Annotated in this window: 52 protein-coding genes and 1 riboswitch (1 of these 53 running past the window's edge); of the genes, 24 read left to right on the top strand and 28 right to left on the bottom strand. The window is 63.6% G+C overall.

Annotation, left to right across the window (positions count from 1 at the left end; translation table 11 throughout):
• Positions 1-52, bottom strand: the start of a protein-coding gene (locus PHO31112_RS22295; protein WP_150623192.1) for a LysR family transcriptional regulator. 854 nt of this gene lie to the left of the window's left edge; only the first 52 of its 906 coding nucleotides appear in the window; its start codon is at positions 50-52; the stop codon falls past the left edge of the window.
• Between the two features lie 274 nt (positions 53-326).
• Here PHO31112_RS22295 and PHO31112_RS22290 point away from each other — a divergent pair, with 274 nt between their 5' ends.
• Positions 327-1085: an SDR family NAD(P)-dependent oxidoreductase gene (locus PHO31112_RS22290; protein ID WP_150623190.1), complete on the top strand. Its 759-nt coding sequence runs from the start codon at positions 327-329 to the stop codon at positions 1083-1085.
• A 12-nt stretch (positions 1086-1097) separates the two neighbouring features.
• On the opposite strand, the gene PHO31112_RS22285 is transcribed toward PHO31112_RS22290, so the two are convergent.
• The 10 genes from PHO31112_RS22285 to ilvD all read right to left on the bottom strand — a co-directional run bounded on the left by PHO31112_RS22285 (position 1098) and on the right by ilvD (position 12761).
• A complete protein-coding gene (locus PHO31112_RS22285; RefSeq protein ID WP_150623188.1) occupies positions 1098-2054 on the bottom strand; it encodes a DMT family transporter in 957 nt (318 codons plus the stop codon).
• On the bottom strand, positions 2047-2526 hold the full coding sequence (locus PHO31112_RS22280) for an Lrp/AsnC family transcriptional regulator (RefSeq protein ID WP_150623187.1): 480 nt from the start codon (positions 2524-2526) through the stop codon (positions 2047-2049). Before PHO31112_RS22280 ends, PHO31112_RS22285 begins: the two co-directional genes overlap by 8 nt.
• A gap of 224 nt (positions 2527-2750) precedes the next feature.
• Positions 2751-3920 carry a porin gene (locus PHO31112_RS22275; protein WP_246178463.1) on the bottom strand — a complete coding sequence of 390 codons (1170 nt, stop codon included), beginning with the start codon at positions 3918-3920 and terminating at the stop codon, positions 2751-2753.
• 157 nt (positions 3921-4077) lie between these two features.
• On the bottom strand, positions 4078-5448 hold the full coding sequence (locus PHO31112_RS22270; protein ID WP_150623183.1) for an MFS transporter: 1371 nt from the start codon (positions 5446-5448) through the stop codon (positions 4078-4080).
• Positions 5449-5569: 121 nt separating this feature from the next.
• A complete protein-coding gene (locus tag PHO31112_RS22265; protein ID WP_150623181.1) occupies positions 5570-6874 on the bottom strand; it encodes an FAD-dependent oxidoreductase in 1305 nt (434 codons plus the stop codon).
• 88 nt (positions 6875-6962) lie between these two features.
• Positions 6963-7436, bottom strand: a complete 474-nt coding sequence (locus PHO31112_RS22260) for an aconitase X swivel domain-containing protein (protein WP_150623179.1) — start codon at positions 7434-7436, stop codon at positions 6963-6965.
• Positions 7433-8722 carry an aconitase X gene (locus PHO31112_RS22255; RefSeq protein WP_150623177.1) on the bottom strand — a complete coding sequence of 430 codons (1290 nt, stop codon included), beginning with the start codon at positions 8720-8722 and terminating at the stop codon, positions 7433-7435. Before PHO31112_RS22255 ends, PHO31112_RS22260 begins: the two co-directional genes overlap by 4 nt.
• A gap of 32 nt (positions 8723-8754) precedes the next feature.
• Entirely contained in the window at positions 8755-9660 is a 906-nt protein-coding gene (locus PHO31112_RS22250; protein WP_150623175.1) for a TauD/TfdA dioxygenase family protein, read from the bottom strand.
• Between the two features lie 36 nt (positions 9661-9696).
• Positions 9697-11064, bottom strand: coding sequence for an MFS transporter (locus PHO31112_RS22245; protein WP_150623173.1), 1368 nt, complete (start codon positions 11062-11064; stop codon positions 9697-9699).
• On the bottom strand, positions 11061-12761 hold the full coding sequence (gene ilvD / locus PHO31112_RS22240; RefSeq protein WP_150623171.1) for a dihydroxy-acid dehydratase: 1701 nt from the start codon (positions 12759-12761) through the stop codon (positions 11061-11063). The genes PHO31112_RS22245 and ilvD overlap by 4 nt, the downstream gene beginning before the upstream one ends.
• A 141-nt stretch (positions 12762-12902) precedes the next feature.
• On the opposite strand from ilvD, the gene PHO31112_RS22235 reads away from it, so the two are divergent.
• The 3 genes from PHO31112_RS22235 to PHO31112_RS22225 all read left to right on the top strand — a co-directional run bounded on the left by PHO31112_RS22235 (position 12903) and on the right by PHO31112_RS22225 (position 15448).
• A complete protein-coding gene (locus PHO31112_RS22235; protein ID WP_150623169.1) occupies positions 12903-13832 on the top strand; it encodes a LysR family transcriptional regulator in 930 nt (309 codons plus the stop codon).
• A gap of 192 nt (positions 13833-14024) precedes the next feature.
• Positions 14025-14609, top strand: a complete 585-nt coding sequence (locus PHO31112_RS22230) for a TetR/AcrR family transcriptional regulator (RefSeq protein ID WP_150623168.1) — start codon at positions 14025-14027, stop codon at positions 14607-14609.
• Positions 14610-15022: 413 nt separating this feature from the next.
• Positions 15023-15448, top strand: coding sequence for an organic hydroperoxide resistance protein (locus PHO31112_RS22225; RefSeq protein ID WP_150623166.1), 426 nt, complete (start codon positions 15023-15025; stop codon positions 15446-15448).
• 103 nt (positions 15449-15551) lie between these two features.
• Here PHO31112_RS22225 and PHO31112_RS22220 read toward each other — a convergent pair whose 3' ends face one another.
• Both PHO31112_RS22220 and PHO31112_RS22215 read right to left on the bottom strand, forming a co-directional pair.
• Positions 15552-16187 carry a DUF1439 domain-containing protein gene (locus PHO31112_RS22220; RefSeq protein WP_174995836.1) on the bottom strand — a complete coding sequence of 212 codons (636 nt, stop codon included), beginning with the start codon at positions 16185-16187 and terminating at the stop codon, positions 15552-15554.
• A gap of 170 nt (positions 16188-16357) precedes the next feature.
• Positions 16358-16561 (bottom strand): SlyX family protein, encoded by a 204-nt coding sequence (locus PHO31112_RS22215; protein WP_150623276.1) that lies wholly within the window; start codon positions 16559-16561, stop codon positions 16358-16360.
• A gap of 111 nt (positions 16562-16672) precedes the next feature.
• On the opposite strand from PHO31112_RS22215, the gene PHO31112_RS22210 reads away from it, so the two are divergent.
• Positions 16673-16990, top strand: a complete 318-nt coding sequence (locus tag PHO31112_RS22210) for a YnfA family protein (protein ID WP_150623164.1) — start codon at positions 16673-16675, stop codon at positions 16988-16990.
• Between the two features lie 8 nt (positions 16991-16998).
• On the opposite strand, the gene PHO31112_RS22205 is transcribed toward PHO31112_RS22210, so the two are convergent.
• On the bottom strand, positions 16999-17664 hold the full coding sequence (locus PHO31112_RS22205) for a helix-turn-helix transcriptional regulator (RefSeq protein WP_150623162.1): 666 nt from the start codon (positions 17662-17664) through the stop codon (positions 16999-17001).
• Positions 17665-17729: 65 nt separating this feature from the next.
• On the opposite strand from PHO31112_RS22205, the gene PHO31112_RS22200 reads away from it, so the two are divergent.
• Together PHO31112_RS22200 and PHO31112_RS22195 are read left to right on the top strand one after the other, a co-directional pair.
• Positions 17730-19214: an MFS transporter gene (locus PHO31112_RS22200; protein ID WP_150623160.1), complete on the top strand. Its 1485-nt coding sequence runs from the start codon at positions 17730-17732 to the stop codon at positions 19212-19214.
• Positions 19211-20227 carry a LysR substrate-binding domain-containing protein gene (locus PHO31112_RS22195; protein WP_150623158.1) on the top strand — a complete coding sequence of 339 codons (1017 nt, stop codon included), beginning with the start codon at positions 19211-19213 and terminating at the stop codon, positions 20225-20227. The genes PHO31112_RS22200 and PHO31112_RS22195 overlap by 4 nt, the downstream gene beginning before the upstream one ends.
• Here the strand turns inward: PHO31112_RS22195 and PHO31112_RS22190 are convergent.
• Positions 20167-21693 carry a sensor domain-containing diguanylate cyclase gene (locus tag PHO31112_RS22190; RefSeq protein WP_425495227.1) on the bottom strand — a complete coding sequence of 509 codons (1527 nt, stop codon included), beginning with the start codon at positions 21691-21693 and terminating at the stop codon, positions 20167-20169. The two genes, PHO31112_RS22195 and PHO31112_RS22190, sit on opposite strands and share 61 nt — an antisense overlap.
• A gap of 80 nt (positions 21694-21773) precedes the next feature.
• Positions 21774-22238: an Lrp/AsnC family transcriptional regulator gene (locus PHO31112_RS22185; RefSeq protein ID WP_010808609.1), complete on the bottom strand. Its 465-nt coding sequence runs from the start codon at positions 22236-22238 to the stop codon at positions 21774-21776.
• A 268-nt stretch (positions 22239-22506) separates the two neighbouring features.
• Here PHO31112_RS22185 and PHO31112_RS22180 point away from each other — a divergent pair, with 268 nt between their 5' ends.
• From PHO31112_RS22180 to PHO31112_RS27235, 5 genes are all read left to right on the top strand, one after another.
• On the top strand, positions 22507-23136 hold the full coding sequence (locus PHO31112_RS22180) for a LysE family translocator (RefSeq protein ID WP_150623155.1): 630 nt from the start codon (positions 22507-22509) through the stop codon (positions 23134-23136).
• Between the two features lie 510 nt (positions 23137-23646).
• Positions 23647-24708 (top strand): ubiquinol oxidase subunit II, encoded by a 1062-nt coding sequence (cyoA, locus tag PHO31112_RS22175; RefSeq protein WP_150623153.1) that lies wholly within the window; start codon positions 23647-23649, stop codon positions 24706-24708.
• A 15-nt stretch (positions 24709-24723) separates the two neighbouring features.
• A complete protein-coding gene (cyoB, locus tag PHO31112_RS22170) occupies positions 24724-26703 on the top strand; it encodes a cytochrome o ubiquinol oxidase subunit I (protein WP_150623274.1) in 1980 nt (659 codons plus the stop codon).
• Between the two features lie 2 nt (positions 26704-26705).
• Entirely contained in the window at positions 26706-27332 is a 627-nt protein-coding gene (locus PHO31112_RS27240) for a cytochrome o ubiquinol oxidase subunit III (RefSeq protein WP_174995835.1), read from the top strand.
• The gene (locus tag PHO31112_RS27235; protein ID WP_010808614.1) at positions 27333-27698 is read left to right on the top strand and encodes a cytochrome o ubiquinol oxidase subunit IV; all 366 of its coding nucleotides are present in this window, start codon (positions 27333-27335) and stop codon (positions 27696-27698) included.
• 144 nt (positions 27699-27842) lie between these two features.
• On the opposite strand, the gene PHO31112_RS22160 is transcribed toward PHO31112_RS27235, so the two are convergent.
• The 3 genes from PHO31112_RS22160 to PHO31112_RS22150 form a co-directional block, all read right to left on the bottom strand.
• A complete protein-coding gene (locus PHO31112_RS22160) occupies positions 27843-29627 on the bottom strand; it encodes a peptidoglycan D,D-transpeptidase FtsI family protein (protein WP_150623151.1) in 1785 nt (594 codons plus the stop codon).
• A gap of 246 nt (positions 29628-29873) precedes the next feature.
• Complete coding sequence (locus PHO31112_RS22155) at positions 29874-30620, bottom strand: DUF3047 domain-containing protein (protein ID WP_150623272.1); 747 nt, start codon at positions 30618-30620, stop codon at positions 29874-29876.
• A 207-nt stretch (positions 30621-30827) separates the two neighbouring features.
• On the bottom strand, positions 30828-31454 hold the full coding sequence (locus tag PHO31112_RS22150) for a LysE family translocator (RefSeq protein WP_150623149.1): 627 nt from the start codon (positions 31452-31454) through the stop codon (positions 30828-30830).
• A gap of 157 nt (positions 31455-31611) precedes the next feature.
• On the opposite strand from PHO31112_RS22150, the gene PHO31112_RS22145 reads away from it, so the two are divergent.
• Positions 31612-32958 (top strand): hypothetical protein, encoded by a 1347-nt coding sequence (locus PHO31112_RS22145; RefSeq protein WP_150623147.1) that lies wholly within the window; start codon positions 31612-31614, stop codon positions 32956-32958.
• A gap of 20 nt (positions 32959-32978) precedes the next feature.
• On the opposite strand, the gene PHO31112_RS22140 is transcribed toward PHO31112_RS22145, so the two are convergent.
• Complete coding sequence (locus PHO31112_RS22140; RefSeq protein ID WP_150623145.1) at positions 32979-33509, bottom strand: chromate transporter; 531 nt, start codon at positions 33507-33509, stop codon at positions 32979-32981.
• Entirely contained in the window at positions 33506-34108 is a 603-nt protein-coding gene (locus PHO31112_RS22135; protein ID WP_150623143.1) for a chromate transporter, read from the bottom strand. Before PHO31112_RS22135 ends, PHO31112_RS22140 begins: the two co-directional genes overlap by 4 nt.
• A gap of 160 nt (positions 34109-34268) precedes the next feature.
• On the opposite strand from PHO31112_RS22135, the gene PHO31112_RS22130 reads away from it, so the two are divergent.
• Positions 34269-35192, top strand: a complete 924-nt coding sequence (locus PHO31112_RS22130; protein ID WP_150623141.1) for a LysR family transcriptional regulator — start codon at positions 34269-34271, stop codon at positions 35190-35192.
• Positions 35193-35235: 43 nt separating this feature from the next.
• On the opposite strand, the gene PHO31112_RS22125 is transcribed toward PHO31112_RS22130, so the two are convergent.
• Both PHO31112_RS22125 and PHO31112_RS22120 read right to left on the bottom strand, forming a co-directional pair.
• Positions 35236-35835 (bottom strand): TlpA family protein disulfide reductase, encoded by a 600-nt coding sequence (locus PHO31112_RS22125; protein ID WP_150623139.1) that lies wholly within the window; start codon positions 35833-35835, stop codon positions 35236-35238.
• 61 nt (positions 35836-35896) lie between these two features.
• Complete coding sequence (locus tag PHO31112_RS22120; RefSeq protein WP_150623137.1) at positions 35897-37063, bottom strand: transglutaminase-like domain-containing protein; 1167 nt, start codon at positions 37061-37063, stop codon at positions 35897-35899.
• Between the two features lie 294 nt (positions 37064-37357).
• Here PHO31112_RS22120 and selD point away from each other — a divergent pair, with 294 nt between their 5' ends.
• Positions 37358-38437: a selenide, water dikinase SelD gene (selD, locus tag PHO31112_RS22115; protein WP_150623135.1), complete on the top strand. Its 1080-nt coding sequence runs from the start codon at positions 37358-37360 to the stop codon at positions 38435-38437.
• Between the two features lie 56 nt (positions 38438-38493).
• On the opposite strand, the gene PHO31112_RS22110 is transcribed toward selD, so the two are convergent.
• The 4 genes from PHO31112_RS22110 to PHO31112_RS22095 all read right to left on the bottom strand — a co-directional run bounded on the left by PHO31112_RS22110 (position 38494) and on the right by PHO31112_RS22095 (position 43151).
• Positions 38494-39315 (bottom strand): alpha/beta fold hydrolase, encoded by an 822-nt coding sequence (locus PHO31112_RS22110; RefSeq protein WP_150623133.1) that lies wholly within the window; start codon positions 39313-39315, stop codon positions 38494-38496.
• Between the two features lie 14 nt (positions 39316-39329).
• Entirely contained in the window at positions 39330-40892 is a 1563-nt protein-coding gene (locus PHO31112_RS22105; protein WP_150623131.1) for a benzoate-CoA ligase family protein, read from the bottom strand.
• Positions 40893-41034: 142 nt separating this feature from the next.
• Positions 41035-42639, bottom strand: coding sequence for a 3,4-dehydroadipyl-CoA semialdehyde dehydrogenase (locus tag PHO31112_RS22100; protein WP_150623129.1), 1605 nt, complete (start codon positions 42637-42639; stop codon positions 41035-41037).
• A gap of 41 nt (positions 42640-42680) precedes the next feature.
• On the bottom strand, positions 42681-43151 hold the full coding sequence (locus PHO31112_RS22095; RefSeq protein ID WP_150623127.1) for a DUF4863 family protein: 471 nt from the start codon (positions 43149-43151) through the stop codon (positions 42681-42683).
• Positions 43152-43421: 270 nt separating this feature from the next.
• Between PHO31112_RS22095 and PHO31112_RS22090 the strand changes: the two genes are divergently transcribed.
• The 5 genes from PHO31112_RS22090 (at position 43422) to PHO31112_RS22070 (ending at position 49733) form a co-directional block, all read left to right on the top strand.
• Positions 43422-44336, top strand: a complete 915-nt coding sequence (locus PHO31112_RS22090; RefSeq protein WP_150623125.1) for a helix-turn-helix transcriptional regulator — start codon at positions 43422-43424, stop codon at positions 44334-44336.
• Between the two features lie 112 nt (positions 44337-44448).
• Positions 44449-46104, top strand: a complete 1656-nt coding sequence (boxC, locus tag PHO31112_RS22085) for a 2,3-epoxybenzoyl-CoA dihydrolase (protein WP_150623123.1) — start codon at positions 44449-44451, stop codon at positions 46102-46104.
• Positions 46105-46203: 99 nt separating this feature from the next.
• Entirely contained in the window at positions 46204-47631 is a 1428-nt protein-coding gene (gene boxB / locus PHO31112_RS22080; RefSeq protein WP_150623121.1) for a benzoyl-CoA 2,3-epoxidase subunit BoxB, read from the top strand.
• A gap of 37 nt (positions 47632-47668) precedes the next feature.
• Positions 47669-48925, top strand: a complete 1257-nt coding sequence (gene boxA, locus PHO31112_RS22075; protein WP_150623119.1) for a benzoyl-CoA 2,3-epoxidase subunit BoxA — start codon at positions 47669-47671, stop codon at positions 48923-48925.
• Positions 48926-49151: 226 nt separating this feature from the next.
• On the top strand, positions 49152-49733 hold the full coding sequence (locus PHO31112_RS22070; protein ID WP_150623117.1) for a DJ-1/PfpI family protein: 582 nt from the start codon (positions 49152-49154) through the stop codon (positions 49731-49733).
• A 41-nt stretch (positions 49734-49774) separates the two neighbouring features.
• Here PHO31112_RS22070 and PHO31112_RS22065 read toward each other — a convergent pair whose 3' ends face one another.
• Positions 49775-50293 carry a 2-thiouracil desulfurase family protein gene (locus PHO31112_RS22065; RefSeq protein ID WP_150623115.1) on the bottom strand — a complete coding sequence of 173 codons (519 nt, stop codon included), beginning with the start codon at positions 50291-50293 and terminating at the stop codon, positions 49775-49777.
• 156 nt (positions 50294-50449) lie between these two features.
• On the opposite strand from PHO31112_RS22065, the gene PHO31112_RS22060 reads away from it, so the two are divergent.
• The 4 genes from PHO31112_RS22060 to PHO31112_RS22045 form a co-directional block, all read left to right on the top strand.
• Positions 50450-51868 carry a hypothetical protein gene (locus PHO31112_RS22060; protein ID WP_150623113.1) on the top strand — a complete coding sequence of 473 codons (1419 nt, stop codon included), beginning with the start codon at positions 50450-50452 and terminating at the stop codon, positions 51866-51868.
• Between the two features lie 288 nt (positions 51869-52156).
• Positions 52157-52263, top strand: a riboswitch (ZMP/ZTP riboswitch).
• 98 nt (positions 52264-52361) lie between these two features.
• On the top strand, positions 52362-53609 hold the full coding sequence (glyA, locus tag PHO31112_RS22055; protein ID WP_150623111.1) for a serine hydroxymethyltransferase: 1248 nt from the start codon (positions 52362-52364) through the stop codon (positions 53607-53609).
• 17 nt (positions 53610-53626) lie between these two features.
• Positions 53627-54109 (top strand): transcriptional regulator NrdR, encoded by a 483-nt coding sequence (nrdR, locus tag PHO31112_RS22050; protein ID WP_150623109.1) that lies wholly within the window; start codon positions 53627-53629, stop codon positions 54107-54109.
• 494 nt (positions 54110-54603) lie between these two features.
• A partial coding sequence (locus PHO31112_RS22045; RefSeq protein ID WP_150623107.1) for a hypothetical protein occupies positions 54604-57671 on the top strand: 3068 nt, incomplete at its 3' end.

The raw sequence follows: 57671 nt of genomic DNA, 5'->3' as shown, positions 1-57671 counted from the left end.
TGCCGGTTTCGGTGACGCGCACGAAGATGCGCATGGCGTCGAGCTGATGCATGGCGAGAGAGGATCGGTGCGTTGATCGGCCGATCCACTGTTATCTGAATTTGATCAGTTTAATCAAATTCAATGGGTTTATTGGCTAAATTCGTTGCAATAGCATGTTGAACATATCGCAGCACCTGAAGCGCTCTGTCGACAATCGATGACGAAGGGCGCAGGCGAGAGCTGACAGGTGCGGGGATGAAACGGCCCGTATGGCACGGGTCAGCCAACATTGTTCAACGGGGCGCTGCCAGTGCGCACTGCCCTCAGCATTCAGGAGAATCACCATGACCCGCAAAATCGTTCTCATCACCGGTGGCAGCCGCGGCCTGGGCCGTGCTTCGGCACTGGCTGCCGCTCGTCGCGGTATCGATGTCATTCTCACCTATCGCAGCCAGCGCGCAGAAGCCGACGCGGTCGTGGCCGAGATCGTCAAGCTCGGGGCGAATGCCGTGGTGTTGCCGCTCGACGTGTCGGACGCGTCGCAGTTCGCCCCGTTTGCCGCAGAGATCAAACGCGTGTTGAGCGATGTGTGGAAGCGCGACGCGTTCGACTTCCTGCTCAACAATGCCGGCACGGGCTTGCACAGCGCGTTCGCCGAAACGACACAAGCCCAGTTCGACGACCTCGTGCGTGTTCATCTGAAGGGGCCGTATTTCCTGACGCAGGCGTTGTTGCCGCTGATCGCCGACGGCGGTCGCATTCTGAACGTGTCGAGCGGTCTGGCGCGCTTCTCGCTGCCGGGCGCTTCAGCCTACGCGATGATGAAGGGCGGTATCGAGGTGTTCTCGCGCTATCTGGCGAAGGAGTTGGGGGCGCGCGGCATTCGGGCCAACACCGTCGCGCCGGGGGCCATCGCCACGGATTTCAACGGCGGCACGGTGCGTGACAACCCGGGCGTCAATCAGATGATCGCGGCGAATACGGCACTCGGCCGCGTGGGCGAGGCCGACGATATCGGCGGCATGGTGGCGGCGCTGCTGGCCGAGGAGACGGGCTGGATCAATGCCCAGCGCATTGAGGCGTCGGGCGGCATGTTCGTCTGAGGCGCGAGGGCGTCAGTGAGGGCTGCGGCGCGAGCGCATCGAACCGGACCAGGCGACGGCACCGACGATGCACACGCCGCCGACCGCCATCTTGAGCGTGGGCGAGGTGCCGAACAGCACCCAGGCGAAGGCAATGGCATACACCGGTTCGAGGGCGATGACGACTGCCGCCCGGCTGGCCTTGACCGTGCGCAGTGCGTGAATGAAGAGGGTGTACGCCAGCGCGGTACAGACAACGCCAAGACACGCGAGCCATCCCCATTGGGCGGCGGGCAATGTAAGTGCCTCGCGCCATGCAAACGGGCCGAGCACGAGAAGGATGCCCAGGCACTGCCACCAACTGGCCTGCAACGGCGACGCCTGCGCACCCAGCACGCGATTGGACAGCGCGATGACCGCATAGATGGCGCCGGAAAGCACCCCCCATGCGAGGCCCACGGTGGCGCCTGCCCGCCAGTCGAACGCCGGTGTGACGAGCGCCAGTCCGATGCACACGAGTCCGACCACCCCGGCATCGCCAAGCGTTGGACGTTCGCGGCGCAGGGGCCATTCGAGCAGGATCACGAACGCGGGGAAGCACGCGAAACCGAGCGTGCCGACGGCGACGCCGCCTGCTTTGATCGCGAGGAAGAACGCGAGCCAGTGCACGGCGAGCAACACGCCAGCCACGATGAGTCGTAACGCCGATGCGCAGGAAAGTCCCTGCCACGGTGCCCCGCCCGAGAGTCGTGAGGCACTGCGCATGCCAGCCAGCCCGGCAAGGGCGATGGCGCTCAGGGCAAGCCATGAGAAGAGGCCGCGACCGAAGACGATCAGGGTGCTGCTCGCGGCGATGTGTTCGCCGAACAGTGCCGACGCGCCAAACAACATCGCGGCGACATGCAGCGCGATCTGCTGGCCGGCCCCGCCGTGCGGGGGCTGGGCGACTTGGGGCGTAGCGGGCTCGCGGGGCGCGGCGGCCTCAGGCATCGCCGGAGGTGTCCGGCACGGGGACTGCCGTGGTGTACATGACCTGCTTGAGCGCGAAGCTCGAGCGGATGTTGCGGATACCCGGGATGCGGGACAGACGATCGGTAATCAGCGTTTCGTAAGCGCTCATGTCGCTCACCATGACGCGCAGCAGATAGTCGGCGTCCCCCGACATCAGGTAACACTCCATGACGTTCGGCAGTGCGGTGACGGCTGCTTCGAAGGCATCCAGGCGGTCACGATTCTGGTTCTCGAGCGTGACGTGGATGAAAACGTTGATATGCAGCCCGAGCCGGGACGGGTCCAGCAGCGTGACGCGCTGGCGAATATAGCCCGCCGTTTCGAGCGCCTTCACGCGTGCCAGACAGGGCGACGGCGAAAGGCTGACTCGCGAGGCGAGTTCCACATTGGTGAGGCGGGCGTCGGCTTGCAGCTCCCGCAGAATCTTCAAATCAATGGCGTCGAGTTCCATACCACATTGCGCACGCGCCCCGGATGGGGGCCGGCGTTCCAGTCGATTAGCCGCTCGGTAGGCGACAGTGCCGCAATACTAGCTTATTTATCGGTTCGCCAATCGACTGGCATGCTTTCTCGCCTCCCGACGCGCTTAGGCGCGGTCGCCTGAAAACGCGGGGCCCACCGATACCGGGAGCGATGCCGCAGGTATCGGTGGGTGTGAGCACGTATCGCCAACGATCAGAACCGGTGACGCAGACCAGCGAGCACAGCCACCTGATTCTTCACGCCGGCCCCGGCAGGGCCGAACGCGTTGATGGCGGCCACCGTCGCGTCGCCTGCGGCACGCTGGTAGATCACCGACGCGTGCAGGTCGGTGCGCTTCGAGAAATAGTACGCCGCCCCCGCGTCGATCTGATGCCAGCGCGGGCGCGTGCCCGAGGCGAACGACGTCGCACCCGTGCCGGCGTAGCCCGAGGCGTCGGTGAAGATGTAGCCGATCCCGGCAACGATGGCGGGCGAGAATTGATAACGCGTATTGATTTCGTAGTTGTCGACACGCAAGTCCTGCCCGTTCTGATAACGAAGCCGTGTGTCGGTGAAGACCGCACTCACGCGCGCGTCACCGAAGCTGTAACTGCCGGCGACACCGATGACGTCTTGACGCGAAACGAAGGCCGAGTTGTAGAACAGGCTCGTCGACAACGTGTATTCGTCGCCGATGGCGCCGCCCGGATTGGTCGAGTTGGCCGCCGATGCCGACGGATTGCTCAGATGCAGGAAGGTCGCCGCCGCACCGATCGGCCCGCGCTGATACTGAATGCCGAGACCGAGCGCCCGGTTATTCGCGAAGCCCGTGCTGCCGCTGGTCGCGCTCTGATTGCTGAACGCGTACAGGGCGCCGAGTGTGAGGCCTGCCATCGGTGAGTATTCGTACTTCACAGACTGGTTCAGCCGGAAGGTCGAGAAGGTGTTGTCGACGTCGCCGATGTGCGCGCCGTAGATGCTGCCGAACTGTGTCCACGATTCGAACGGCGACAGATAGACGAAGCCGAACTCGTACTGGCGTCCGAAGGTGAGTGTGCCCCAGCGCGGATTCGACAGGCCGGCAAATGCTTGCCGTCCGAACATGCGGCCGCCTTGACCGAGTGTTCCGTTGATGCCGCTGAAACCGTTCTCGAGCGTAAATATGGCCTTGTTGCCGTCGCCGAGATCTTCGCTGCCCGTCAGACCGAAGCGGTCGCCGCTGCCGAAGCCGGTGGCCAGGCCTACACGACTCGCGCCCTTGCCGCCGACCGTCGACGCGACGTTGTTGGTATAGCTGATGCCGTTGTCGATGATGCCGTAAAGCTGAACCGAGCTTTGCGCGAGGGCGGGCAGTGACGTAATGGCGAGGGAAATGCTCAGCAAGGCCCGGGTCGAAGCGCGGGCGGATCGGCGTTTGTGCAAACGCGGGGACGAAAAGGGCCGTCCCGCGCGCGAATGGCGTTGGGTCATGTTGTCTCCAGAATGTCTTGTAATGATTAGTCGGTGTTTTGTGTTCCCTGGCCGGCTCAGATCAACCAGGTCAACTTTTTGCGGCGGCCGAGGCCGGGTGCGGCCCCGCGCCGCCGTCCGGGTTGGCACGGCGTGTCGTGCGCCCCAGCACGAGCGCCAGCAACACGACGACAGCCACCGGCACGGCAGCCGCGACGAACAGCGTCGACACCGGGAGCGAGAGCGAGAGCAGCAGGCCGCCGATCATCGGCCCCGAGATGGACCCGACCTTGGCGACGCCGATGGCGATACCCGTGCCTTTGCCCCGGATCGTACTGGGGTAGACGGTCGGTGCCACGGCGTTCAGACCCGACTGCGTCCCGGCCACGCAAAATCCCACGAGAAACACCACGGCGGTCAGCAGCATGGCGGGCATGCCGCTGCCGAGCAGGGCAACGAGCGGGCACCCGAAGAGCGGTAGAAACACAATCATGCGGGCGCCGTAGCGGTCGATGAAACGCATCAGCGCAAGGCCGCCCGCCGTGCCGCCAATGGAGAACATGGCCGACACCAGCGCGGCTTGTCGTGCGGGCACCCCCACGGCTTCGACCAGGATCGGCAGCCAGTTCTGCAACGCGAACAGGGCCATCGAGTTGGCGATGTAGGCGAGCCACAGCACCGGTGTGAGCGTGCGCAGGCGTCCTTCGAACAGCATTGCCCAACGGAACGGCGACGGCGCGGGTTCGTCGCCGACGTAGAAGCGCGTGGACGTATCCACATTGACCGCCGGATCGATCTTGCGCACCAGTCGCACCACCTCTGCGGGACGCCAGCCTTTGAGTACGAGAAAGCGCAGCGACTCGGGCATCACGACCGCGAGCACGGCCGCGACCGCGAGCGGCGCGATGCCGCCGATCAGGAAGATGACGTGCCATCCGTGCGAGCCGATGAGCGTGGCCGCGACGGCGCCGCCGAGACTCGCGCCGATCGTGTAGCCGGTGAACATCAGCGTCACCCAGGTTGCGCGCAGGCGCTTGGGGGCGAACTCCGAAATCAGCACGAACGCGTTGGGGACGGCGCCGCCGATGCCGATGCCGGCGAGAAACCGCAGAACCAGCAGATGGTCGATGGTGGTTGCCTTCACCGTCACCAGTGTGAGAACGCCATACCAAACCGTGCCCCAGAGCAGCGCGCGCTTGCGTCCGTAGCGATCGCCGAGAAAACCGAACAGGATCGAGCCGACCATGATCCCGAACACGTTGATGCCGAAGGCGGGGCCCAGCGCCGCGCGAGGAATCTGCCAGTCTCGCACCAGCGATGGGGCCGCATAGGCGAGGGCCGTGAGTTCGTACCCATCGGTGAGCATGAGAATCCAGGCGCAGAAGATCGTCAGAAATGCGAAGCGCCCGGGCTTTTGCGCGTCGATGAGACGCGAAATGTCCATCATTTGCAGCGTTGCCATGTCTCCTCCATATGCCGAATCGCCCGTAAGCGCCGGCTTCAGGAAGCCGGGACGCCGCGTATATTCGCGTGCGTTCCCGGCAAATGTCGTTATGTAGTCCTGCAGCGATGCTCGCGCCGTTTCATGACAAATGCGGTGGATCGATCCGGTCGACGTTGTCGGCAATTCGCTGACGCAATGCCGCACGGTCGATGTCGTGAACGCTGCCCGCATCGGCCAGATCGAGCGCGTGCGCGGCTGCGGCGCCCATCGCAATGCACGGTCCCATCACACGCACGCTCGACAGCGCGCTCGAGTCGGCGTCGATGCAGCGGCCCGCGGCCACCACGTTATCGGCGTCGGCAGCGAGCAGGCTGCCTAGCGGCACGGTGTGCAGATGGTCGTCGCCGAACGGTTGCCATACGTATCCTTCCGGACGGTCGTGCAGCTCGATGGGCCAGGAGGTGCGCGCCACCGCGTCGGGGAACGATTTCGCGGCAATTACTTCTTCGGAAGTGAGCGTGTGGGTACCGACGATCCAGCGCGTTTGCCGGATACCCGGCAGCCCGTAGCTGCGAATGCGTGCGTTGCGATACACCTCGGGGTATTCCGCCTTGAGGAATTCGAAGGCGCGGTCTGCCTGGTCGCGCCCCACCAGCGCCGTATGCGATGCGGCCACCGGCTCCAGCGGCGTTTCGATGTGCGTCATGTTCGCGATACCGATGTTGCGGCCGCGGAAATAGAAGACGAGACCGTCCTTGCGCTCCAGTCCGTAGGCGTTCGCGCGGCTCGCCACGCGCTCCTTGAACTCGGCCTGGGTCGGCGCGTGCGTTTCGTCGAGCCCTTCGAGCACGACCATCTGCGTGCCGTGCACGGGCGTGATCGGCTCGCGGCACGACAGTCCGGCGTTCCAGGCGAGCGCCGCGTCGCCGCTGGCGTCCACAAAACCCTTGGCATCGACGTGCACGTCGCCGTACCGCGTGGCGAGCGTCACGCGCTGCACGCGGCGGCCTTCGGTGGCCACATGCCCAATGACTGCGCCGAGAATCACGGTGATCCCCGCGTCGAGAATCTTCTGCTCGATCCAGCGCGAGAGCGCAACTTCGTCATACAACACCACGGTCGTGAGCGGGCCTTCCTTGTAGTGCAATGCCCCTTGGGCACCCAGGTCGCGCAGGATGCCGTCGGCGATGCCGTGCGTGACCTGAAAGCGCTTCGGGCCGTTGGAGAACAGTCCGCAGAAGGTGCCGATGATGGAATTGACGGCCTGGCCGCCAAGCGAGGGAAGGCTGTCGACGAGAACGACCTTGCGGCCGAGCGCGGCAGCTTCCAGCGCGGCGGAGGTGCCCGAAATGCCGGCGCCCACGATGCAGATGTCGGCATCGACGTGCCACGCGGGGGTGTGGGTCGCGCGGCGTACCACGCGAGTATTGGTGTCCAATTGCATCTCCAGTAAAGCTAGGTCAGGGAAAGAAGACGGGCAACGATTCGCGCATGGCCGGGGCGGAAGACCCTCGCGAAGCGCACGGAAATTCTCAGATGCCGGCGACGCGCCGGGTCACTTCGACCACGCCGCGATCGGCATCGACCACCACCCAGTCGCCCGTCTGAATGAGCGAAAGCGGGTCGCGATCGAAGTCCGTCAGCGCGGGCGCGTGTGTGACCACGGCACCGAGCGCCATCTTGGTCGTCATCTCGTTGAACAACATGGCGATCGGTGCGGTGCCCGCCAGTCGTGCGATGTGAAACTGGCTCGACCATCCCGACGAACCCTTCGCGCCGGGGAACACCAGTACCTTGCCCGCGAAGCTCACGCCGCGAAGTTCGTGACGCGTTTCGATGACCGTGCCGGTGCGCGGGTCAATGCCGCCCCAGCCGGAGATGCGGTCATGGGTGACGAGCGCCTCGCCCTCGGCGCGCCCGCCGACAACGCGCCGGCCATGCAGCACGAAGGTCTGCGTGGTGCTTTGCGGGGTGTCTTGCCGTTCGATGTGTGTCGTGGCGTTCATGCCAGCGCTCCTGTCCAGCGACCGCTGACGGCGGCCGAAATGCACTCGGCCGTGGTGCCGCACCAGGCCTGAATGTTCATGATGGCCGGCAGGTAATGCGCCTGCTTGGCCGAGTCGACAGCCGCCACCCGCGTTCCCTTAGGCATGACTCGCCCGAGCGCGGAACAGGTGTCGCTCATGAGATGCGCACCGGCGGCTTCGATGATTCGTGTGTAGCCCGCCTGATCGGCCAGGTGACGTGTGGCGCGCGGGGTGAAGATCCAGAGTTCGGTGTTCTCATGCACCTTTTGGCCTTCGAGCAATTGGCAGACTTCCCAGATCTGTTCGATGGAGTAGTGCGGGCAGCCGAGCATCACGAAGTCGACGTCGCTGTCGCGCGCCGTCGTGTTCACGCGTTCGTAAGCGAGACGCCGTTCGGCCGCGCCGTAACGCAGCATCTGGCGGGCCTTGCGCGGGCCGAACGCTTCGTCGAGCGTTCGCGCTTCCGGCGTCGTGCCAACGATGTGATACATCTCGACACCGCCCGACGATGCCGCTGCCGCGCCGAAGTGCTTGAGGCGCGGCAGGTTGGCCGGCCCTTGAATGCCCTGCAAGACGGGAATGCCTTCGGAGACGACTTCGCCGACGTAATAGCCGAGCAGTCCCCATTCGAAGACGTTGTCGATCGGTACGTCGACCTGCACGAGGTCGGTGCCGTAGCGGTTCTCCGTCAGATGCAGACCCCAGTAGGGAATCTTGCCGGTGACCATGGCGGCGCCTGCACTCTCGCGCCCTTCGGCGTTGCTGCGTGCGCCGAGCACGGCGTTGATATACACCACCGCCGACGACTCCATCCACGCGCAATGCTCGCCGCGCACCGGCACGTTGCCGACCTGATACGGCGCACAGGTGTGCAGGGGTTGAACGCCAAGCCGGCCCGCATACGCTTCGCCTGCGCGATACAGCTTGACGACTTCCGGCGCAATGCCCTGGCGCTCGGCATGCTCGGGATCGAAACCTTGCTGGAGATGGCTGCTGTACGCCTTCATCCGTGGCACGGGCACGACTTCGGCGCTGTCGAGGTTGAACTCGGAAAAGACGGCGTCGAGATCGAGCGCGCCGCCGCGCGTGCCGAAGTCGCGCAGAAACGGTGTGGTGGCGCCGAGTGTGCCGCACACGTTGTTGGTATCGACAAAGTGTTCGGCACCGAGCGCTTCGCCGTAACGCACCAGCAGATCCATCGCCTTCTGCACGGCGGGGCCCTGTGTGCCGTCGAGCATGGCTTGCTCGTCAGGGGTCAGTCGCATGGGGGTGTCTCCTTGAATGTGATGAAGGCCGTTCAGGCGTCGAGCGTGGTGGCACGTCGCAATTCGCGCCGCTGCGTCAGGTCGAAGCGTCGGCCGCGATGCAATGTGCATCGGTTGTCCCAGATCACCAGATCGCCCGGTTGCCAGGTATGACGATAGACGAAGGCGGGTTGCGTGGCGTGTTCGAGCAGATCAAGCAGCAGCATGCGGCCCTCGGCGAGTGTCATGTCGAGAACGCGGCTGGCGTGCGCCCCGATGAACAACGACGACCGGCCGCCGGGGTGCCGTCGCACCAACGGCCAGACCGTTGGGGGAATGGCGGCGCGTTGAGCGGCGTCGTACTCGGTATCGCCGAGAAAAATGCGTGAGTGCAAAGCGTCGTGTTCGGCCTGCAACTCGCGCAGCGATGCTTGCTGCAACGCCGGCAATGCCTCGAACGCGGCGCGCATATCGGCGAATTCCGTCTCCCCGCCTTCCGGTGGCACTACCACGGCATAGAGCATCGAGTAGCGGGCAGACGGGCGCTGGAACGAACTATCGCTGTGCCACAACTGGTTGGCGATATTGCCCACGATGCGACGGTGCTCGCGACTGGCGACGGCACCGCTTTCGTCGAGATTGGAGATGTCGGCGAGCGTGTCGTACCCGAGACGGTTGTGCGGTTTGGCGACGCGTTTGAAGCCGATATCGAGCGGCCCCAGCGCACTGGCGAAATCCAGTTGCTGCTGCGGCGTGAGCGACTGGCCGCGAAAGACGAGGACACCGTAACGGGTCATTGCGTCGTCAATGGCGTGTGCGGTGTTCGCGTTGACCGGCGCGGCGGTGTCGAAGCCATGCACCTGACCGACGAAGTCGAAAGCGGTTTCGCTCGTCCCGTTCGCTTCCCCCGTTTGGCTCGCGTTCGCCGTCGGCGCGCGCAGCGGCGTGATGTCAAGCATGTTGGTTCCTCTGGGATGTCTTGTTGAGGGGCGATGTCACGCAGAACCGGCGGCGTGCGGCGCGTGCTCGGGGCGTTCGGGATCGTCTTGCCGATGGAGCATGCCGAGCGCGAAGGCGAAGATCGCCACGAGGCCCACCGGCACGGCGCCAAAGTAGAACAAGGCGCTGACAGGCCAGTGAAGCGAGAGCAGGGCGCCGCCGATGACCGGGCCCGCAATGGCGCCGATTTTCTGGATGCCCACCGCCACGCCCACGCCCTTGGCGCGCAAGGCGGTGGGATAGACCATCGCTGCCACCGCGTTGAGGCCGAACTGCGTACCGATGACGCAAAACCCGATCATGAAGACCGCCGCGATCAGCATTCCCTCGGGAATATTGGCGCCGAGCGCGGCCACCAGCGGGCAGCCGATGACGGGCAACACGGCGACGATCAGCGCGCCGCGTGTGTCGACGAATCGCATGAGGGCGAGTCCGCCGATGGTGCCGCCCACCGAGAATGCGCTGGACACGAGGGCCGCCCGCTCCGGGAGTACGCCGATGGCTTCGATGAGCATCGGCAGCCAGCTCACGAGGAAGAACAGCGCCATGGAGTTTGCGACGTACACGGCCCACAGCACGGGGGTGATGCGTCGCAGGCGCCCGGCGAAGAGTTGTCGCAGCCGCGCATGTTGCGCCCCCGAGGCTTCGCTGCCGACGACGAAGCGCATCTGCGCGTTGAAGACCTTTCCAGGATGAAGCCGCGAAACCACGCGCGCGATCTCGTCGGCACGGCGGCCCTTCAGCGCGAGAAAGCGGATCGACTCCGGCACCCATAGGGCGAGCATGACCGCGGCCAGCAACGGCCCGACACCGCCGATGACGAAAATGGCCTGCCAGCCGAAGTGCGGAATCATCCACGCCGCGACCACCCCGCCCAGCCCGGTACCGATGCTGTATCCCGTGTACATCAACGTGACCCAGGTGGCCCGCAACCGGCGAGGGGCGAATTCCGTCATGTACGCGATGGCATTGGGCACGACACCGCCGATGCCGATGCCCGCGATAAAGCGCAGCACGAGCAGGGTGCGCAGGTCGCTGGCGAATACGACGGCGAGCGTGAGCACGGCGAGAATGACAGAGCCGATGAGAATCGTGCGCTTGCGTCCGATGACATCGCCCAGATAACCCAGGACAAACGCACCGAGCATCGTGCCGAAGACGAACGCGCCGAATGCCGGACCCAGTGCGCCGCGACCGATGCCCCACGCACGGCCGATGGCGGGCGCGGCAAACGAGAGCGCGCCGAGATCGTAGCCCTCGGTGAGCATCATCAGGCCCATCAGGACGATGATGCGAATCGAGAACCTGCCAACTTTTTGCGTTTCGATCGCCTGATCGACGTCGACAGCGGGCGCGGCGCTCATGAGCGATCTCCGTCGTCGCGTCGACCGCTCAGCACGGCGCCTTGCGGCATCGACGACACGTTCTCGCGATACAGCTTGAGCCACCCGCGTGCCGACGAGGCAGACGGTGCGCGCGGCTGTTCGCTGCGTTCGGCCCACTGCGCGTCGTCCAGTTGCACGTCGCAACGGCGGGTGTCGAGATCGATGACGATGGTGTCGCCATCGCGCACGAGGGAGAGCGGCCCGCCGGTAGCGGCTTCGGGCGAGATCTCCGCAACGACCAGGCCCTTGCAGACGAGTCCCGAGAGGTGCCCGTCGGTGAGCAGCGCGACCGACTCGCTGAGCCCCGCGCCGTCGATGGCGAACACCACGCGCGATGCTCCGCCGCCCATCGCAGGGCCACCACAGACGCCCGCACCGCGCATGACCACCACATGGCCGGGACGGATGTCGCCACGACGCAGTGCCTCGACGGCAGCGTCGGAGGTATCGAAGCACACCGCCGAGCCTTCAAAGCGGCGGGCCTTGTCGGGGGAAATGCCGAACTTCACAATGCCCGCCTCCGGCGCGAGATTGCCGCGCACGAGCACGATGGCCGGGCGCGACGCGAAGGGGCGCTCGACCGGACGTATGACGTTCTCGTCGTGAATGGGCGCGTCTTGCACGTTTTGCGCCATCGTCGTTCCGGTGACCGTGATCGCGTCGCCATGCAGCCACGGCAACAGACGGCGCAGTACACCGCGCGATCCGCCCGCCGCATCGAACGCTTCGATAGTGTCGTCTCCGACAGGGCGAATGCCCGTGAGTACCGGAATCGGGTCGGCCAGCGATTCGAACAGGTGATAGACGTCGACATCGCATTGCGCTTCGCTGGCGATCGCCTGTAGATGCTTGACGCTGTTGATCGAGCCGCCGACGGCGAGCACTGCCATCGCGGCGTTGGCGAATGCGCCGGGACTGAGAATCTTGCGGGGGGTGAGGTCGGCCTCCACCATTTCGACGATGCGTTTGCCTGCCTGACGCACCGTCTCGAACATTTGCGCGCTGTTGGCGGCCACCGGTGTGCTGCCCGGCAGCGCCATGCCGAGGGCTTCGCACACCAGATGCATCGAGTTTGCCGTACCCAGACCCGAGCACACGCCAGGCCCGCGAATCGCATTGCGGGCCATGCCGACGAGTTCGTCCACCGGCAGGCCGCCGGTGACCACATGCATTGCGCCGACGAAAACGTCTTCGATATCGACGTGTTTGCCGCGGTACTCGCCGCTGGCCTGATAGCCGCAAGCCACGATGAGGCTTGGAATGTCCAGCCGGGCCGCCGCCATCAACTGACCGGGTACGGTCTTGTCGCACGAGGCCAGGCATACCATGCCGTCGAGCAGCGCGCCTTCGACGGCGACTTCGATGTCATTGGTGACGAGGTCGCGTGCCGACAAAATGTATGCGCCGCGTGCACCGGCTCCGGTGATGAAGTCGCTCGGCGCGGCCGTACGGATTTCGAAGGGCAGGGCGCCGGCGGCGCGAATGGCTTCCTTGAGCGCGGTCGCGATCCCGTCGAGGTGACTGAAGCAACTGGCAAGCTCGGAAGATGAGTTGACGATGGCGATCTTCGGTTTTTCGAGATCTTCTTCGGCGATGCCCAAGGCACGCCATTGGGCGGCACGCACCGCCCACAGATAGGAACCACGGGGGAAATTGCTTCGCAAACGACGAGGCATGGTGTCTCACTCCAACGTTTTTTCTAGGTGAAAAACGCCGTCTCGGACGCACTCTCCGGAGCCTCTCGAAGACGGTGACTCATGCTAGGTAGCCGAATATAATCCGTCAATTCGATTCAATTTATTTGGCAAATCCAAAATATGGATATTCATCAGGTTGACCTGAACCTCCTGAAGGCCTTTGACGCGATGATGCGCACGCGCAGCGTGACCCAGGCGGGCATCGTGCTCGGGTTGAGTCAGCCGGCCATGAGTTTTGCGCTGTCGAAATTGCGTCAGATGTTCGACGATCCGCTGTTTGTACGCTCCGCGCGCGGCATGGAACCCACGGCACGCGCGCAGGAATTGGCGGAGCCGGTCACGCGCATGCTGTATCTGGTTCAGGACGAAATCCTGCCGCGTCCGACGTTCCACCCGGCGTCTTCGCGTGAGACGTTCGTGATGTGCATGTCGGACATCGGAGAAATGGTGTTCTTGCCGCGCTTGCTCAAACATCTCGACGGCGTGGCGCCGCACGTGAAGATCAAGACGGTCGCACCCACGCCGCAGGAATTGGAGGCGGGACTGACCGAAGGCGATATCGCGCTGGCGGTGGGGGTGTTCCCCGATCTCGAGAGTGCATCGATTCGTCAGAAGCTGCTGTATCAGCACTCGTTTGTCTGCGTGATGCGGATCGATCATCCGGACATTGGGCAAACGATGACGAAGGATGAGTACGAGGCGGCCGATCACGTGGCGGTGCGTCCGGAGGGGCGTCGCGCCGACCAGTTCGAGAAGACACTGGAGCGGCTCGGGGTGCATCGCAACGTGCGATTGTCCTTGCCTCGTTACATGGGCGTGCCGTTCATCGTCGCCGACTCGAACATGATTGCCACGGTGCCGCTTTCGGTCGGCCGCCGCTTCGCCGACTTCGCGCGGGTAAGGCTCATGCCGTTGCCATTCAATGTCCCCGCCTACGACCTCCATCTGCACTGGCATTCACGATTTCACAACGACCCGGCCAACGTTTGGATGCGCGAGGTAATGTCTGCGTTGGTGAGTACACCGAAGCAACCTTCGGCGGTGGAGTGACGACCCGTCGTGCCGCGAGCACGGTCTCGTGAGCTATCGTCATGAGCTCAGCCTGAACGCCAGGATCGACTTCTGATCGCGCTACCGCGTGTGGGCGGACACTTCTCGGCTATCGCCGCCATCGGCAAAATCAATCGACCTAATTCGCGAAAGGGCTTGACTATCTACCTACTAGTAGATAAATTTCGTTTCATGAACCGCACAACCACATCGCCGGCTGCACCGACCGTCAGGGAACAACTGCTCGAACATGCGCAGATGTTGCTGATGACGCGAGGCTACAACGGCTTCAGCTATCGGGATTTGACCGAGCGGGTGGGGGTGAAGACATCGAGCATCCACTATTACTTTCCGGCCAAGGAAGATCTGGTGCTCGAGGCGATCAAGGCATATGACGCGTTCGTCGACGAAGGGCTGGCCGGTATCGACGATGCGTTGCCGCCGACACAGAAGCTGGCGCAGTATGCGCAAGGGTTCGGACGCATCGTGGCCGACGGTCACCGGATCTGTCTGTGCGGCATGTTGGCCGCCGACATCGAGACATTGCCCGAGACGGTTCGTGAGGCTGTACAGCGCTTCTTTGCGCACCATGAAGCCTGGTTGGCGCGTGTGTTGACGCAGGGGGTGACAGACGGATCGCTCACGCTGAGTTCGTCGCCCGACGCCACGGCACGCGCGCTGTTCGCAGGGTTTCAGGGCAGTGTGATGGCCTCGCGGTTGTTTCGGGCGCCGTCACGGGTGGAGGATGTGGTGGCTGCCGTTTGCGGTGTGGCCTGAGAAAAAGGCCCGGCGCCGTCGGGGAAGCAGAACAACGGGGGCCGGTCTCTCGTTTATTTGGGTTAAGTAATCTATCTAGTAATAGATAGATTATGCGGATAGGCAAGAAACGGGACGGCGGGTGCCGGGGTTCCGACCGGTGTTCACGAACGGTGTCCCGCAGGTGGATTAAGATCGTTGACGGCGTTGAGCGCTGTGCATGCGAGCCGCTGAACGAAGAGCGACGCGCGAAGCACGGGCCGCGCATCGGCACCGTTGACGCAGGAACACACGCGCACGGCAGGCGTCAAGACAGCTATCCGACGCGCGTATGTCAGGTTGATCGTCCGGCCGGAAGGCAACGCCAAGATGGCGTGCCGGCCCGGGGCGGTCGAAGTTTGGAAGTGAAATTTTCTACATACCAGGAGTTCGTCATGTCGATCGAAAAAGTGCTGTACACCGCCCACGCCACCGCAACCGGAGGCCGCGACGGCCGTGCCGTTTCCTCGGACGGCGTGCTCGACGTCAAGCTGGTGGTTCCCAAGGAAATGGGCGGCCCCGGCGTTGGTGGCACCAATCCGGAGCAACTCTTCGCCGCTGGTTACTCGGCCTGTTTCCTGGGCGCACTGAAGTTCGTCGCCGGTAAAGAGAAGATCACGTTGCCCGCCGACACGAAGATCGACGGCAGCGTTGGTATCGGCCAGATCCCGACCGGCTTCGGCATTCAGGCTGAACTGAAGATCAGCGTGCCGGGTGTGGATCGCGCCACGGTTGAAGCCTTGGTGCAGAAGGCTCACATCGTGTGCCCGTACTCCAACGCCACGCGTGGCAACATCGATGTGACGTTGACGGTGGTCTGAGTTTACCGGCAGCCTAGTGATACACCGGTGAACGTTGCCGGACAAAAAGGGCAGCCCTGGGGGGCTGCCCTTTTCTATTGCGCGACGTGCGTCGTGGTGCCGATCACCTCGTTTTCACTTCGACCTTGATGCCGTCGGGCAGCACGGTGATGGCCCCCGGCTCGACGTCGCGTCCGCCGTAACGCAACTGCTCGGGTTTGAACGTGTAGATCGGATATTGGTTGAGCACCTGCTGAGCGACGGTGCCGCCAACGGACGTCAATTGCTGACTGTAGGCAGCGGGCATGCCATTCAGGTCCACGCGCTCGACGCTCGGGTTGTCGAGCAGCACGGCGCGTCTGACCGGGTCGTATTTCAGCGCGCTGGAGATAGCGAGCACCCCGGCCAGTGGCTGGCCTTGCAGCAACACGTTCTGCACCTGCGCATCGACCTGTGTGGTGATGCGATTGGCCTGCGGATTGAAGCCGATCTGCGGATGGGTCAGTGCGACAGAGAGCAATTGACCGTAATTGAGCGTCGTCGGAAACCGCTTGTCGATAGCTGTCTCGATTTCCTTGCGCGTCATCGTGTACTCGCCGGTCCAGATGTTGTACGCGGCATCGGCGGAGCGCATGAGCGGGGCGAGCGTCACACCGAGCAGCCCTGCGGCGGCGAGGCGCAGCGCGTCGCGGCGTGAGGTCACGGCAGACTCGGTGGTGTCGATGAGGTCAGCCGTGGGAGGCTTGTGACGAGAGATCATAGGGCGAAGGTCCGAAGGACGGGCACGGCGCGGCCGAGCCTGAGTCGTCAATGAAGATGTGACCTGGACGGCGTGGATTCGTTCTGAACCCCGCATCGACCCGCGCTGGCAATGAAAAGGATCGCGCAAGCGTGCCGGCCGTGGCGCTGTGGCCACCCAAGCTCAATTTTTCAATAATGCGGCGGGATTTCGTGACGCGGGTTGCCGTCGGGGCCGCTCTGTCCCTGCGACTGCATTTGCTGGTACAACGCCTTGAGCTGCTTTTGCAGCAGATCGATCTGCTGTTCCTGACGCGTGACGATCTCGTTGAGCGTCTCGAGCAGGTCTTCCTGAAAGGCGGCCTTGACTTCGAGTTCGACGACGCGTGTTTCCAACGATTCCATGGGCTTCTCCGGTGAACGCGGCATTGTAGGTCATCGCGTGCTTCGCGAGCCCGAACCGGGTGCGACATGATGCGTCGCATTGGCGCCGGGCATAATCGCACCATGAAAACCTTTCTGCTCTATATCCTGACCGCAGTGGCGGAAATCGTCGGATGCTATTTGCCCTGGCTGTGGCTAAAGCAGGATCGCAGCGCATGGTTGCTCGTGCCCGGTGCCGTTTCACTGGCGCTGTTCGCGTGGCTGCTCACGCTGCACCCGGCAGCGGCCGGACGTGTTTATGCCGCATACGGCGGCGTGTACATCGGCGCGGCCATCGTATGGTTGTGGCTGGTGGACGGCATGCGTCCGACGCCGTGGGACGTTGCCGGTGTGGTCGTCGCGCTTGCGGGCATGAGCCTGATTGCGTTTCAACCGCGCTAGGCGGCGAATCACGGTGTGCGCACGCGGTATGTGCAACGCTGCCCGCCTGCGAGGATGTGCGTCTCGCGTGTCACGGTGCTGCGCTCGCCGACGAGTTCCTGAAACAGCTCAAGCTCCGTGCGGCAAAAGCCCTGACACGTCTTCGCGGCCGCACAGATCGGGCAGTGATCTTCGATGAGCAGCCAGTCGTCGCCGTCGCGCTCCACGCGCGCCATATAGCCCTCCGACGAGCGAATCTCCGCGAGCTTTTCCAGCCGTGCCGACAGGCCGGGCAGCGGGTCGACGGCCTGCCGGTATTGCGCACGTGTTTCCTCGGCACGCTGCGTAATCAGACGGTCCAGCCCGTCTTCGCCGAAGAGCTGACGAATCGAGCCAATCAACTGGATAGTGAGATGGGAGTGGGCGTCGGGAAAGCGGCTGTGCCCCGCCTCCGTGAGTGCCCACGCCTGACGCGGACGGCCCGCGCCGCGTGACGGCATCGTCTCGCCGATGAGCAGCCCGTCCGCGACCAGCTTCTGCACCTGCTGACGTGCCGCCTCGGCCGTGATCCCCAACGCAGAAGCCACCTCTGCCGTCGAGGCGGGGCCTTGCGTCTTCAACCAATGCAGTACGCGCTCGTGGCCGGGGCCGGGCGTCGCCGCCCTATTATCCAAGTGGTTATTTGTGTAATTCATGGTGAGGCATGTAATATCCAAGAACTTTCTTGCATATTAGTCGCCCGACACACGGCTGTCCATCCATGACAACGAACACGACGAATCTCACGGCGCCGGGCTGGCGCGATCTGTTGAGCGGCAGTAACGGCTGGCGTTCGCTGGCATTGGCCGGCGGGGTGGCGTTGCATGCCACCAACGTCTATGTGGCGACGACCGTGTTGCCGTCCATCGTCAAAGAGATCGGCGGGTTGGATCTGTATTCGTGGAACACCACGCTGTTTGTGGTGGCGTCGATTCTCGGCTCGGTGCTGGCATCCAAGATGCTCACGGCGCTGGGTCCGCGCGCCGCCTACGTCACGGCGCTGTTGGGTTTCAGCGCGGGCACGATCCTGTGTGCGGCCGCGCCGAGCATGCCGTGGATGCTCGCGGGCCGCACGTTGCAGGGCTTCGGCGGCGGCATTTTGCTGGCGCTCAGTTATGCGTTGATCCGCATCGTCTTCGCACCGCCTCTGTGGTCGCGGGCAATGGGGCTCGTCTCGGGCATGTGGGGTGTCGCTACGCTTTGCGGGCCTGCCGTGGGCGGCGTCTTTGCGCAGTTCGGTCACTGGCGCTGGGCATTCTGGTCGCTGTTGCCGGTGGTGGTCGGACTCGGCCTCATCATTCGCGCGCAGGTGCCCGCCGGACGCACCATGGCGAACGACAGCGAGTCGTCGCCATCTCACGGCGACGCGCATGTCATCCCGTGGTTCAAAGTGGTCTTGCTGTGTGCGTCGGCCGTGGCGATATCGTTGGGCGCCGTGGTTGGCTCGCATCTGCTGGCCGCGATCTGGATGCTCGTGGGACTCGTGTTCGCCTGGTGGCTCGCGCAGCGCGAGCGTAGCGCGCGGCACGCGATGCCGCGACTCATGCCGACGGGTGCGTATTCGCTGCGCACGCGGCTGGGTGGACTGTACGCGGTCATGAGTCTGCTCGGTCTGGCAATGACGAGCGAAATCTACATCCCGTATTTCCTGCAGACGATTCATGCTCAGACGCCGTTCGCCGCCGGATATCTCGCCGCGCTCATGGCGGCGGGCTGGTCGGTGGGGTCGATGACGAGTGCGGGGCGACATGGCGATGCCGCCGAGCGGCGCGTGCGTCTCGGCCCGGTGATCGTCACGCTCGGCATGCTGGCCCTCGCGTGGCTGCTGCCGCAACCGTCGCTCTTCGCGAGTGCGGCAGGTGTCGCGAGCATTTGCGTGGCGCTGTTCGGCGTGGGCGTGGGGGTGGGCATCGGCTGGCCGCATCTGCTCACGCGTGTGATGACGGCGGCGCGTCCCGGCGAGGCGGCACTTGCGTCGGCGTCGATCACGACAGTGCAGTTGTATTCGATGGCGCTGGGGTCGGCCCTTGCGGGGCTCGTGGCGAACTCTGCGGGTCTGGCGCAAGGTGCATTGGACGAAGCGCAGCGCGCATCGGTCTGGCTGTTCGCGCTGTTCGCGCTGTTCGCCCTCGCCCCGGCGGGCGCGGCGGTCATTGCGTTGCGCGGCAGGGTGGCCGTTCCCGTCACGAAGCAGGAGGCAGCATGATCGATCGCATCACCGCGATGCGCACCTTTGTGCGTGTAGCCGAAGTCGGCAGCTTCACCAAGGCGGCGGCGTCGCTCGACATACCGCGTACGACCGCCACTACCCAGGTGCAGCATCTGGAGCGATGGTTCGGCGTGGCGCTCTTTACGCGTTCGACGCGGCGTGTCGCACTCACGATGGAGGGGGCTGCGTACTTCGAGCGCTGTGCGGCGATTCTGGCGGATGTCGAGGAGGTGGAGTCGGGCCTGTTCGGTGCGCAGGCGCAACTGCGCGGGCGCCTCGCCGTCGTGCTGCCGCCGGTCATTGCGCGCGAGGTCGTCATGCCGTCGCTCGTCGAATTCCAGGCGCGCTATCCGGGCCTCGAGATCGCGCTGGACGCTACACCGGCGCACGGCGACTGGCGCGGTGACGGCGTGGACTGCGGTGTGGTGTTGGGGGAGTTGCCCGACTCGCGACTGGTGGCGCGCCATCTGGGCGATCTGCCACGCGTGACGTGTGCGAGCCGTCGCTATCTCGACATGCAAGGCACGCCCGGCGATCTCGATGCCCTCGCGATGCACACGTCGGTGAAATGGTTGACGGCGCCGGCGGAGTCTATGGCGTCGCCGTCCGCGCTCGCTACGGCGAACTCGCTCACGACGCGCTGCGGCGATCTGAGGTTGACGGTCGGTGGACGCGCGACGTGCGTGCGCACGCGCGGTCAGTTGCATGTGGGGGATGAAGTGGCGTATCTGGCGGCCGGAATCGAAGGCCTCGGGCTGATTCAACCGACGCTGCTGGCCGCCGCGCCCTATCTCACGTCGGGGCGTCTGGTGCCGGTGCTGCCGGAGTGTCCGCCGCCACCGCTGCGCCTCTCGGTGGCGTATCCGTCGCAAAAGCGAGTGTCGCCACGGGTGCGCGCATTCGTCGACTGGCTCGCGCAAATCTGCGAGCCGTTAGGCAACGCACGAGATTACGCGCCGCTGCCGCCTGTGCCGTCAGTCGCGCGCCGCTCGTTCACGCTACCGGCATAGTGACTGCGTTTTTCTTCGTACATCAGCAGATCGGCGCGTTGAATCGTGGCTTCGAGCCGCTCGCCGGCTTCGCACGTCGCCATGCCCATCGAGAATGAGAGTGGCGTGCCCGGATAGAACGAATTGTTCAACTCCACGAGTTGGCGAATACTCTCGATCATCGCCGCGCCGCCGGTGGTGTCGGTGGAGGGCAGCAGCAAGGCGAACTCGTCGCCGCCGATGCGCGCGGCAATCTGCGGTGCGGCAATGGCCTTGCCCAGCACTTCACCTGCGCGTCGCAGCAGCCCATCGCCGGCGGCATGCCCCAACTGATCGTTCACGAGCTTCAGGCCATTCAGATCGGCCACGATCACCGTCACCGGGTACGGCCCCTTGCGCTCGAGCCGGTTGAGTTCGTCCACATAGAACGAGCGGTTGCGCAGCTTGGTAAGCACGTCGTGCTTGCCGAGGAATTCGAGATACGACTCGGCCTTCTTGCGCGCGGTGATGTCTGTGAGGGCAACGAGCACCAGATCCCAGCGCGGCTCGTGACCCGGCAGCACCGCGAATTGAAGATGGACGTTGATCTCATTGCCGTCGAGCGCGTAGTTGATGACTTCGCGTTGCTGGAAGAGCTTGTTGTCCCATAGGTCGATCAACTGCTCGCGGAAGTTGTGCCGCATGTCGTCGCGAAACACATCGGGCAGGCGGGCGAGCAGGGTGGCTTTGTCGGGCGCGACGAACATCGCCAGCGTGTGGCGGTTCACATCGAGCACGTGGATCTCGTTCATGCAGCGCTCGACGAATTCGGGGTGAACGTCGGTGAAAGTGCGGAAGTCGGTAATGCCGCGTGAGCGGGCATCGTCGAGCAGCAGTTTGATCGCGCTGAAATCCTCGACCCATAACGAGACTGGTGAGTACTCGAAGAGGCCTCGCGCATATTCCTCGCCCATTGTCACGCGCTGGCGTGCGTGCTCGAGTTCGGTCACGTCTTCGAGCGAGATCAGCACGCGCTCGAAGGTGCTTTCGTGGCCGGGCAGTACCGAGCCGTTGAGCAGCACATCCAGACGGCGGCCGTCGAGCGTGTAGTTGACGGTCTTGCTCGTGAAGTGCGTGCGACCGTCCCACAGTTGGCAAAGCTCTTCGACGTGGGTCTTGAGCATGTCGTCGCGGAACACGCGCGGCAGGTTGGCCACGAGCGTATCGAGCGACGCTGCGTTGAACATCGTCAATGTCCGGCGATTGACCTTGATGACGCGAATGCGTCGCGAGCATGCCGAGACATGGGCCGGGTCGGTCTTGAAGTGGGCGCGCAGGTCGGTGACACCTTGTGCACGCCATTCGTCGAACAACTGCTTCACGCCGCTGAAGTCTTCGAGCCAGAGGGAGACCGGCGCGAGGTCGAACATCAGTGCGTCGTCACTCGCGCCGCTGGCGCCATTGGCAGCGTAAGACGAGGCGGTCGGCTGGGAAGGTACGGCAGGCATGGCGTCCGGCATGAGGCACCTAAGGTCGGGTCAGCCCGATATTTTACGGGCAAACTCGCGCCACGCCACTGTGAGTCGAATTACAGCAACGGCGCGCCGGTATCGCGTTTGACTTCGCGCAGCGACAGCATCGATTCGATCGACGACACGCCGGGCAGGGCGCGCAGCACGTCGCGCGTGAACATGCCGTAATCGTCGAGATCGGTGGCGACTACCCCGAGCAGATAGTCCGCGCTGCCGGAAATGTTGTGGCACGACACGATCCGGTCGATGGCTTGCACTTCGCGCTCGAATTGCTCGGACAGCGCGCGGTCGTGCACGGCAAAGCGTACATGGACGAAGGCCGTCACGCCCAGACCCAGCGCGCGGTGCGACAGTTCGGCCCGATAACCCGTGATGTAGCCCTCGGCTTCGAGGCGTTTCAAACGCCGTGCGCAGGGCGTTTCGGAGAGCGCCACACGCTCGGCGAGCCGGGCGTTGGAGATGCGGCCATCGCGTTGGACGATGGCGAGAATCGCCTGATCGATGGCGTCGAGTTCGTTCATTGTTGGTATCCCGCTACGAAAGCTGCTGCAAAGATGGCATTCCACCACGATCTGCGATGACGGGAAAGTGTTGCCCTCATCCTTCCGGATTAAGCCTGTCGGTAATGCTGCACCTGACGACGTTGGGGGATTTTTCGATTATATGGTTATTATTGGTGGAATGCGCCATATATATAAATAATATTGGGTGGAAAACGCCATGTATCTCTCGTTATTTGGCGGGATCATTAATCTCGTTTTGGCCACTCTTGCCGTCAGGGGAAAAATCATGGTTTCGCTGCAGTTGCTCACCGTTTTCGTCGGCGCTCTGATCGTCGTCTACGCATTGCCCGGCCCGGACATGGCGCTGGTCATGCAGACGAGCATGACGCGCGGCGTGCGACACGGCCTGGCCTCCGCCGGCGGACTGGCGCTGGCGCGCGCCGGACATGTGACCCTCTCGGCGTGCGGTGTGGCGGCGCTGCTGCGCGCGGCGCCGTGGCTATTCGAGACGGTGCGTATCGCGGGCGCGCTCTACCTTGCATGGGTGGCCATCCAGATCTGGCGCTCGCCGGCCTTCGGCATGGAGATGACCGAGGCGCCAACGCAGGCTGCCGTGCCGCTCTCGCACGCTGTGCGGCGCGGCGTGCTCTCGAGCGTGCTCAACCCGAAGGCGCTGCTGTTCTGTTCGGTGCTGCTGCCCCAGTTCATCCGCGCCGAAGCCGGCCCGGTCTGGACTCAAGTGCTCGAACTCGGCGTGCTGTTGCTGGTCGTGGGGGCAATTTTCGATGTCGCGCTCGCGTTCGGCGCGGCCCGCATCGCGCGCTGGTTGCGCACCCGTCCGCTTGCACAAAAAATACAACGCTGGTCGTTCGGCGCTGCGCTCATGGCGTTCGCCGTGCGCTTGTCGCTCGACTGAAAAGCCGGGCACAATACATCTCACCTACATTCCAGCGATCTTTCGCACCAAGTCGGTGCATTTCGCTGCGACACCGCAAAACAAGGTGCGACACAACGTCGCACCTCTTGAAATCCAAGAACCTTTCCGAATTGCTGCATTGCACAGCGTTTACCGCCAAACAGGTGCCGATCTGCTTGGAAATCGTCGCGCGCGTACGCGTGAAGCCTGCGCGACACATTGTCGCGCCAGCAGGTGCGCGATGTCCGGCCTAATTAAACTTCGGCATAATGCCGCACCGTGATGGAAGTAAAAGACAAGAAGTCGGACAGTGACTTGAGGTCTGCGGGCGGCAATCTGCCCCGGTTCCCGTCTTTTCGATGACACGGTCGTCGTAGTTCGACCGGTGCAATACCGGCGCGACGACTGCTCCCGTCCCACCTTAACCCTTGCCAACCTCCTGCGACCCTGCATCAGGCCGGTAAGCCCGTGTTGCGCCGTTCGCTGGCCAACTCAACCCTGTCGTGTGACATGAAGAAACACAGAAACCCGCGATTGTTTAGGCTCCTCGCCTTGTGCTCGCCGCTGCTTTTGGCTGGCTGCGGCATGACGCTGCTCGACCCTAAGGGGCAGATCGGAGTAGAGAACAAGAACCTGATCCTCACGGCCACCTGGCTGATGTTGATTGTGGTGATTCCGGTCATCCTGATGACGCTGTGGTTCGCGTGGAAGTATCGCGCGAGCAACAAGTCGGCGCGCTATGAGCCGAACTGGTCGCACTCGACGGCCATTGAGGTCGTGGTCTGGCTCGTGCCGATCATCATCATTGCGATTCTCGCGCGCATTACCTGGGTCACCACCCACGAACTCGATCCGTACAAGCCGCTGGAAAGCGAAGTGAAGCCGATTACGGTCGAAGTCGTGTCGATGAACTACAAATGGTTGTTCATCTACCCGGAACAGGGCATTGCGTCGATCAACGAGTTGGCCGTTCCGGTCGATACCCCGGTGAATTTCAAGATCACCTCGGAATCGATCATGAATTCGTTCTTCATTCCGCAATTGGGTAGCCAGATCTACTCGATGGCTGGTATGGAAACGAAGCTGCACCTGATCGCCAATCACGTCGGCTCGTACGACGGCATTTCGGCGAACTACAGCGGCGGCGGCTTCTCGGGCATGCGTTTCAAGACGCTGGCGATGACCGACAGCGACTTCCAGCAATGGGTCGCCAAGGTGCGTGAGTCGAAGAAGGTCCTGGATAAGGATACCTACGCTTCGCTCGTGCCGATGAGCGAGAACACGCCGGTCACGTACTACAGCTCGGTCGACGCGAAGATGTTCGAATCGATCCTGCACGCCCCGATGGCAACGGGCATGGCCGAGCAGCACGAAGGCCATGAAAACCACGGCGCCATGGAAATGAAGGGCATGGACATGAAGATGGAAATGAAGGGCGCGGGCGCTGACGCCGCGACGGCTCCGGCCGCCGCTGCGAATGGGCAGAACGGCCAGTCGACGACCATGGCCATGGACAACGCCGGCGCGCACGCGATGCACGCCGGTACGGCCGCGCACGCGCACAAGGAGTAAACAACAATGTCAACGCTGTTTGGCAAACTGACTCTCGAAGCCATTCCGTACCACGAGCCGATCATCGTCGGCGCGGTCGGCATGATGGTGCTCGGGGTACTGGGCATCGTCGCGTTGCTCACCTACTTCGGCAAATGGAAGTACCTGTGGAACGAGTGGGTCACGTCGGTCGATCACAAGAAGATCGGCGTGATGTACGTGCTCGTCTCGCTCGTCATGCTGTTGCGCGGCTTTGCCGACGCCATGATGATGCGTACGCAACTGGCGCTCGCCCACAACTCGGGCGGTATTCTCCCGCCGGATCACTACGACCAGATCTTCACCGCCCACGGCGTGATCATGATCTTCTTCGTGGCGATGCCTTTCATGACGGGGCTGGTGAACCTCGTGGTGCCGCTGCAGATCGGCGCACGCGACGTGGCGTTCCCGTTCCTGAACACGCTGTCGTTCTGGCTGTTCGTGGCCGGCGCTGCGCTGGTGAACCTGTCGCTGGGCCTGGGTGAATTCGCTCGCACGGGCTGGCTGGCTTACCCGCCGCTCTCGGGCATTCAATATAGTCCGGGCGTGGGGGTGGATTACTACATCTGGGCCTTGCAGATATCGGGTCTGGGGACGTTGCTCACCGGTGTGAACTTCGTCGTCACGATTCTGAAGATGCGCGCGCCGGGCATGAACCTGATGAAGATGCCGATCTTCACCTGGACCTCGCTGTGCACGATGGTGCTGGTGTGCGCTGCATTCCCGGTGCTGACGGTGACCCTGGCGCTGCTCTCGCTGGACCGCTACCTCGACTTCCATTTCTTCACGAATGAGTTGGGCGGCAACCCGATGATGTACATCAACCTGATCTGGATCTGGGGGCACCCGGAGGTGTACATCCTGATCTTGCCGGCGTTCGGTATCTTCTCGGAAATCATCTCGACGTTCTCGGGCAAGAAGCTGTTCGGCTACAAGTCGATGGTGTACGCCACGGCCGCGATCATGGTGCTGTCGTTCCTCGTGTGGGCGCACCACTTCTTCACGATGGGCTCCGGTGCCAACGTGAACGCCTTCTTCGGTATCGCGACGATGATTATCTCGATCCCGACCGGCGTGAAGATCTTCAACTGGCTGTTCACGATGTACCGCGGTCGCGTGCAAATGACCGTGCCGGTGCTGTGGACGCTGGGCTTCATCGTCACGTTCGTGATCGGTGGTATGACCGGCGTGCTGCTGGCCGTGCCGGGCGCCGACTTCGTGCTGCACAACTCGCTGTTCCTGATTGCTCACTTCCACAACGTGATCATCGGCGGCGTGCTGTTCGGTTACATCGCCGGTATGAACTACTGGTTCCCGAAGGCCTTCGGCTTCAAGCTCGACGAACGTCTGGGCAAGGCAAGCTTCTGGTGCTGGCTGATCGGCTTCTACCTCGCGTTCATGCCGCTGTATGTGCTGGGCCTGATGGGCATGACCCGTCGCCTGAACCACTACAGCAACCCGGATTGGCAGCCGTGGCTGATCGCCGCGCTGATTGGTGCGCTGTTCATCGCCGCCGGTATCGGTTTCCAGGTGCTGCAACTGGTTGTCTCGATCAAGAACCGCAAGGCGCTGGCCGACACCACGGGCGACCCCTGGAACGGCCGTACGCTGGAGTGGATGACGTCGTCGCCGCCGCAGTTCTACAACTTTGCCGAAGAGCCGCGCGTGCATGACGTCGACGAGCTGGCCTATCGCAAGGCGCACGGCATCAAGAGCGATCTGAAGACGAGCTACGCCCCGATCCACATGCCGAAGAACACCGGCGCCGGTTTCATCATCAGTGCGTTCTCGCTGGTGTTCGGTTTCGCGGCCATCTGGCACATCTGGTGGCTGGCTATCGTTGGCTTCGCCGGCATGATCTTGACGTTCATCTGCCGCAGCAACGACGATTCGATCGACTACTACGTGCAGTCGCCGGAAGTGGTGGCCATTGAATCGGCTCACCATCAGGCACTGGCCACAGCAGCAAAGGCTTAATCATGACGAGCGAAGTTCTCAAACACTCTGGCGCGCATGCCGATGCGCATGCGCACGACCACGCGCACCACGATACCGGGGGCAACACGATCTTCGGTTTCTGGGTGTACCTGATGACCGACCTGGTACTGTTCGCCAGCCTGTTCGCGACGTTCGCCGTATTGCGCGACGCGACGGCCGGCGGCCCGACCGGCAAGGAACTCTTCGACCTGAAGTTCGTGCTGGTCGAAACGTTCATCCTGTTGTTCTCGTCGATCACCTATGGCTTTGCCATGATCGGTCTGCACAACGGCAAGAAGGGCGCTGTGCAGGGTTGGCTGGCGATCACGTGGCTGCTGGGCGCCGCGTTTATCGCGATGGAACTGTATGAGTTCCACCACCTGATTCTCGAAGGTGCCGGCCCGAACCGCAGCGGTTTCCTGTCGTCGTTCTTCGCGCTCGTGGCGACCCACGGTCTGCACGTGGCCTCGGGCCTGCTGTGGATGGCCGTTCTGATGTTCCAGATCGGCAAGAAGGGCCTGACCGCCACCAACACCACGCGTCTGCAATGCCTGTCGCTGTTCTGGCACTTCTTGGACGTGGTCTGGATCGGCGTGTTCACGGTCGTGTACCTGATGGGAGCGATGTAAATGAGCAATAGCAAATCGGTGCAATCGCACGGCCACGACGCTGGCCACAATGCGGCCGGTGGCAGCCACGGCAGCGTGAAGTCGTACCTGATCGGCTTCGTGCTCGCGGTGATCCTGACGGTCGTGCCGTTCAAGCTGGTGATGGATGGCACGATGCCGCCGTCGACGGTGCTGCCGCTGATTCTCGGCGCCGCCCTCGTGCAGATCATCGTCCACCTGATCTACTTCCTGCACATGGACCGCTCGTCGGAACAGCGCTGGAACGTGATGGCGTTTCTGTTCACCGTGCTGATCGTGGCCATCGTGCTGGTCGGCTCGCTGTGGATCATGCACAACGCCAACTCGTTGATGATGCCGGGAATGTAAGTTCCCGAACTTGCCCGCCGGTTCGGGGCAAGTGAAAAAGGCGGCTTCGGAATTCCGGGCCGCCTTTTTTTATGGGCATTCGTGATGGGTGTTCGGGGAGGACGGAGGGTGTTGAGCGCCGATGCCCCACGGAGCCGATGAGAGTTATCCGTGAGGCGCTTTGTCCTCCGGCGGCGTATCCGAGGTCGGTGCCGCCAGAATCACCCCCGGACGCACCGGCAGATCCGGCCGAATGCCCAGCAACGGCAACGCCTGCGACGCGATCTCCGCAAACGCAGGCCCGGCGGCCTGCCCGCCAAAGTGTTGCGACGCTTTCGGCTCGTCCACCGACACGGCAATCACCAGACGCGGCGCCGACAACGGCGCAATCCCCACGAACGACGCCCGGTACTTCGAATGGTCGTAACCGTGTGCGCCCGCCTTGTAGGCCGTGCCGGTCTTCCCGCCGATGCTGTAACCGGCCACCTGCGCCGTGGTGGCGGTGCCGCCCGTATCGACCACGGCGGCCAGCATCTTGCGCATCTCGACGGCCGTGCGCGCATCGATCACGCGCACGCCCTCGGGCTGCGCCGGTGTATCCGGCTTGACGATGGAGATGGGCACGAGCACGCCGTCGTTGGCGAAGATCGTGTACGCGCGCGCCAACTGGAACAGCGACGCAGAAATTCCGTAGCCGTAGGCCATCGTCGCCTGCTCGATGCGCCGCCACGACTTATACGGGCGCAAACGGCCCGACACCGCCCCCGGGAAGCCCAGCTTAGGCTGCTGACCCAGACCGATCTCGGTGAACATGTCCCACATTTCTTCGGCGCGCAGCATGGTCGACACCTTGGTCATGCCGATGTTGCTCGACTTCTGGATGACGCCGGCCGCCGTGAGCACGCCGTTCGCGCTGTCGTCGCTGATGGTCGCGCCTTCGAAGACGTATCGCCCCGGACCGGTGTCGATGAGCGTGGCCGGCGTCAGACGATGCAGGTCCAGCGCCAGCGCCATGGTGAAGGGCTTGAGAATCGAGCCCGGCTCGAAGACATCGGTGAACACGCGGTTGCGCAGTTGTTCGCCCGTCAGATGCTCGCGGTCGTTCGGGTTGTATGTCGGAAAGTTGGCCAACGCGAGCACCTGACCTGTTTTCGCATCGATCACGACCGCCATGGCGGCTTTCGCGCCCGTGCGATCGAGCGCGTTCTTCAGCGCCGCGTAGGCGATGTATTGCACGCGGGTGTCGAGCGTGAGGTGAATGTCCTTGCCGTCGCGCGGGGGGCTGGAGTCGTCGAGGTCCTGAATGGTCCGGCCGATGCGGTCCTTGATGACGCGCCGCACGCCCGCCGTGCCCTCGAGCAGCGGCTCTTCGCCCAGCTCCATGCCCTCCTGCCCCTTGTCTTCAACGTTGGTGAAGCCCACGACGTGCGCCGCAACGTCGCCTTCGGGGTAGAACCGCTTGTATTCGCTGCTTTCGTAGACGCCCGGAATGCCGAGCGCTTCGACCTGCTTGCCGATTTCCGGCGATACTTGCCGCTTCACATAAACGAACTTCTTCTCGCCGATGAGCTTGGTGCGCAGTTCCTTCGCGGGGATGTCGAGCAGCTTGCTGGCCTTCTGAATGTCGCTGTCGGACAGGTCGTCGGGCACTTCGGCGGGCACCGCCCAGACGGTGCGCATCGGCAGACTGGTTGCGAGCACGCGGCCATCCCGATCTTCGATCTTGCCGCGCACCGCAGGCATGACGATGGTGTGCTCGTAACGTTTTTCGCCCTGCGCTATATAGAAACCGTTGCCGGGGCCCGCAATCCAGAACGCTCGCACGACCAGCCCGATGAACGCGAGGGTGATCATGATGACGACGAGTTTGGAGCGCCACAACGACATGCGCGACTGCAATACCGGACTGGAGGCGAACGTAACGTCCTTGGGCTGGCGATTCTTTTGCATGGCGCTCGCGAAGGCGGTGAGAGGCGTGAACAGCAATGAACCGATCAACAAACTCTGGCTCAAATTCTAGGCGAGATAGCGTAGCACGCAAGCGACTGTTGCAATAGCGCAAAAGCCCCGTCAGGTGGGGCTTTCAGAGTTTTTTTCGATGCGATCGAACATGCTTTTTGCATGGGTGTCGGCTGATGAAACCGGGGGCGGATTTTCCCGGCGAGAGGGCTCGACCGCCGGGGAAGACATCGCGCGCTATTTGGCCGGGCCGACCCGGATGTCTCCGTACCATGCATGCGCACTTGCATGGGTGTTGTCACTGTCGGTGAAGATGCCGTAGCCGAGCAGCTTGCCCGGCTTCTCCTGATAGATGCGTTCGTAATCCGCCGCGAGGTTACGCGAGAAGGTCTGCCATTTGCCGAGCGACCCATCGCCGCCCGCCACCACAAGCATCTGCACCCGGTCGGTGTGCGGGTTCTGGATGACACTGCCCGGCGCCGCGTCGTTAGACCAGATGTACATCAGCGTGGCGTAGGGAAGATCTTCGCCGCCGACCTTGGCTAGCGTCATCGCCGCACGGTCGCCGAAGGGCAGCGAGGATTTATCGCCATCGAAGACAAACACCAGCCGCGCGGGCGAATCCTCTTTGTCGCCGACGCGGTTATCGGCGCCTGGGATGGCTTTGTCGACTTTCCAGCGCCACGTCACGCCCGGCGTCGCAGCGATGTCGACACTGTCTCCCTTGGCCATCAGTGCCGAGGCCGAATCGACCGAATTGGCTTCGATGACATTGCGTCCGCCATCGATGACGACCGTGTAGGTGGTGAGCTTCTTGCCGCTGACGACCGGCAAATTCTGCCAGCCGGGCGGCAGTGCGTTACCCGGATTCGCTTTGGAGAAGGAGATGGCTACCGGCGCGGCGGCCGCGGGGTCGGCCGCGCTGGCCGCCGTGGCGGCGAGCCCGCAGACGATCAGGCTGAGCGCGAGCGCCAAGGTCCTCATGGGCGAGGAAGTCCGGTGCGATGGTCTGCTGACAGGGCGGCTAACGTGGCCCGGCGAGCGAAGCGGCGAGACGATACGATGCATGGTGAGCGACTCCGGCGTAGGCAGGGACACCGCTGGCACCGGCCGGATGGCCCGTGCCTCCGGGGGGACTCGCCCCCAACTCGCCCCCAACCAACGGCAATCGATGACTCAACGGCAAGGGGATCAGCGCTGCTGCATGGCAACCCGCAGACCGAGGCCGATGAAGATCGTGCCGATGATCTTGCCCTGCCAGCGCAGCAACCCTGTGAAGCGTCGCACGACCCTGCCGAGCGGGCGCACCGACAACGCGATCGCTGCGGTATAGAGCGCGCTCATCGCGACGAACACCAGCCCCAGCACCAGGAACTGCGCGAAGACATTGCCCTCGCTCGCATGCACGAACTGCGGCATGAAGGCGAGGAAGAAGAGGGCGGTTTTCGGATTGAGCACTTCGGTGGCCACCGCCTGCACGAAGGCGCGTCCGGGCGAGACTTTCGGGGTCACGGGCAGTTGCGGATCGGACGGGCGCTCGCGCAATGCCTTGATACCCAGATAGATCAGATACGCGGCCCCCACATACTTCACCACATCGAACGCCAGTGCCGAGGTCATCAGCACCGCCGAGAGCCCCACGGCTGCACACAGCGTGTGCACGAGATCGCCCAGCGCAATCCCTATCCCCGTCATGATGCCTGCACGCCGCCCGCCTTGCACGGTGCGCGTGATGGTTAGCAATACCGCCGGGCCGGGAATCAGAAACAGCCCGAGTACGACGACAACGAACGTGGCGAGGGTGGCGAAGGTCGGCATGGGGTCTCTCTCCAGGACAATCGGCGGCGACGCAATGGCGACATCATCCCAGATTCCGCAGCAACGTGCCCGATAGGGGGCTGAGCGAATGCCGAAGCCTCTCGCGTGGCTTCAGCGGAGGATGTTGGCATTTTCGACGTCAAAACAAGGAAGCGATATGCCATTTGTGCCTCATGCGGCATCCTCATCCCCGAGTACGTTCCTGCACCTGGCTTACGAGGTGGCGAACTGTGTCTACGACGGACTCCGGGGCGACTTCAAAGGCGCCGCCGCGTGTCTGAGAGACAGCGGCCTGCATCATTTACTGAGCGACGCATGGCAAAGCACGGGCTGCCGTCATCAGGAACGGGCGCTCAGCGCGCCGGCCACGGCAGGTGTGGCGGATGTGGCGTTCGCCTGTGCGCTGAGTGCGCTGACCATTGGCGCGGCGGTGCGCTATCTATGGCCGGAGTGGCGTGCGCTGGAGAACGCCTTGGGTGAGGGCGCCCAAGCGCAGCGCCAGTGGGCGCTTCAGACGCAGACGCAACTTCGTCGCCGTACCCCGGCAGATCTCACTTCGATGCGGCAATGCCTCGCGGCATTCGACGCGACGCAGATGTTCGCTAATGGGTCTCTCCCGGAGGGGGCCGCGCAGGGCGCCGCGTCGTCGGGGCGCAAGCTGGCCGAGCGGAAGATCGCGGAGGCTCTCATCCTTCACATCGCCGATGCGCCGCAAACCTGCGTTGCCCAAAGCGACAGAGTGGCCTCGCTGTGTCAGCTTCTGGCGCACGGTCTGCGCTTCAGGCTGCCTCAGGCGATGCGTGAGGCATTGCGCGTGGACGATGCTCGCCCCTCGCTGGTCAGATTCGACGGCGCCTTTGCACTCCTGTGCGACCGTCTCGAACCCGACTGGCGCCACGACGTTGCGGGCTCGCCGACGTTTACCGTTCATCCGGTCGACATTCAGCTTTTCGATCCGGCCGAGACAACGAACGATCTCTCGAAAGAAACGCGCAGGGAGCGGCGGCTACTGACCCATCCCGACGCGCTGCGGCGTATCAGGTCTCGTGTCGTCGCGTTGATGGCGGCGAGCGTGCGGGAGGATTGCGGCAGTGCCTCCGACTGGCGCGATATCGGCGAATTCGCCCTGATGGCTGGCGCCCAGCGAGGGCTGACCTGCGACCGCGTGCTCGACGCTCTGGGTATCGCAATACGCGCGAGCGTCAGTGCGCGCTTCGCATGGTACTGGTCCGACGAGCCGCAGGCGCAGGCCGGGCAGGTCGTCACGTCGACGATCCCGGTCGATGTCTCGCAATGGCTTGCCCGCGTGATGCTGGTGGCCGGCAAGCCCGAGATGCGGGAACCTTGCCCACCCCGTCTCGCCGCATTGGCGCGCGGCGATACCCCACCGTCGCTGGTGATCGGGTCCACCGACTGGATGCATCTGGTCGACGGTATTCGCGCGTTGGGCCGTGACCACTGGCGTGCGGATTTCGCGCAGGTGTGTGAGGAAGGCAGGGCGTAACCGGCATCGCCCACGCGGGGCTACAGATACGCCCCGCCCAGCAGTCCCGCGACGCTGCCTGCCGCGAGCCACCACAACGGATGCACACGGGTGCGGATCGCGAGTACTGCCACGCAGGCAGTGATGCCCGCGAGCAGCCATGACGTTGCCGACGCTTCGGCAATGAGTGCGGCACTCGCGGCGACAAGACCGGCCGTCATCGGCACGAGGCCGGCCTGCACGATGCGACGCCACGACCGGTCTTTGAAGCGCTCCCACAAGTGCAGGACACCCGCAGTGATGAGCGACGACGGCCCAAACTTTGCGAGCGACGTGACGAGCATGCCTTGCCAGCCGGCCACGTGCCAGCCGACGAGCGTGACGATCATGAGATTCGGGCCGGGCGCGGCCTGCCCTAGCGCAAACAGCGCACTGAATTCTTCCGACGTCATCCAGTGGTGCAGCTCGACGACCTGACGCTCCATCTCCGGCAGGATCGTGTTACCGCCACCAAACGCCAGCACCGATAACTGCGTGAAGATGAGCGCGAGCGAGATGAGCGTGCCGGTCATTGCGAAACCCGCCACGTGGCGTAAATCGAGATCGGCGTCATCACGAGCATGGTGAGCACCAGCGGCACGCGCAGCACGGCAATCGCAATGAAGCAGGCCACCGCCACGCAGGCGAGTGCGAGGGACTTGCGCAGTGGCCACGTCACTTTCCATGCCATCTGAATCAACAGGCCGGCTGCGGCCGCCGCGAGGCCGGCGAAGAGATGCTTTACGTGCGAATCGCTTTGAAAGTGCTGATAGATCGTGCCCAGCACGATGACCACGGCAGACGGCGCTGCTATCAGGCCGAGGATCGATGCGAGCGCGCCGCGCCAGCCACGAAAGCGCATGCCGAGCGCGACCGACAGATTGATGATGTTGCCGCCGGGCAAAAACTGACACAGGCCCAGCAGATCGGTGAATTCGGCCGGCGTGAGCCATCGATGTTTCTCGACGATCATGCGCCTCGCCAGCGGCAACGCGCCGCCGAACGCCGTCATGCCGAGACCGAGGAAACCGAAGAAGAGGGCGCGAACACTGGGGGCGTCGGCGACAGGAGGGACTTGTACCGTGGCGGGTGTGCCGGATGTGGCAGAGGTGGTTGGGGCCGGAGTGTTCATGGCAGGTTCGTTATGAAAACTGGACTACGGTGGAGGGCGCCGGGCCGGGCGTGTCATCGGGGCAGAGATGCACGAGTCGCCGCGCGGAACCCCTTGAGCGTAGGATGATTGCGCTATATTGTCCAATATATGGAAGTGACTCGATTCATATCGAACTAATATGGCAAATATTGACATACGCTTGCTGCGCTATTTCATTGCCGTGGCCGAAACAGGGCATATGACGCGTGCGGCGGAGCGTCTGGGCATTGGACAACCGCCGCTTTCGCAGCAGATCCGGGTGCTCGAAACGCAGTTGGGCGTGACGCTCTTCGAGCGTTTGCCGCGCGGCATGGCGCTCACGGACGCGGGTCAGGCGTTTCTCGGCGACGCGCATGATGTCGTTCGCAAACTCGACCAGGCGGTGGACGACGTGCGCCGTGTCGCGGCGGGGATCAAAGGGCGGTTGTCCGTGGGTTTTACCAGCTCGGCGGCGCTGCATCCGTTCGTGCCGACGGTGATTCGCGCGTTCCGCCGCGATGCCCCGTCGGTCTCGTTGATGCTCGACGAGAGCAGCACGAGCGAATTGCTCGACGGTCTGCGAGACGGCCATCTGGACGTCGCGTTCATTCGTCAGCCGCAGGGCGATATCGGGCAGATCGTCTTCGTGCCGGTGCTCGAAGAGTCGATGGTGCTTGCGGTGCCCTCGGCACACCCGCTGGCGCTTACGGGACGCGCCGGCAAGGCGGCCGTGCCGATGACGTCCATCGCGGCGGAGAAGTTGATTCTCTATCGTCGCCGCACGGGGCAGGGGCTATACGACGCCATCATCGCGGCGTGCCACGGCGCAGGCTTCAGCCCGAACATCGAGCAGGAGGCGCCGCGTCTGCTCACGACGCTCTCGCTCGTGGCGGCCGGACTGGGGGTGTCGGTGGTGCCCGCCTCACTCATGCGCATGCAGGTCGAGGGCATCGTCTATCGACCACTCGCCCCTGCGCCGCGCGCGCCCCTGTACTGTGCGCATCGCGAAGGCGTGCTCGCCGGCCCGGCGGCACGGTTGCTGAATCACGTCAATGAAACGGCGCAGACGCTCGCCGCCGAGTGACGAGCGATGCGTTTGCGCCACGGTGTGTGGGGGGGGGGGGGCGTCAGGCCGTCGCGCCACCCTTTTGCGTGAGCAGCGCCTCGATGTGCCCGTGCAGGCCGACGTCGCTCCATGCCAGTTCGCCCATGCGCCAGAAGCGCGCGTTGCCCGCCCGATCGATGAGATACGTGGCGGGCAAGCCGAGCGATCCGAAGCGCTTGTAGACCGCGCCGTCGGCATCGAGCAGGACTGTGCCGTCGATAGGCAGTTTGTCGATGAACGGCTTGACCGTGGCGATCGGTTCTTTGTAATTGACCGCGACCAGCGCGAGGCCTCGCTGACGGTATTGACGCGCCACCGCGCCCATCGCCGGAATTTCTTCGCGGCAGGGGCCGCACCACGTTGCCCAGAAGTTGAGGATGACCACGCGCCCGCGCCATTCCGACAACGCGTACGGCTTGCCATCGAGTCCGTCGAGCGTGAACGCCGGTGTGGTGCCGCGCCATGCCGACAGCGTGCCGCCGGAGGCGCCGGCGAGCGTGCTGTCATCGACTTCCGCCGCTCCCTTGGCCGGGCCGGCCGCCAACGCCTGCGTGCCGGTGCCGCCTAGCGCGCCGGCCGTCCCGAGGGCCCCGAGGGTGTGAAGAAAATGACGCCGCTGCATGGCGATGCGCTCCTTCGTGTGATGTTCTGGAGGTCGTGGATACCGTGGTTCGTATCAGGTATCAGGCCGTGATCTCGCGGGCGTTCATGCGATAGCGGAAGGTGTCCGGATTGAGGCTGTCGAGCTGGGCACGCGCCACTTCGCCGTTCGGATACATAAGGAACGGGACGGTGTTGTCTTGTGCGGCTCGCGCGCCCGGCAGCGGCACGTCAGCGCCGTGATTGAACGCGACCCAGTTCATCTCCCACTGCCCGAAGAGCATCGCGCGCGCCGCACGCACGCGCAGGTCGTCGACCGGCAGGCCGCCCGGCACTTCCTCGAGCACGACCTTGCGCACGTCTGCCGGGTCGACCGGCACCCAGCCGTAGCCGGCGGCGTAGAACTCGGCGCGGCAATGCTGCGCACGCGTGACGTCGCCTGCCTTGCCCAGGCTGTTGAAGCCATGATTCGACGCCGCGACGCGCACCCCGTAAGCGTCGCGTGCGGGAATGCCGACCGAGCGTGCGAGCGCGGTGAAGAGCGCATTGATATCGGCACACTTGCCCGCGAGGTTGCCGGTGGTCAGCATGTAGCGCACGTCGCCGGTGCCGCAGCCGCGCACCGAACCTTCGCGGCGGCAGTTCTCGACGATCCACTGATAGATGGCGCGTGCTTTTTCCACATCACCCTTTTCGCCGCGTGTGATCTTCTCGGCCGTCTCGCGCACGAGGCCGTCGGTCGGCTGAAGCGCCGTCGGGCGGAGATATTGACGCAGCACTTCGGGCGCTTCGCGTGGTGCGTTGGCCGAGGGCGGCTGCGCCAGATCCACATGCCGGTCGCGCGTGGCGAAGGTGTTCACCAGCGTGACCGTGCGGGGCGCTTGCGTCGCGCCATCGGGCCAGGCCACGGCCAGCATCGGCACACCGATGCCTGACGCGCCGCGCACCGTGCGCAACTCGGCGTTGGCCCCCGGCGCCTCCCAGCGTGCGCCGAGCGCGCGCTGGTAGCCCCCGGACGGCGAGGTTGCCACCGGCAGCCAGACGTTTGCCGGGCCGTTACCGTTACCGGCCGGCAGGTCGACCTGCGTCGTCAGTTCGAAGGTACGCCAGCCTTCGACGGGGCTGGCCGACGGCGTGCCTGCCGGTGTGCGTGAGGGTGCCGCCTGCGCATGGGCGGGCAGCAGCGAAGTCGACAGGACAGAGGCGGGCAGGGCGCAGGCACCCAGCGAGAGGAAACGGCGGCGTTGCATGATGAGGTCTCCCTTGGCGTCAGCGCTCACGGCGCATGGTAATTAGGGTGCTGCAATACGGCAGCAATGGCGTTCTGCGATGCAGGGACGATGTGAATCGGTAGCATGGCGGCATCGACAGACGTCTATCGACCCATTCGAGACATATCGACGCGCCAAAGCTGCTTCATAATACGTCGACTTTTGGCAAACTGTCGTCATTCCGGGAGCGGAGCGTATCAACGACGCCTTGAGCGGCACCGCGGTACGCCTTGCGACGGGTTTCCGGCCAATCTCCAACGAACACCAACGACCATGACCGCAATCGATGCAACTCAAGCAGGCGCCGCACCGGCCGCGCCGCGTCTGACTTCGCTCTCGCACGGTGGCGGCTGCGGCTGCAAGATCGCGCCGGGCGTGCTTTCCGAACTACTCGCCCGTAACGAAGCGCCGCTGCCGGCGCCGGCAGCGCTGCTCGTCGGCACGGAGACGTCTGACGATGCTGCGGTCTACCAGCTCAACGACGAGCAAGCCATCATCGCGACGACGGACTTCTTCATGCCGATCGTCGACGACCCGTTCGACTTCGGCCGTATCGCCGCGACCAATGCGCTGTCCGACATTTACGCGATGGGCGGCAAGCCGATCTTCGCGCTGGCCATCGTTGGCATGCCGATCAATGTGCTGCCGCGCGAGACGATTCGCGAGATTCTGCGCGGTGGCGAGTCGATCTGCGCCGAGGCGGGTATTCCGATTGCCGGCGGGCACAGCATCGACTCGGTCGAGCCGATCTATGGCCTCGCCGCGCTCGGCGTGGTGCATCCGAAGCGTCTGAAGCGCAATTCGGACGCACAGGCGGGTGACGTGCTGGTTCTCGGCAAGCCGCTCGGTGTCGGCGTCATGTCGGCGGCGCTCAAGAAGAATCAACTGGACGAGGCGGGCTATCGCCGCATGATCGACGCCACGACGCGCCTGAATCGCGTCGGCCCGGCGCTCGCCGCGTTGCCGGGCGTGCATGCACTCACGGACGTGACCGGCTTTGGTCTGCTCGGCCACACGCTGGAGATGTGCCGGGGCGCGAATCTGGCGGCGTATCTGCGCATGTCCGATGTGCCGCTGTTCGACGGCGTGCGGGAATTGGCCGACAACGGGTGCATCACGGGGGCGTCCGGGCGTAACTGGGCGTCCTATGGGGCATCCGTGGAAATGGGCGAGCGTCTTACCGCACGCGACGGCGATTTGCTGTGCGATCCACAGACGGCAGGCGGCTTGCTGGTGTCCTGCGCGCCCGGTGCGGTCGACAATGTGCTGGCGGTATTCCGTGCCGACGGTTTCGACGAAGCGGCGATCGTCGGCGCGATGCGTCCGGGCACTCCTGGTGTGCGCGTGATCTGACCTGGGTTGCCGGCGGGCGCCTTTCCTGAACTTGCGAAGCGGGGCGCCCGCACGCGTTATGCCGCCTGACGGTCTGCGTGAGCGCCAATGAAGGCGATGATGGTCTCACCCAGCGGCGCAGGCGCATCGCGATGCGGCGAATGTCCGCACGCCGGCAGCTTCACCACCTTCGCGTGCGGCACATGCGCTGCAATGCTGTCCATCTGCGCCATCGTGCCGTACTCGTCGTCTTCGCCCTGAATCGCGAGCAACGGCTTCGAGATGCTCGCCACGGCGCCGACCAGATTCCATTCGCGAAACGCCGGGTCCAGCCAGATATCGTTCCAGCCCCAGAACGCCGACTCGACGTCGTCGTGATAGCGGCCGAGCTTCGCGGGCAGATCGGTCGTCTCGTACACGGTCTTCGTCTTCGCAATGCTCTCGACCGACAGATCCTCGACGAAGAGGTGCGGCGCGAGCACCACGGCACCGGCGAGCCGGTCCGGGAACGCGGCCGAGAATAGCAGCGAGATCGAGCCGCCGTCGCTATGCCCGACGAGCCACACACGATCGGCCTGCTCGGGGCCGACACCGACCGCATCGAGAAACGCGGGCAACACCTCGCGCGCCTGACGGTGCATGAAATCCACCGGCCACTTCTCGTCACGCGCGCGCGGCGTGGAGCGGCCATAGCCGTTGCGCGAATACACGAGGCCGCGATAGCCGCCCGCGTCGCACAACTGCTGCGGCCAGTCCTTCCACATGGCAACGGAACCGAGCCCCTCGTGCAGAAACACCAGCAGCGGGGCGTGCGTGCGCTCGCGGTTGATCCATCGATACTCCAGCGAGAGCGGGCCGTGCGAGGCCGTCTCGATCCGGGCGAACTGTACGTCCGACATCGTCTTGTCGTCTCCTAAAGCAATTCGCGCAGCTTGAAGCGCTGCACCTTGCCGGTGGCCGTCTTCGGCAGATCGTCGACGAACACCAGCTCGCGAGGATATTTGTGCGGCGCCAGCCGAGCCTTGACGAACGCTTTCAACTCGGTTGCCATCGCCTCGGTCGCCGTGACGCCCGGCTTGAGGACGACGAAAGCCTGCGTCTTGGTCAGGCCATTGTCGTCGCGTCCCACGACCCCGGCTTCGAGCACGGCGTCGTGCTGCATCAGCACCATCTCTACTTCGATGGGCGAGACGTACTGGCCGCTGACCTTGAGCATATCGTCACTGCGCCCGGCATACACGTAATACCCATTGGGCAGACGCTGGTATTTGTCGCCGCTCTTAAGCCAGTCGCCGAGGAACGTCGAGCGCGACTTCTCGCGATTGCACCAGTACATGAGCGCCGCGCTCGGCCCTTTGATGTACAGGTCGCCGATCTCGCCATCGGGCACGGGCTGGCCGTTCTCGTCGCGCAACTCCACGGCGTAGCCCGGCACCGGCTCGCCGGTCGTGCCGTAGGCGACTTGTCCCGTGCGGTTCGACAGGAAGATGTGCAGCATTTCGGTCGAGCCGATGCCGTCGAGAATCTCCGCACCGAAATGCGCCGTGAACCGCTCGCCGATTTCGCGCGGCAGCGCTTCGCCTGCCGAGGTGCACAAACGCAACGCGACGTCTTCGCGCGCGGGCAGGTGCGGCGATGCGAGCAGGTTGGCGTAGAGCGTCGGCACGCCGTAGAAGATCGTCGGGCGATGTTGGCATAGCCGCTGCGCTACGGCTTGCGCCGTCGGGCGCTCTGCCATCAGCACGACCGTGGCGCCGACCGACAGCGGAAACGTCAGCCCGTTGCCCAGCCCGTACGCGAAGAAGAGTTTCGCCGCGGAAAAGGCGATATCGTCCTCGCGGATGCCGAGTACGTTGCGGCCATAGGTCTCGGCCGTCCAATACAGGTTGGCATGCGTATGCACGGTGCCTTTGGGCTTGCCGGTCGAGCCCGACGAGTACAGCCAGAACGCGATGTCGTCGCCCGCAGTCTCGGCCGGCAGTGCGCTTGGCGGACCGTCGACAAGGGCGTCGAACGTCGGCAAGACGGTCGCGGCGCCTGCCTCGGCGGCAATCGGTTGCGAGACGACACACGGCGGGGGCGAAGGCACTTTCTCGAGGGCTGCTTGCACTGTCGGCATGAGCGCGCCGGACGCGATCACGAGTTGCGCCTTGCTGTGCGCGATCATGAATGCGTAATCGTCGGCAGTGAGCAGCGTGTTGACGACCACGGGCACGACACCGGCGTACAGCGCGCCGAGGAATGCAACCGGCAAGTCGATGGTGTCGAGCATGACGAGCAGGATGCGCTCCTCTCGATGGATACCCGCGCGGGCGAGGCCGGTCGCGAAACGCCGGCTTTGCTCCGCCAGTTCACCGTAGGTGAGCGTGCGCGTGTCGTCGAGATAAGCAGTCTTGGCTGCGCGCCCGCGATTGAGCGCCTCCAGATGCGCAGCGAAGTTGAAGTTCGCCGGCGGTGGGGTGAGTACGGCTTGCATGTTGCCTCCGGTGGATCACCGCGCGGCGCACCGCTCACAAGTGAACGGCGCACGCGCGGCGTGAGTGCTTTATGGCGCTCTGACGGCGCCTGTTTGAATCACCTTGACTGCGACGGTTTGCGACGGCTACTGACGTTATAGGTTAAGACTTCGGAAATTCGACGGCGTCCTGCGTCAGCGCTTCGACCAGTGCCGCAGGGCCTTGAACGGCCGAGCGCACGTGATAGAAGCGCAACGCGCGCAGGCCGCCCAGTTCTTCGCCGCCCCCTGCGCGGCCTGGGCCGCCATGCAGCGACTGCGGCATGACGTTGCCGTGTCCGGTCTGCGTTTTCCCGACCGACGGATCGATCGCGTGCACGCGGCCATGGGCGTCGGCCAGTGCAAGGGCGGGCGTGCGCATGGCGATGGCATCGTTGCTATAGAGCGAGACGACGAGCGAGCCTTGTCCGCGCTTGGCGAGGGCTACCGCCTCATCGAGATCGCGATAGCCGACGAGCGTCGCCACGGGACCGAAGACTTCCGTGTCGTGTACGCGCTTGCCCGCCGCGCCATCGCGCAAGCCGAGCAGCACTGGGGCGACACAGGCGCTGTCCGGGCCGGTGTCGACGAAGACGGCGTCTCGATTGCCGTCGTAAAGCGTTTCGGCTTCCGCCTGCAAATGGGCGATGCCGTCGAGCACGGCGCGTTTCTGCGCGGCGCTCACAAGCGACCCCATCTTCACGGTCTCGTTGCGCGGGTTGCCCACGACCGTTTTGGCGAGACGCTCGGCAATGGCGGCGGCCGCCGCATCGAAGTGTTCGACGCTCACCATCGCGCGGCGAATGGCGGTGCATTTCTGGCCCGACTTGACGGTCATTTCGCGTGAGACCTCGCGTACGAACTGGTCGAAGGCGGCGGTGCCCGGTGCGGCGTCGGGCAACAGGATGGCGCTGTTCAGACTGTCGGCTTCCACGTTGATGCGCGCCGAGCGTTGCGTGAACGCCGGGTGCGCGCGCAGCGTGGCAGCGGTGTCGGCGGAGCCGGTGAAGGAGACCACGTCGAACGGTCCGATCCGGTCGAGCAGCCCGGCGGCGCTCCCGCAGATCACCGACAGGCTACCCGGGGGCAGAATGCCTGCGGCGACGACGTCGGCAACCATTCGCTGCGTTAGCCAGGCCGTCGATGTCGCGGGCTTGACGATGACAGGCACGCCCGCGAGCAGGGCGCCGGCCGCCTTCTCCCAAAGTCCCCATGCGGGGAAGTTGAACGCGTTGATGAACAGCGCCACGCCGGGCGTCGGGCGGAACACGTGACGCACCGCGAACGATGCGTCTTTGGCCAGCGGTACGGTGGCGCCGTCGAGCAGGGTATGCGCGTCGCCGAGCGCGGCGCCGAGCTTCGCGTAGGTCGACAGCGTGTAGATGGCCCCGTCGATATCGACGGCGGAGTCGGTGGCGACCGTTCCCGAATTGGCGGTGGCGATGGCGTAGTAGTCGTCGCGCTTTGTCTGCAAGGCGGCAGCGATTTGCGAGAGCCGCTGCGCGCGTTCGCCATACGACAAAGCGCGTAGTGCAGGGCCGGCTGTCTCGCGTGCGAAGGTGAATGCAGCGTCGAGATCGAGGCCCGCGCTCGACACGTAGGCGAGCGTCTCGCCGGTGACGGGATCGGTGAGCGCGGTGCGCTCGTCCGTGTTCGATGTGCTCGACGTGCCGGCCACCCATTGGCCGGCGGCGTAGTTTTCCAGCAAGGCAGGGGTACTCATGACCATGAACCGATGTGAATTCAGCAGGGGAACGTGCGCACGCCGTATCAGGCGCTGCGCGTGAATTCGATCGCGCCTTCGGGCAGCAGATACAGGACGAGCGCGCGTCCGTTGGCGACCGTCGGCCGATGCGCCGTGCCGGGACCGTAGACACACCAGCCCGCCGGATGCCCGTCGAAGGTCGCGCCCGGCGTGAGCGGCATGATCAGATCGATTTCGCCATGGGGATGCACATGGTGCGGGCCTGCCAGATCGGCCATGTCCACCACGTCGACGGAAAAGCCGTGTGTGTCGGGCGTGGGTTTGATGACGCGCCCGTAGCGAATGCCACCGCCTTCGCGATTGCACAGCCAGCCCTCGGCAACGCCGGTGCGGCAGGCGTCGGCCAGCGCTTCATAACCCGGAGAGCCGGCACCGTAGTGCGCGTTGAGCCAATCGGCGAGGGGGGCGTCGATGGCGCGGCCGTCGAGTTGCCGGGTGAGTTCAGCAATCAGCGCCTGAAATTGGGGCACATCCATCCATGTCTCCTGGGGACGTCGCAGTCGCTGTACCGGTCGCGGCGGCAGCGGCAGGCCCGAATCGTTCCGGGCCGGCATTGCCTGTGCAATGCGCTGTCGCTCGCGCAGCGCAGTCTGCGCACTGTCTGTTGATATGACGCCGATCAATGACGATGCGCAGAATGTCTGGCCCGCGTTTGCTTTTTTATCGACGCATGGTGAAAATTAGAGCATGCAAATTTCCCTGTCAAGCAATATATTACATGTTACCTGCTTCGAGGATCTCGCCTGATGAATAAGAGTGCGCAAGCCGATGGGGTGCCGACGGCGCGGGGCGCCGGGGAGAAAGATCCGTTCCTGGTCGCGCTGGGCGAGCGAGTACGCACGCTGCGCGCTCGGCGAGGCCTGACGCGCAAGGCGCTGGCGCTGGATGCGGCTGTCTCCGAGCGGCATGTGGCTAATCTGGAATCGGGGGTAGGCAATGCGTCCGTACTGTTTCTACGCCAACTCGCGCAGGCACTAAATTGCACATTGGCGGAGATCGTGGGCGACGAGACCACGTCGTCGGCGGAGTGGCTGCTCATCCGCGAGATCCTCCACGGGCGCGACGGCGAGGCGCTCACGCGCGCGCGTCAGGCATTGAGCGAGTTATTTGCCGGCAGCGAACGCGATCCCGATCGGCGCGGGCGTATTGCGCTTATCGGCCTGCGTGGCGCGGGTAAGTCGACGCTGGGCCGCATGCTCGCCGACGATATGCATGTGCCGTTCGTCGAACTCAATCGGGTGATCGAGCAACTGGCGGGTTGCCCGCCGTCGGAAATCTATTCGTTGTATGGCGCCTCCGCGTACCGGCGCTACGAATTGCGCGCGCTGGAAGCCGTGGTGGCGGAGCATCCGCGCGCCGTGATTGCCTCGCCGGGCGGTATCGTAAGCGATGCCGCCACCTTCAATTTCCTGCTGACGCACTGCTATACGGTGTGGTTGCAGGCGTCGCCCGAAGAACACATGAAACGGGTGGTGGCGCAGGGCGATCTGCGTCCGATGTCGGGCAATGCGGAAGCCATGGACGACCTCAAGCGCATTTTGGCGGGCCGGCAGGACTTCTACGCCAAGGCCGACATGAGCTTCGACACTGGCGGCCGTGCACTGGCCGACGCCTATCTGCAACTGCGCGGACGCCTTGCAGTGCAGTTGTCGTCAGACTGAGCGTCTTGATTATGCAAAATAATTCATTTTTTATAAAAAAAACGATTGACGGCGTGGTTATGCTGCACTATATTGCAATCCAACAAGATCATTATTCGTGTTGGAGGCAATCATGTTCGGCAAACCCCACGTCGACTACCGTACGGATCCCACGCAGTACAAGCACTGGAAACTGAGCTTCGAAGGCCCGGTAGCCACCCTCGCGATCGACATCGCGGAAGACGGCGGCATTCGCGAGGGCTACAAGCTCAAGCTCAATTCGTACGATCTCGGCGTGGATATCGAACTGCACGATGCCGTTCAACGCATCCGCTTCGAGCATCCGGAAGTGAAGACGGTGGTGGTGACGAGCGCCAAGGACCGTGTGTTCTGCTCGGGCGCCAACATCTTCATGCTGGGTCTGTCCTCGCATGCGTGGAAGGTCAACTTCTGCAAGTTCACGAACGAAACGCGCAACGGTCTCGAGGATTCCAGCCGCCACTCCGGCCTGAAGTTCCTCGCCGCCGTGAACGGCGCATGCGCAGGCGGCGGCTACGAGCTGGCGCTCGCTTGCGACGAGATCTATCTGGTCGATGACCGTTCGTCGTCGGTCGCGCTGCCGGAGGTGCCACTGCTGGGCGTGCTGCCGGGCACCGGCGGTCTCACGCGTCTGACCGACAAGCGTCATGTGCGCAACGACCGCGCCGACATCTTCTGCACCATCGTCGAGGGCATTCGCGGCGAGCGCGCCAAACAATGGCGTCTGGTCGATGAAGTGGTCAAGCCTGCGCAATTCGCGCAGACGGTTTCGGCCCGCGCCCTGGAACTGGCCCAGGACAGCCATCGTCCGGGCGGCAAGGGCGTGACGCTCACGCGCATCGAGCGCACCGATGCGCCGGATGCCATCCGCTACGAATTCGTCGAAGTGGAAATCGACCGCACCAACCGCACGGCCAGTCTGACCGTCAAGGCGCCGACGTCTGCGCCGCCGTCGGACATCGCCGGCATCGAAGCTGCGGGCGTGAACTGGTGGCCGTTGAAGATGGCGCGCGAACTCGACGACGCCATCCTCAATCTGCGCACGAACGAACTCGACATCGGCACCTGGCTGCTGCGCACCGAAGGCGAGGCGAAGCACGTGCTGGCCGCCGACGCCTCGCTGCTGGCCCATCAGGATCACTGGTTCGTGCGCGAGACCATCGGCATGCTGCGCCGCACGTTCGCGCGCATCGACGTGTCGTCGCGCTCGCTCTTCGCACTGATCGAACCGGACTCGTGCTTCACCGGCACGCTCGCCGAATTCGCTTTCGCGGCCGACCGCACGTATATGGCTGCGCTGCCCGCGAGTGAGGAAGACGAACCGGCGATCACGCTGACCGAGGTCAACTTCGGCCTGCTGCCGATGGTCACCGATCAGTCGCGTCTCGCACGACGCTTCTACGAATACGCGGCAGAGCTGGACGCCGTGCGCGCCACCATCGGGCGCGCGGTGCGTCCGGATGAAGCCGAGCGTCTGGGGCTGGTGACGGCCGCCGTCGACGATCTCGACTGGCCGGATGAAATTCGTATCGCAATCGAAGAGCGTGCGGCCATGTCGCCCGATGCGCTCACCGGCATGGAAGCGAACCTGCGCTTCAACGGCAAAGAGACGATGAACACGCGTATCTTCGGCCGCCTGTCGGCTTGGCAGAACTGGATCTTCATCCGTCCGAACGCTGTGGGCGAGAAGGGCGCACTGAAGGTCTACGGCAAGGGCAACAAGGCGCAGTTCGATCTGAACCGCGTCTGACGAATGCGCTGTGCCGCCGCGGGTGAGCCACACCGGGCGGCGGCAAGATCAGGCGAGACGTTTTTCACAAAATACGCACGAGACACGAGGATTCCCACGATGGCTTCGATTAACTACAGCGAGAAGATCCCCAACAACGTCAATCTGTCGGACGACCGCACCTTGCAACGTGCGCTCGAACAGTGGCAGCCGAACTTTCTGTCCTGGTGGGGCGACATGGGGCCGGAAGGCTCGCACGGTTTCGACGTCTACCTGCGCACGGCCGTGAGCGTGGACCCGAGCGGCTGGGCACACTTCGATCACGTGAAGATGCCGGACTATCGCTGGGGCATCTTCCTCACGCCGGGCGAAGCCGACCGCAAGATCCACTTCGGCGAGCACAAGGGGGAAGCGGCGTGGCAGGACGTGCCGGGCGAGCACCGCGCGAACCTGCGCCGCATCATCGTCACGCAGGGCGACACGGAGCCGGCCTCGGTAGAGCAACAGCGTCACCTCGGGCTGACCGCGCCGTCGATGTACGACCTGCGCAACCTGTTCCAGGTCAACGTGGAAGAGGGCCGCCACCTATGGGCGATGGTCTACCTGCTGCATCGCTACTTCGGCCGCGATGGCCGCGAAGAAGCCGAAGCGCTGCTCGGCCGCCGCTCGGGCGACGACGACAATCCGCGCATTCTCGGTGCGTTCAACGAAAAGACGCCGGACTGGCTGGCGTTCTACATGTTCACGTACTTCACCGATCGCGACGGCAAGTTCCAGCTCTCGGCATTGGCCGAGTCGGGCTTCGATCCGCTCGCGCGCACCACGAAGTTCATGCTGACCGAAGAGGCGCACCATATGTTCGTGGGCGAGTCGGGTGTTTCGCGGGTGATCGCGCGCACCGCTCAGATGATGAACGAACTCAAGACCGACGACGTCTCGAAGCTGCGTGCGGCGGGGGTGATCGATCTGCCGACGATCCAGCGTTACGTCAACTTCCACTATTCCGTGACGATCGATCTGTTCGGCGCCGACCAGTCGTCGAACGCCGCGATCTTCTACAGCTCGGGCCTGAAGGGGCGCTATGAAGAAAGCAAGCGCGACGACGACCATCGACTGAACGGCCAGATGTACCGTTTGCTCGACGTGGACAATGGCAAGCTCGTGGAGCGCGAAGTGCCGATGCTCAACGCCATGAACGAAGTGCTGCGCGACGACTACATCAAGGATTCGGTCGCGGGCGTGAATCGTTGGAACAAAGTGCTGGAGAAGGCCGGCATCGACTTCCGCCTGACGGTGCCGCACAAGGCGTTCAACCGCCAGATCGGCACGTTCGCAGGGGTACGCGTGTCGCCGGACGGTCGCGTGGTGAACGAGACCGAATGGGCCGCCCACGAGCGCGAGTGGCTGCCGTCGCCGGAAGATCGTGCGTATGTGGCGTCTCTCATGGGCCGGGTGGTCGAGCCGGGCAAGTTCGCCAACTGGATTGCACCGCCCCCGCTGGGCATCAACCGCCAGCCGATCGACTTCGAGTACGTGCGCTTCAACTAAAAGAGCAGCAGCGCATTCCCCACAAGGAGACAGCATCATGAACGGCCCCGTTCCGGTCGAAGTTCTGAAGCAGCATCTGATCGATCCGGAGATCTGCATTCGCTGCAATACCTGCGAGGAGACGTGTCCGATCGATGCGATCACGCACGACGAGAACAACTACGTTGTGCGCGCAGACACGTGCAATGGGTGCATGGCGTGTATCTCGCCGTGCCCGACGGGGGCCATCGACAACTGGCGCGACGTGCTCACGGCCGAGGCTTACTCTGTCGACGAGCAACTCACGTGGGACGAACTGCCCGTGCAGGACGGCGCCATCGCCGGTCAGGGGACGATCGGCGAAGCGGCTGAGGGCGCCGCCGGCAATGCCTCGGCCGACGCACCCGAGCCGGTGATCGGCGGCTCGGATCTCGTGCGCGGCTCGGTCGTGCCGCCGTGGTCTGCCGCAAAGCCCTATGTCAATCTGTACAACCACAAGACGCCTGTTCAGGCCACCGTGGTGGGCAATTATCGCTTGACCGACACGAGTGCCGAGAGCGATATCCATCACATCGTGCTCGATTTCGGCAAGCAGCCGTTCCCGGTGCTCGAAGGGCAGTCGATCGGCATCATTCCGCCGGGGACGACGGCCGACGGGCGGGCGCATCACGCTCGGCAGTACTCGATTGCCTCGCCGCGCGATGGCGAGCGTCCCGGTTATAACAACCTCGCACTCACCGTCAAACGCGTGACGAAGGATCATCACGAGCAGGCAGTCGGCGGGGTGTGCTCGAACTACCTGTGCGATCTGAAGAAGGGCGACGTGGTGAACGTGATGGGGCCGTTTGGCAGCACGTTCCTGATGCCGAACCACGCCGATTCGCATCTGCTGATGATCTGCACCGGCACGGGGGCGGCGCCCATGCGAGCCATGACGGAGTATCGTCGCCGTCGCCGTCTGAAGGGCGCGACGGGCAAGTTGATGCTGTTCTTCGGCGCACGCACGCAGGGCGAACTCCCGTACTTCGGCCCGTTGCTCAATCTGCCGAAGGATTTCATCGACACGAATCTCGCGTTCTCGCGCACGCCCGGACAAGCCAAGCGCTACGTGCAGGACGCGATGCGCGAGCGCGCGGCCGATGTGGCGGCGCTGTTGCGTCACGAGCACACCTACATCTACGTGTGCGGATTGAAGGGCATGGAGGACGGCGTGCTGCAAGTGTTGCAAACCATCGCGGGCGAGGCCGGACTCGACTGGCAGTCTCTCTGGCCGCGGATGAAGACGGAAGGGCGTTTGCATCTCGAGACCTACTGACGGCCGCTGACGATATCGGCTCGCGCGTACCGGACACGAACGGGCGGCGCGGGCTTCAGGTTGACCGACGGCGTTCTGCGCCGGCTTGACACCGCGTGCTTCGGCACGCGGTTTTTTTTCGTCTGACGCCGGAAACTGCGAGGTTCGACGGCGTCCCGGCGGTGTCACCGGAATTGCGTAACATGGAGGGGCTGTTTCCCTTCCATTTCTCTGAACGGAGAGTCACATGGGCAAGAAGCGGATTCTGGTATTGGCGGGCGACTATGTCGAAGACTACGAGTTGATGGTGCCCGTGCAGGCACTCACCGCCGTGGGGCATCGGGTGGAAGTCGTCTGCCCGGGCAAGAAGGCAGGCGACAAGGTGCGCACCGCGATTCACGATTTCGAGGGCGATCAGACGTACAGCGAGAAGCGCGGTCACGACTTCACGCTGAATGCCACGTTCGACGGACTTTCGCCGGCGGACTTCGACGCGCTGGTGATCCCCGGCGGCCGCGCGCCGGAGTATCTGCGATTGAACGACGAGGTGATCGCGACGGTGAAACATTTCGCAGAGAACGACAAGCCGATCGCCGCGATCTGTCATGGCGCGCAGTTGCTGGCGGCCGCTGGTGTCATCGAAGGGCGCGAGTGTTCGGCGTACCCGGCGTGTGCGCCGGAGGTGCGTCTGGCGGGCGGGAAGTACATGGAGATCGCGATCGACGAGGCGCATACCGACGGCAAGCTCGTGACTGCCCCCGCGTGGCCCGCGCATCCCGCATGGATCGCGCAGTTCCTTGCCGTGCTGGGAACGAAGATCGAGCTTTGATGCCTGGCAGACGGCTGCCTCGCGTGTGATGGGAAGGCGCGCTATCGGCCGTCACCGATGGCGCGCAGTCTTTCGTCTGCCTCTGCCAGCCTGTGCTCGCTAAACACGTCAATGCCGTGCTGTCGCAACCGTGCGGCCGCCACGCCATCGCCCGCGATCTTCCGGCCGCTGAACGAGCCGTCGTAGATCGATGTGCTGCCGCACGATGGGCTTCCTTCCTTCAGTACCGCAATGCGGATGCCGTAACGCTGCGCCAACGCGAGCGCGTGTTGCGCGCCGTCGAGAAAGGCATCGGTGACGTCGGCCCCGGTGTCGTCCATCACGCGGGCGTGCTTGCGCCACACCGCGTGGCCGTCTGCTGCGCCGGCAATCTCGGCGGGGGCGCGCGGCGTGGGTAATCCGCCTGCCACTTCGGGGCAGATCGGCATGACGAGGCCATCGGCGCGCCAGCGTTCGAGAATGGCGGCGGCATCGGATTCGCAGGGTGCGGGGCGCCCGTGATAGCGGACCGGATGGCCCAGAAGACAACTGCTGACAAGAATGCGGGGCGACGTAGACATGGCGCGAGCCTATCACGCGCGGCGGAATTATCCGAACTTGCCACGTTTTCCAAAGCGCGCCGCCCGCTGGCGCAGCAAGATCTGCCGATCTCAACCGGGGCGGCCGACACGCGATTAGCGCGTGAACGCCCTGCCATACGACCAAGGAGTGTCGTGATGGACATCAACGCTTGTTTGCCGGCGGGTATCGCTTCCGGCCGTTTCTCCGCAGCCGGAGCGCAACGGGAGGGGGCGCCGCCGGACACCGCGCCTTTTGCGGCGTTCGGGCCTGTCACCGGACACGACGGCAGCGGTGCGCCATTGCCCCCGGTCGGACCGCATGACTTCTCCGAGGCGCAGCCTGTGCACGATGTCGTGCCGTCGGGGGTGAGCCGGGAGACGGCGCGCCTGTGGCTGGCGCCGCACGCGGAGGCAGCGCAGTTCGTTGTGCGGGCTTGTCCGGGCGCACGGAGTGCTGCGCAGTCGTGGTTTGCCTCGCGGTTGTGCGGCGCGCTGGGACTCGCGACGCCGACGGCGTTTCTGGTGCACGGCTGCTCGTCCGCGTTCGATGGGACGCATGCACCCGAGCGCCTTTATCTGGCGACGACGTATCTGCCGGCCTACCGGGCGCTGGGTCAGTGGCTCGAAACCGATGCGGCATGGCGCGTGATCGACGGTGTGCGCGGTGGTGCCGGCGAGGCTTGCAAGCAAGCCCGGGCCGAAGCGCACGAGATTGGCAGGCTGATGGCGCAACGCGGCACGAATGCCGCACAAGCCCGGACCGACGCTCAGGCGCATGCCGCCATCGTCAAAGCGCGCAACGACAGACGCACGATGCTCTGCCGCGCACTTCCCGACGTCTACCAATGTGCGCTGGAGCGGCATTACATCGCCGCGCTATGGCTCGGCAACGGGAATCTCTGTGACGCCGCCATGGGGAACATCGGCGTCTGGCGCGACAAGAACGATTTGCCTTACATCATGACCGTCGACTTCAGTGCCTGCCTTGGCTCGGGGGGGCAGGGCGAGCGTGAGGGCGATGGCATGACGTTGCCGCGAGGGCAGGCGTTCGCATCGTCCGAGGCGTCACGTTGGCCCGGACTCTCCGGGCGCCCTGATGCGTCGCGTATCTCGCATACGTCACATTACGGCGCGGTGATCCCGGAAGGTACGCTGACGGATGTGACGCAGTTTCGGCACGGCGAGCATTGCGCACCGTTTGCGCGGCGGCTTGGCGCTTTGACGCCCGCCACCGATGGCAAGACCGTGTTCGATGAGATGAAGGACCCGACCGGCGTGCGCGCACTGGCGGCCGAGATGGCTTACCGGTTGGGCCGGATTGGCGCATCGGACATCTTGCCGTGGGCGGCGGATGCCCATGACATTGCGCAGGCATTCCCGGCCGGCACCGGCAACGATGGAAGTGTCGACGAACCGGATTCGCAGGTGCATCGCATTCTGTCGCGCCGCGACTGCCTTGTGACGTTGTTGGGCGGTACGTGGGCGGCGCAAGCCTGGGAGCGGCTATATCCGACGCGCGCCGCAGCCATCAGGGCACAACAGTCACCATTTCTGACACCTGAGCGAAATGTGTAGCGGCGCTGGCGTCGACCACAAAGGCGGAAATGCTGGAAAGCCGGTCGGGGATGCGTGCTTCACTGGTTTCCATCTATCGGCAAATGATGAGATTATTTCAAGTATTTTTGTTAAATTTTCACCAATAGGTTAGGCGTATCCACCCGGCATATCGTGCATTTCATGTCGGGAGGAGGCGTTGGCAACGATCGGGCGTCACGGCCGCCGAGGGGGCGTTCGACGAGGTGGTCGTGCGGTTGGCCGGGCCGGTTGCCTAACGCCGCAAGCTCGCATAAACTATCGACGCCACAAACCCCGCGTGACTGGCGATTAGGGCCGCAGCCTTGTGTGCCCGAGGTGGAGCAACCCACCGGGAAGCGCCGGGGTCTTATTTGCCGTTCGCCTGGGCAGCCGTGATGGTTGGTGCTGCCCTGTCTATCGTCTTCCGAAGCACAAAGGAAGGCGCGCTGCACCATCCCCTCCCGGAAAATCTGTTCAATTCAACGGAAACGCCATGTTCGACAAATCGAAATCTACCGTTGCCTCCGTCGATCCCGACGTCTGGGCCGCGATTCAGAAAGAAAATCAGCGTCAGGAAGACCACATCGAGCTGATTGCTTCGGAAAACTACACCAGCCCGGCCGTGATGGAAGCGCAGGGCTCGCAACTGACCAACAAGTATGCGGAAGGTTATCCGGGCAAGCGCTATTACGGTGGTTGCGAATACGTCGACATCGTCGAGCAACTGGCCATCGACCGTGTGAAGGCGCTGTTCGGTGCAGAAGCCGCGAACGTGCAGCCGAACTCGGGCTCGCAGGCAAATCAGGGCGTGTACTTCGCCATGCTCAAGCCGGGCGACACGATCATGGGCATGAGCCTCGCGCACGGTGGCCACCTCACGCACGGCTCGCCGGTCAACATGTCGGGCAAGTGGTTCAACGTGGTGAGCTACGGCCTGAACGAACAGGAAGACATCGATTACGACGCTGCCGAGAAGCTCGCGCAGCAACACAAGCCGAAGATGATCGTGGCGGGCGCATCGGCCTTCGCCCTGAAGATCGACTTCGAGCGCATGTCGCAGATCGCCAAGTCGGTCGGCGCGTACTTCATGGTCGACATGGCGCACTACGCTGGTCTGATCGCTGCCGGTGTGTACCCGAACCCGGTGCCGCACGCCGATTTCGTGACCACGACCACGCACAAGAGCCTGCGCGGCCCGCGCGGTGGTGTGATCCTGATGAAGGCGGAATTCGAGAAGGCAATCAACTCGGCTATCTTCCCGGGCATTCAGGGTGGACCGCTCATGCACGTGATCGCCGGTAAGGCCGTCGCGTTCAAGGAAGCTGCCTCGCCGGAATTCAAGGCCTATCAGGAACAAGTCGCGAAGAACGCCCGCGTGATGGCCGAGACCCTGGTCAAGCGCGGCCTGCGTATCGTGTCGGGCCGTACCGAATCGCATGTGATGCTGGTCGACCTGCGCGCGAAGAACATCACCGGCAAGGCGGCAGAAGCCGCGCTGGGCGAAGCGCACATCACCGTCAACAAGAACGCGATTCCAAACGACCCGGAAAAGCCGTTCGTGACGAGCGGCGTGCGTCTGGGCTCGCCGGCCATGACCACGCGCGGTTTCAAGGAAGCCGAAGCGGAACGGGTCGGCAACCTGATCGCCGACGTGCTCGACAACCCGGAAGACGCTAAGAACCTGGAACGCGTACGCGAGCAAGTGGCCGAGTTGACCAAGCGTTTCCCGGTCTACGGCTAAGCCGCGAGCGCCGACGCATGCGTTGCCCGTTCTGCCGACACGACGACACGCAGGTCATCGACTCGCGTGAAGCGGAAGACGGCGCCGCCATTCGGCGGCGCCGGAGATGCCCGTCGTGCGACAAGCGTTTCACCACGTACGAGCGTGTCGAGCTGGCGATGCCGGCTGTCGTCAAGAAGGACGGCAGCCGCGCCGAATACGACCGCGCGAAAGTGCGCGCGAGTATGCAACTGGCGATTCGCAAGCGCCCTGTGAGCGCCGAGGCCATGGATGCCGCGATTGCGCGCATCGAGTACAAGCTGCTGGCCGGCGCGGAGCGCGAAGTGATGAGCCAGCGCATCGGCGAACTGGTCATGCGAGAGTTGAAGCGGTTGGACAAGATCGCTTATATCCGCTTCGCGTCGGTGTACAGGAGCTTCGAGGACATTGCAGAGTTTCGCGATGTGCTCGAGGAAATCGACAGTACCGATATCAAGCCCAAACGTAAGCCGGTGAGTTGAACGCGAGGACGATGGATGGACAGCGCGTGTGAGCGTCGGAAGGCTGCCATGGGCCTGATCTGACGACACGAATGACGGAAAACCCGTCGTGCCTGAAAGGGCACGACGGGTTTTTTTATGCCCGTACGGACTGAGTTCTCCATGACATGTCGGCAGTGCGAATGTGACGACGTGAGCCCACTAAATGGTCGATGGGGAATCACTGAATTGCGATCGAATAACGTTGTATGCGTATTTAATATTCCGATCGCTTTGGGAGGATGGCGTCATTCAAATGAGTAATTTTGGGAATTTCCGATGAAAATAAAGGAGAAAATAATAGGATTAATCGCAATATTGAATCTGCGTACTGTTTGGGTTGATCACCAAAAATACTGGTAATCGTCTTGCTTTCGATAACTTGTACCTAGAATTCGCCACTTCGCGGTGAGGTGCCGCTGTTGTGGTGACGATGAGGTGATTCGTCGTCTAAAGAATTATTTGGGGATTATCGAATGCAAAGCAAATTTCAGACGTCGCAAACACTTCGTCAATCAAAAATCTGTCTGGCGGTCGCCGCGATGCTGGCCGCGATGAGTATGCCCACGCAGGCGGAAGTCATGCAGAGCGAAGCAGCACCGTGGAGCGATGAAAGGGATAACGTCGCCGAGAGAATGACGGGGCGGCTTGTCGCAATGCAAGAAGAACGTAAAGAAAAGGACAAGATATTTTATCGTCAAAGTGCGTTGAAAATGGTGCGATCAAACATCCACTCGAGCACTAAAGATATCGATGATGCGGTTGCATATAGTAATAAACTCACGGAAATATCCGAAAAAATCGACGGCATGATTGTCGAGTTGAAAAAGGATGGGGGGCAGGCGTTCAATTTTAATTGGGAGCGCGATTTGCGGTCGACGGATCTGGAAATTGTCAAACAGGAGATCCAAAAGGTTCTGGCTGCCGACTCGGGCGACCTCGCGAATGCGCGTAAGCAACTCGATGTCTTCCTGAAAAACAATGCAGAGCATTTGAAGAGCCTCGATGCGGCATCGGAAATTTCCGCGAAGGTTGTTGCTCTGGAAACACGAATTGCTGTACTGGGCAAGGCCGACGAAGCGGCCTTCAAGGTCATGGCTAATACCAGGGAATTGGTTGCGCCGTCGCAAAACGGCGCTGACGCCGCGCTGACGTGGCGCGACGACAACCTGTTCAACTCGCACTTCGACGAGCGCTATGCCGAGGGAACCGTCGAGATCGGCGCTCAAACGTTGCTTGAAATCACGCAGCGTTCTGGAGCGGCATCGAATCCGATTACTGGATCGGTAGACGCGACGCGTCATGTAGGTACGTTACGTGTTTCTGAGGGTGCGAATCACGCAGTCGATGTCAGTCAGGGGCAACTGAATATCCACCAGGGCATCGAGGGCAAAGGAAAGCTTGGGATTGCCGTAGGCTCAAATGGAACGCTAACGTTTAAGAAGGGTGGTCGGGGGATTCATGACGACGCCAAAGGTGTGGTGATCATGGCTGGTCGTGATCGCAATGCCAATGCCGCACTGCTGGAAGCGGGCGGAGTCGTTAAGTTCGAATCGGGTACCAGCGCGGGAGGCGCATGGATCTGGGCGCACGAAGATGGAGAGGTATCGTTCGCCGAAGGCGCTGATGCCGGTGTTAGCAACATCTCAATCTTGAAAGACGGGACTGTCAGATTCGAAGGGGCGAACGTCAAGCAATCGTCGATCGTTAGTTCAGGGATCCTGGACATAGAGCGGTCATCGGGCGGGGATGCCGAAGTTCTCAATAAGGTTGATGGCGATCTGAGAGTCGATGCTTCGGCCCTTGAGCGATTGCGCTTATTCAACAGTGGGTTCGCGGAGTTGCGGGCATCGTTCGGCGGTGCGGCGAGGATCGAGAACATGGCGTCGGGGTTGGTTGTTTTCGACGGCGTCGATCTCGAAAATCTCAAATTCGACAACGAAGGGGCGGCGATTGTTACCGGTGGCTCCGGTGGGAACGCGATCATCGACAATCTTGCATCGGGCAAGGTCGTGTTTCACGATACGGCACTTGAGAACGTCCAATTGTCCAATCAAGGCCTGATCGGCTTGGTTGGCGAGACCACGGCAGATAAAGCAGTCGTCAGAATGAACGGTGGCACGCTGGATGTTTCGTTCGTTGGAGATGCCATCGACGTGGCCTCACCGAGCGCGAAAACGACGAGGGTGTACACGGTGACTTCCGTCCCCGGCGCCAAGAAGTCTATCGAGATCGGTTCGCTATCGGGGACCGGCAATGTCATCACCGGGGAAACGGCACTGACGGTGGGGGCTGCGAACCTGGATGGCGAATTTGGCGGCAGTTTTGTGAAAACCGGGGCGGGTATCGGATCGCTCGTCGAGGAGTGGTTGACAACGGCGAATCAGGAATCCGAGTCGCTCACCCTGCGCGCGCCGGCAGCACCGCAGGTGGCCACGGTGCCGATGCTTCTGACTAAGGTCGGCACGGGCAACCTGACCCTCTCGGGCGACCAGAGCCAAGTCGACGTCATCAGTGTTCAAGGCGGCAAGCTGACGGCGGCGCATGAAAAGGCCCTCGGTTCGGGCACGTTGAGCGTTGCGCAATCGGCTGCGGTCGTGGTGAATACGGACGTGAGTGGTGTGAAGGCGATGAACAATGCCGGCACGATCGATCTGGGCACGAACAAGCTCAGCGTCGAGAGCTACACGTCGGAAGCGGGCGCGAAGATCAATTCGCGCGTCGAGAAGGTCGAGGGGAACATCGACGGCGGCAAGATCCAGGTTTCGGGCGAAGGTAACTTCAGCAACACCCAGGTCAACGTGGATGTTGCGAACGATATCGAGCTTTCGGAAATCAAGGGATTCACAGTCGTGGATGCGCAAGAAGGCGCGAATGTGACCGGCCTCGGACAGACCGTCGGTAGCATCACGGGCGGCAAGCAACCGGAACCGACGATTACGGACCCGAGTGATCCGCCGACCGAGCCGACGACCGAACCGAACATCGGCACGAAGATCACAGAGCGGAACATCGTCAAGTTCCTGGCAGCCGATGGTGGTTACAGCGCGAACGAGCAAGCGGTGCTGGCGTCGGTGGATGGCGTGACGGTGGGTGATCTGACGTCGGGCAAGATCGGTGGCAAGGTGCTGTCGGCCATGGCGCTGCAAACGGCTGGCACGGAAGAACAACGCCGCTCGGCCCGTATGCTCTCAGGCGAATCGCTGGTGAACAACGCGGTGGCAGCGCAGGCTGCCGCCACATCGTTCCAGCGTGGCATGCAAACGCGCATGATCGCCGGCGGTGCGATGTTCGACGACAAGACGGCCAACGGCGCGAGGGTGGCCGACAACGGCATCACCGGTTGGGCGTCGTTCAACGGAGGCAAGACGAGCCAGCGCGGCGACGGGATGTCGTTCGACGTGAAGGGTCTGGACGGTGCGATCGGTGTCGACAAGCGCCTGGGTCAGAACACGTTGGTGGGTGGCTCGATCGGCTTCGGCAATCAGGAGTCGAAGGCGAAGAATCTGCCGGGCGAGTCGAAGATCAACAGCGTGAGCGTGGG

Source organism: Pandoraea horticolens (genome assembly GCF_902459555.1).
In the GTDB taxonomy this organism is placed as follows: domain Bacteria; phylum Pseudomonadota; class Gammaproteobacteria; order Burkholderiales; family Burkholderiaceae; genus Pandoraea; species Pandoraea horticolens.
Note: the sequence above shows the minus strand (reverse complement) of the source record. Positions and strands in the feature narration are given on the sequence as shown.

Coding starts and splice junctions, on each gene's coding strand:
- PHO31112_RS22290 (WP_150623190.1), top strand. CDS start 327: ATGACCCGCAAAATCGTTCTCATCACCGGTGGCAGCCGCGGCCTGGGC.
- PHO31112_RS22285 (WP_150623188.1), bottom strand. CDS start 2,054: ATGCCTGAGGCCGCCGCGCCCCGCGAGCCCGCTACGCCCCAAGTCGCC.
- PHO31112_RS22280 (WP_150623187.1), bottom strand. CDS start 2,526: ATGGAACTCGACGCCATTGATTTGAAGATTCTGCGGGAGCTGCAAGCC.
- PHO31112_RS22270 (WP_150623183.1), bottom strand. CDS start 5,448: ATGGCAACGCTGCAAATGATGGACATTTCGCGTCTCATCGACGCGCAA.
- PHO31112_RS22265 (WP_150623181.1), bottom strand. CDS start 6,874: ATGCAATTGGACACCAATACTCGCGTGGTACGCCGCGCGACCCACACC.
- PHO31112_RS22260 (WP_150623179.1), bottom strand. CDS start 7,436: ATGAACGCCACGACACACATCGAACGGCAAGACACCCCGCAAAGCACC.
- PHO31112_RS22255 (WP_150623177.1), bottom strand. CDS start 8,722: ATGCGACTGACCCCTGACGAGCAAGCCATGCTCGACGGCACACAGGGC.
- PHO31112_RS22250 (WP_150623175.1), bottom strand. CDS start 9,660: ATGCTTGACATCACGCCGCTGCGCGCGCCGACGGCGAACGCGAGCCAA.
- PHO31112_RS22245 (WP_150623173.1), bottom strand. CDS start 11,064: ATGAGCGCCGCGCCCGCTGTCGACGTCGATCAGGCGATCGAAACGCAA.
- ilvD (WP_150623171.1), bottom strand. CDS start 12,761: ATGCCTCGTCGTTTGCGAAGCAATTTCCCCCGTGGTTCCTATCTGTGG.
- PHO31112_RS22235 (WP_150623169.1), top strand. CDS start 12,903: ATGGATATTCATCAGGTTGACCTGAACCTCCTGAAGGCCTTTGACGCG.
- PHO31112_RS22230 (WP_150623168.1), top strand. CDS start 14,025: ATGAACCGCACAACCACATCGCCGGCTGCACCGACCGTCAGGGAACAA.
- PHO31112_RS22225 (WP_150623166.1), top strand. CDS start 15,023: ATGTCGATCGAAAAAGTGCTGTACACCGCCCACGCCACCGCAACCGGA.
- PHO31112_RS22220 (WP_174995836.1), bottom strand. CDS start 16,187: ATGATCTCTCGTCACAAGCCTCCCACGGCTGACCTCATCGACACCACC.
- PHO31112_RS22210 (WP_150623164.1), top strand. CDS start 16,673: ATGAAAACCTTTCTGCTCTATATCCTGACCGCAGTGGCGGAAATCGTC.
- PHO31112_RS22205 (WP_150623162.1), bottom strand. CDS start 17,664: ATGAATTACACAAATAACCACTTGGATAATAGGGCGGCGACGCCCGGC.
- PHO31112_RS22200 (WP_150623160.1), top strand. CDS start 17,730: ATGACAACGAACACGACGAATCTCACGGCGCCGGGCTGGCGCGATCTG.
- PHO31112_RS22195 (WP_150623158.1), top strand. CDS start 19,211: ATGATCGATCGCATCACCGCGATGCGCACCTTTGTGCGTGTAGCCGAA.
- PHO31112_RS22190 (WP_425495227.1), bottom strand. CDS start 21,693: ATGCCTGCCGTACCTTCCCAGCCGACCGCCTCGTCTTACGCTGCCAAT.
- PHO31112_RS22185 (WP_010808609.1), bottom strand. CDS start 22,238: ATGAACGAACTCGACGCCATCGATCAGGCGATTCTCGCCATCGTCCAA.
- PHO31112_RS22180 (WP_150623155.1), top strand. CDS start 22,507: ATGGTTTCGCTGCAGTTGCTCACCGTTTTCGTCGGCGCTCTGATCGTC.
- cyoA (WP_150623153.1), top strand. CDS start 23,647: ATGAAGAAACACAGAAACCCGCGATTGTTTAGGCTCCTCGCCTTGTGC.
- PHO31112_RS27240 (WP_174995835.1), top strand. CDS start 26,706: ATGACGAGCGAAGTTCTCAAACACTCTGGCGCGCATGCCGATGCGCAT.
- PHO31112_RS27235 (WP_010808614.1), top strand. CDS start 27,333: ATGAGCAATAGCAAATCGGTGCAATCGCACGGCCACGACGCTGGCCAC.
- PHO31112_RS22160 (WP_150623151.1), bottom strand. CDS start 29,627: ATGCAAAAGAATCGCCAGCCCAAGGACGTTACGTTCGCCTCCAGTCCG.
- PHO31112_RS22155 (WP_150623272.1), bottom strand. CDS start 30,620: ATGAGGACCTTGGCGCTCGCGCTCAGCCTGATCGTCTGCGGGCTCGCC.
- PHO31112_RS22150 (WP_150623149.1), bottom strand. CDS start 31,454: ATGCCGACCTTCGCCACCCTCGCCACGTTCGTTGTCGTCGTACTCGGG.
- PHO31112_RS22145 (WP_150623147.1), top strand. CDS start 31,612: ATGCCATTTGTGCCTCATGCGGCATCCTCATCCCCGAGTACGTTCCTG.
- PHO31112_RS22140 (WP_150623145.1), bottom strand. CDS start 33,509: ATGACCGGCACGCTCATCTCGCTCGCGCTCATCTTCACGCAGTTATCG.
- PHO31112_RS22135 (WP_150623143.1), bottom strand. CDS start 34,108: ATGAACACTCCGGCCCCAACCACCTCTGCCACATCCGGCACACCCGCC.
- PHO31112_RS22130 (WP_150623141.1), top strand. CDS start 34,269: ATGGCAAATATTGACATACGCTTGCTGCGCTATTTCATTGCCGTGGCC.
- PHO31112_RS22125 (WP_150623139.1), bottom strand. CDS start 35,835: ATGCAGCGGCGTCATTTTCTTCACACCCTCGGGGCCCTCGGGACGGCC.
- PHO31112_RS22120 (WP_150623137.1), bottom strand. CDS start 37,063: ATGCAACGCCGCCGTTTCCTCTCGCTGGGTGCCTGCGCCCTGCCCGCC.
- selD (WP_150623135.1), top strand. CDS start 37,358: ATGACCGCAATCGATGCAACTCAAGCAGGCGCCGCACCGGCCGCGCCG.
- PHO31112_RS22110 (WP_150623133.1), bottom strand. CDS start 39,315: ATGTCGGACGTACAGTTCGCCCGGATCGAGACGGCCTCGCACGGCCCG.
- PHO31112_RS22105 (WP_150623131.1), bottom strand. CDS start 40,892: ATGCAAGCCGTACTCACCCCACCGCCGGCGAACTTCAACTTCGCTGCG.
- PHO31112_RS22100 (WP_150623129.1), bottom strand. CDS start 42,639: ATGGTCATGAGTACCCCTGCCTTGCTGGAAAACTACGCCGCCGGCCAA.
- PHO31112_RS22095 (WP_150623127.1), bottom strand. CDS start 43,151: ATGGATGTGCCCCAATTTCAGGCGCTGATTGCTGAACTCACCCGGCAA.
- PHO31112_RS22090 (WP_150623125.1), top strand. CDS start 43,422: ATGAATAAGAGTGCGCAAGCCGATGGGGTGCCGACGGCGCGGGGCGCC.
- boxC (WP_150623123.1), top strand. CDS start 44,449: ATGTTCGGCAAACCCCACGTCGACTACCGTACGGATCCCACGCAGTAC.
- boxB (WP_150623121.1), top strand. CDS start 46,204: ATGGCTTCGATTAACTACAGCGAGAAGATCCCCAACAACGTCAATCTG.
- boxA (WP_150623119.1), top strand. CDS start 47,669: ATGAACGGCCCCGTTCCGGTCGAAGTTCTGAAGCAGCATCTGATCGAT.
- PHO31112_RS22070 (WP_150623117.1), top strand. CDS start 49,152: ATGGGCAAGAAGCGGATTCTGGTATTGGCGGGCGACTATGTCGAAGAC.
- PHO31112_RS22065 (WP_150623115.1), bottom strand. CDS start 50,293: ATGTCTACGTCGCCCCGCATTCTTGTCAGCAGTTGTCTTCTGGGCCAT.
- PHO31112_RS22060 (WP_150623113.1), top strand. CDS start 50,450: ATGGACATCAACGCTTGTTTGCCGGCGGGTATCGCTTCCGGCCGTTTC.
- glyA (WP_150623111.1), top strand. CDS start 52,362: ATGTTCGACAAATCGAAATCTACCGTTGCCTCCGTCGATCCCGACGTC.
- nrdR (WP_150623109.1), top strand. CDS start 53,627: ATGCGTTGCCCGTTCTGCCGACACGACGACACGCAGGTCATCGACTCG.